Below are 43,142 nucleotides of genomic sequence, written 5' to 3' on the forward strand. Positions count from 1 at the left end.
GATCGGCGTTCCGCCAGGTGGGAGCGGTGGAGATCTTGGTACGAATCGGCCCCCATAGGGGCCCTTTCGTACCAAGATCTCCACCGCTCCCACCTGGCGGAACGCCGATCTCGCGTGACGGGAGGCGCTCGCCGAACCTCGGGCCCACGCCACCCCCACAACCCCGCGATCTTGCAGTTGCGGCCCCGGGAGCGCCTGTTTCGCGGCTTCTGTCGGGGCCGCAACTCCATGATCGACGGTCGATGTACGCTCCCCCGGACGAGGGAGGGTGGGGCGCGTGGAGCACGACGCTACTCAGGAGCTGCCGGTGACACCTGGCGTGGTCGCGGGCGGGAGCACTTCGGTGTCGGACGAGGTGGTCGAGAAGATCGCGGTGGCCGCCGCGAAGTCGGTGCCCGGGGTGGCCGAGCTGGGCGGCGACATCGCCCGCTTCTTCAACGCCGTGCTGGACCGGGTCGGGCTGGATCAGGTCGGGGACGCGCGGCGCGGCTGCTCGGCGCACGTCACCGACGGGTCGGCAGTGGTCAACCTCGTCCTCGTGATCGATGCCGGCCACCCGGTGCCGCAGGTGACGAACGAGGTGCGGGCCGCTGTGGCGTCCGCGATCGAGGCGTACGGACTGCGCGCCGCCGAGATCAACATCCGGGTCGACGACGTGGCGATGGGTACGCCCACCGTCTGACGAGCGCCGCCCGGCTCAGTCGTGTGCCGGGCGGGTCAGCTCCACCTCGTCGCCCGGCAGCAACTCCACGTCGCCCTCCGGGCCGTGGATCTCGAGCACCGGTACGCCCTCGTCCAGCAGCATGTTCCGGCGCTCGGCACCGGTAGGCATCCGCGCGACGACTCTCGCGCCCGCGGCCAGCTCCACCTGCCTGCGCTGCGGCGTCTCCCGGACCCGCGTGCCGAGCGGACGGCTTGTGGTGACGAGCCCTTCCGACCGCAGCAGCGATATCGCCATCCGGACCGCGTCGCGGCCGATCTGGTGTTCCTGGCTGAGCCGCGACTCGCTGCCGACGCTCGCCCCGGGCGGCAGCGCGCCCGATTCGATCTGCTCTCGGATCAGGTCGGCGAGCTGGACGTAGACCGGCGTGTGCGAGCGCGGATCGATGGTCATGACGTAAGCCTTGTGCCCCGATAGATCTGATCCATCAAGGCTTTATAGCAATGATGGATTGTAGCCATGTTGGATTCTTGCTATGGTCGGAGCGTGTTCGCGCGGTAACCGGCGGACATGACTCCTTCGAGTGCGCTCAATCTCGACTGCCCCGGTGCCGTACCGCGAAGTGACGCTGCGGTGGCGGGGCGGGCGGGTCCGCCCGCGCGCGGCGGGCGGGTGGTCCCGCCCTTCCAGTCCCTTCGACCACGAGAGGCAGGCGTTCGTGCGGTGGAACATCCGGTGGCCCGGTCGGCGCGCGCGAGCCGGTCGCGGCACCACCCAGCCGGGCTGCTACCGGGCGGCCAACTACACGCCGTTGCGCCCCTGGCAGGTGCGGGAACGGCGGTTCCGGACGACGCGGCTGGGCCGGCGCGGGCTCGACCCGGCCGACGTGCACGAGTTCCTCGACCGGGTGGCGCTCGACCTGGCCGACGTCTACCGGGCGCTCGGCGTCAGCCGGGAGGAGACCGCGCGGGTCCGGGACGCGCTGCGGCGCTGGCAGTCCGAGCAGGCGCAGATGCGGATGAACGCGGGAGCGTACCGTCGATGAGTCCCCGCGAGCGGTTCGTCATCCACCTGCCGGTCGTCGCCGGTGACCTGGCCGGCGCCGTACGCCTGGCCCGGGTCGTGGCCCGCTGGTCGGGCGTGCTCGCCCAGGCCGACCCGGGCGAGACCACCGTCTCGGCCGAGGACGAGCAGGGCGTACGCCATCGGGTCTTCTGTGATCTGCGGATGGGAGACGGCCGGCGCTGCCTGCTGCGGGCCGACCACGACGGCCCGTGCGCCCGCCGGCCGCTCCGGTGACCCGCCGCCCGGCCTGCGCACTCGTCGCGACGGGCGGGGGCTGACCGCCGCACGGGTCGATGCACCGTACCGTTGTTCCCAGCGGCGCGAGGCCGCCGTGCGTCGGGAGGTTCGCCATGCCGAAGGGTGTCTCGTTCGCTCCAGTGCGAACCGTGAGGGCGTACGAGGGGATCGTCCGGCAGGTCGAGGAGCGGATCGCCGCCGGGGATCTGCGGCCGGGGGACCGGCTGCCGAGCGAGCGCGAACTGACGACGCAGTTCGACGTCAGCCGGTCCACTGTGCGTGAGGCGCTGCGCGTGCTGGAGAGCAGCGGCCTGATCCGTTCGCGTCCCGGTGACCCGCTCGGGCCGCAGGTGATCGCCTCGACGGCCTCGGCGATGCGCAAGCTGTTCGCCCGGGTCGTGGACAGCCGGCGGCTCGGCGTGGCGGAGTTGCTCCAGTTCCGGATGATCATCGAGTCGGCGGCCGGTTCCGTCGCCGCCCGGATGGCGTCACCGTCCGAGCTGGACGAACTGGAGCAGGCGTTGGCGGGCATGCGGGACGCGGTGGCCGACGGCTACGAGGCGTTCAGCGCGGCCGACGTGCGCTTCCACGAGCACGTCGCCCGGCTGTCCGGGAACGAATTGCTCGTGCTCTGCCTCGACGCGGTCCGGAGCATGGTGCTGGACCTGATCTCCACCAAGCTCGCCGAGGCGCCGGACCGCGAGGCCCTGATGGAACGCACGCTGGCCCACCACCGTCGCGTTCTCGACGCGATGCGCGCCGGTGAGGCCGACGAGGTCACCCGGCTGACCCGCGAGGAACTGCACCGCTACTACGCCGAGTACGTGCCGGAGTCGCGCCGCTCGATGGTGGACGTATTGCTCTGAATCCGCCTGATGTGGCCTGACCTCGGACGATGCAAGGTCGGCCATTAGCTGAGCAGCTCTTCCCTTCAACTGGTCTGACCAGTAGCCTCCCCCACATCACCGTCGTGTACACGGGGGACTCCGCAGTTGACCAATGCCGCGACCGTCCCAAGCTGGGCGGGAGTCGCAGTGCTTCGCATGGGAGAAGCTCCATGAAGTCGTCCAGATTCGCCGCGATCGCCGCGGCAGCCCTGGTCTGTCCGGGACTCGTGCTCGTCGGGTCGCCCGCGTCGGCCAACCCCGCCGCTGGCGCCCCGGGCGCCCACAACGCCATCACCGACGTTCCCGGCATCCAGGTCGGCCAGGTCCAGTCCGACACCGCCCCGTACCTGACCGGCACCTCGGTCGTGTACATGCCGCAGATGTCTGTGGCGAGTGTGGACCAGCGTGGCGGCGCCCCCGCCACCAAGGAGACCGACCTGCTCAGCCCGCTCAACTCGAACCCGGGCGTCAACGCGATCCAGCTCGGCGGTAGCAGCATGTACGGGCTGTCCGCCACCAACGGCATCATCCGCTGGCTGGAGGACCGCGGCGAGGGCGTACGCGTCGGCGCCGGCGGTGTGGCCCCGATCGTTCCGGCCGCGGACATCTTCGACCTCGGCCGTGGCGGTGACCCGAAGGCGCGCACCTCCGCCGAGTGGGGTTACCTCGCGGCGCAGGCCACTTCGGACGGCCCGGTCCGTCAGGGCGGCGTCGGCGGCGGCACCGGCGCCCGTGGCGGCGGCCTGCGCGGCGGCGTCGGCACCGCCAGCGTCCACCTCGGCGACGGCATCTACGTCGGCGCGATGGTGATCGTCAACCCGGCCGGCTCCCCGGTCGACCCGGCCGACTGCACCCTGTACGGCGTCAAGTTCGGCATCGGCAACGAGTTCGCCGGGTACAAGGCTCCCAAGAAGAAGGAGTGCAACCCGCCGAGCACCGCCGCCCAGCAGCCGGCGAACACCACGATCGCCGTGGTCGCCACCAACGCGCCGCTGGAGAAGGCCGCCGCCCAGCGGATGTCCGGCAACGCGCACGACGGCATGGCCCGCGCGATCAGCCCGATCCACACCCTGGGCGACGGTGACACCGTCTTCGCCGTGTCCACCGGCAAGGGCGAGGCGCTGCAGATCAACGACCCGGCCGACACCCGTCAGCTGAACGCCATCTTCAACGCCGGCGCCAGCACGCTGGCCCGTGCCATCGCCAAGGCCGTTCTCTCGTCCGAGAGCATCGGCAACACCACCAGCTACTGCGACCGCTACCCCTCGGCCTGCAAGGGCATGAAGCAGCTCAAGCAGTGGCGTACCCAGGGCAACGCCCCGGACGTGACCCCGGAGACCTTCGCCCAGGCCACGCAGGCGCTGGCGCAGACGCCGGTCCCCGCGCCGGCCGGTGCCGACAACGGCAAGCCCAAGCCCAAGCCGAAGGCCGCTCCGGCGGGCAACACCACGCAGCAGGAGTCGCAGAACGGCATGGTCCTCGCCTCCGACAACACCGGCGGTCCCACGCTCTCCACGGGCGTGACCACGGGCCTGCTGGCCGCCGGCATCCTGGGCGTCGGCCTGCTGGGCATGCACCTGCGGGGTCGCCGCCGGGGGCAGGCTTCCGACCAGCTCGCCTGACACGCACGCCGTCTCACCCTCGCGCCGGTAGCCAGGCGCGTGTGAACGATCGAGGCGGGTTCCGTCCACCCCGGACGGGACCCGCCTCGCTGCGTTCCTCACCCCACCCGCCCCGCGCGGCGCGCCCGGCGTGCGCCTTGCCGATCTTGGACTTGTGGTGGCTCACAAAAGTCGCCACTCGGGCATCCTGGGCGCCACAACTCCAAGATCGGCGGAGTGGGCCGTCACGGCCCGCGCACCTCGAAGCAGGGCAGATGCTGGGCGCGCCGGACGCAGCCGGCCAGGCGTGGGGGGCGTGCCGCCTCGGCGGGTTGCTGCGCAGCGCTGTCGCCGGACTCCAGGGCCGGGCGTACGCAGTTCAGCCCCGGCTCGGCGACGATCGTCGACGTCCCGCGTCCGGGCAACGCGAACCCGGCTCGGCGATGCTCGTGCCGGTGCCCCGGGCGTTGCCCTAGAGGCCGTCGGCCGGCCCGAGCCGCTGCCGGGCCAGCCGGTGTCGGGGCGACCCGAGGCACGCCTGCACCATCACCTCGACCTCCTCGCGCACTGCGGGCCGCCACGCCGACTCGCCCGCCCCGAAGCCCGTCGCCCCGCTGCGCCGGGAGGACCCCGGCTCCCGGGATCCTTCCGGGCCGTCGATCTTGCGCCTTGTGCCCTGACGAAAGGGGTGAATCCCCCCGCACCGGGGGCCGCAACTGCAAGATCGCGGGTGCAGGCACACGTAGAAGGACCTGGTGGGCGGAGCCCACCAGGTCCTTCTACGTCGTGGTGCTGGTTACTTCTTGGAGACCTTGGTGACGTCGAACGACTGGGTCACGGCGTCCTTCGGGTAGCCCTCGACGCCGTCGCGGATCACCGCCAGGTTCGGCAGCAGGAACAGCCAGTCGCTGGCCGCCTCCTGCGAGATGACCTTCGCGGCCTCGGCGAACTTCTTGTCCCGGGTGGCCGCGTCCAGGGCCGTGTCGGCCTCGTTCATGAGCTGCGTGACGGCCGGGTTCTTGTACCGGTAGTAGTACTCCGGCTGGCCGTAGCGGACCAGGTCACGGGGCTCGACGTGGGCGATGATCGACATGTCGTAGTTGGCCTTGCCGAGCACCTTGTCCAGCCACTGCGGCATCTCGACGTTGTTCTGGGTCACCTTGATGCCGACCTCGGCGAGCTGCGAGGCGACGAACTGCGCGGAGGCGCGGGCGTAGCCGGGCGGCGGGACGTCCATGGTCAGGGTGAGCCCGTTCGCGTGACCGGCGTCGGCGAGCAGCTGCTTGGCCTTGGCGGGGTCGTGCGGGAAGTCACCGGTGCGGTCCTCGTACCACGGGTCGCTCGGCGGCACCATGCTGCCGATCTTCGTGCCGTAGCCGGACCACACGGTCTTGATCAGCGCGTCGTGGTCGATCGCGTGGCGGATCGCCTGGCGCACCCGGACGTCGGCCAGCGGGCCCTTGCTGTTGTTCATCGACAGGACGACCTCACCGGTCGTCTTGCCCTCGATCACCTGGAACTGCTTGTTGCCCTTGAACACCTCGAGCAGCTGCGGCGCCTGGATGTTCGCCACGATGTCGAGCTGGCCGGAGAGCATCGCGTTGTTCAGCGCGTTCGCGTCGGTGATGTAGCGGAAGACGGCGGTGGCGACCTTCGCCTTCTCACCCCAGTAGCCGTCGTTGCGCACCAGGGTGATGCTGTCGCCGCGGTTCCACTTGTCGAACTTGAACGGGCCGGTGCCGTTCGGCTTGGTCCCCAGGTCGGTGGCGTTCTCCTTGAGCACCACGCCGACGCGGCCGGCGACGTCGAACAGCCAGCTCTGGCTCGGCCGCGACAGCGTCACCTCCACCGTGGACGCATCCGGCGCCTCGACGGTCTTCACGACCGTCATCTGGGACTTGAACGGGTTCGTCGAGCCCTCCGCGGTCACCCGCTTGAAGCTCCACACCACGTCCTGCGCGGTGAGCTTCTGGCCGTCGTGGAAGGTCACGCCGTCGCGGAGCTTGAACGTGTACTTGGTGCCGTCGTCGGACATCTTCCATTCGCTGGCCAGCAGCGGCTCCACCTCACCGGTGTCCGCGTTCTGGCGCACCAGGCCCTCGTACACGTTGTAGAGCAGGACCTGCGGGATCGCGGCGCCGGCCTCGGCGGTCAGGTCGAGGCTCACCGGCTCGAGGTAGGCACCGAGGGTGACCGTACCGTTGCCGGAACCGCCACCGCCGGTGGTGGTCTCGGAGTCACCATCGCTACTGCACGCGGTCAGAGCCAGCGCCGTGGCGAGCAGCACGGCGGGCAGCGTTATCTTCAGCCGATTCATTCGTGTGTCCCATCGCGAAGAACGCCAAGGGCGCTCGTAGCCTGTGAGGCGGGACACTAGGAGTGTGGTACCTGATGCAAAAGGGCCAGTTCAGCGGGGTCGGCAGGTACCAATCGGCGTCTGACTACCGGGCCACCCGGAATCCGGTGTTGCCACTTGAGGAGTCAACGGTGGTCCGACTCCGTGCGGCCACGCGGTAACGGTTGCAATAAGAGTCGTGGCAGAGGTACGAACCACCCCTGATGACGCTCTCACCTGGTGAGACGTGTCCTCGGCGGTCGCGCCAGGGTTCGGCCGTGAGTTCCCAAACGTTGCCCGCGACGTCGTACAGGCCGTAGCCGTTCGGCGGAAACGCGGTCACCGGAGAGGTGCCCACGAACCCGTCGTCCGCCGTGTTGACAGCGGGAAAGGCGCCCTGCCAGATGTTGCACAGGTGCCGCCCGCCCGGGGTCAGCTCGTCGCCCCAGGCGTAGCGGGCCTGGGACAGCCCGCCGCGTGCCGCGTACTCCCACTCGGCCTCGGCCGCCAGCCGCGTCCCCGACCACTCGCAGTACGCCTCGGCGTCCCGGTGGGAGACGTGGACGACCGGATGCCGCTCGCGTCCGGACAGGCCCGAGCCGGGCCCGTCCGGGGCCGCCCAGCGCGCCCCCTCGACCGCCAGCCACCAGGGCGCGCCCGGCACCGTGGCGTCGAGCACCCACGGGCGCGCGGACGGGGCGAGCAGCAGGTGGAAGACGAAGGACCAGCCGTACCGTTCCGCGTCGGTGCGGTAGCCGGTGGCCTCGACGAAGCGGGCGAACTGCCGGTTCGTCACCGGTGTCGCGGCGATCTCGAACGGGGCCACGGTGACCGGGCGGACCGGCCCTTCCAGGTCCTCGGGGAAGCCCTCCGGATCGTCGGTGCCCATGAGGAAGGTACCGCCGGGCAGCGCGATCAGGTCGTCCGTACCGGCGGGGCCGGCGCGGACGGCACTGGGGCCGGCCGTCGATCCGGCGGCGGCGGGCGGGCGTTTCGGCGCGCAACACGGCGACGGCGGAGGGCTTCCTCCGCCGTCGTCCGGTTCAGCCGATTCGGTGCTCACATCCGCGCTACGCCGGCAGGGCGTCCGCCTGGTACGCGTCCTCGCTGATGGCGGCGGCGACGGCGTCCCCGAAGTCCTCCGTCGACATGCCCATCTCCGGCCCGCGCATCGCGCCCAGGCGCGGCAGCACCGCCTTCACCCCGTCCTCCAGGCTGCGGGCCGCCTCCGGGTGGCCCAGGTGCTCCAGCATCAGCGCGGCGCTGAGGATCGACCCGGCGGGGTTGGCCCAGCCCCGGCCCGCGATGTCGGGCGCGGAGCCGTGCACCGGCTCGAACATGCTCGGCGCCGACCCGGTCGGGTTGAGGTTGCCGCTCGCGGCCAGGCCGAGACCGCCCTGCACGGCCGCGCCGAGGTCGGTGATGATGTCGCCGAACAGGTTGTCGGTGACCACGACGTCGAACCGCTCCGGCTGGGTGACCAGGTAGAGGCACATCGCGTCGACGTGCACGTACTCCACCGAGATCTCCGGGTACTCCGCCGCGACCTCCTCGAAGGTCCGCTGCCACAGGTCGCCGGCGTACGTGAGGATGTTCGCCTTGTGCACCAGGGTCACGTGCTTGCGGCGGGTCAGGGCCAGCCGGAAACCGTGCCGGATGAGGCGTTCGACCCCCTTGCGCGTGTTGACCGACTCCTGGGTGGCGATCTCGTCCGGCCCGCCCCGGTGGATGAAACCGCCGGCACCGACGTAGGCGCCCTCGGTGTTCTCCCGCAGGATCACCAGGTCGCACTGCTCCGGACGCAGCCCGCCGATGGGCGAGGGCACACCTGGTAGCAGCTTGACCGGCCGCAGGTTGACGTACTGGTCGAAAGCGGTCCGCAGATGGATGACCAGGCCGCGTTCCAGCACCCCGGGTGGCACCGAGGGGTCGCCGACGGCGCCGAAGAGAATGGCGTCCGCCTTGGCCAGTTCCCGCTCCACGTCCGGCGGCACGACCTGGCCGGTGATCCGCCAGTAGTCCGCGCCGAGTTCGTAGTCTTCCCAGACCAGGTCCAGCCCGAACCGCTGGGCGGCGGCGTCGCACGCCTTGACCGCCTGCGCGGTGACCTCCGGTCCGATGCCGTCGCCGGGCACCAGCGCGATTCGCTGGGCGCTCATTAGTCCACCTCTGTCCGCGTGCAGGAGACCCTCACCTGCCATCGTCGGCCAAGAGTGGCGGGATCGGGCCCTCCGCAACAGGTCCAGGTCTCCGGCTAGGCTGGTACCAGCGGGATGCGGATGGTGTGCGCAGGAGTGCGACGACGGGACGAGGCGAGATCCCCGCGAGAGGTGGGGAGGTCGAGATGGCGGATTTTCTGCTGCCGGTCAACCCGCAGAGCTCGGTTCCGCTCTACGAGCAGATCATCACGGGGCTCGAGGACGCGATCCTCGCGGGGCAGTACGACGACGGCCCGCTGCCCAGCACCCGCCGTCTGGCCGAGGCGCTGGGCGTCTCCCGGAACACGGTGCTGACCGCGTACGACCGGCTCATGGAGCAGGGCCTGATCGCGACGATTCCCCGGCGCGGCCTCTACGTCTCCTCCGAGGCGGTGGTCCGGATGCGGGCCGCGCGCCGGACCTCCCGCTCCGCGACGCGGCCCATCGACTGGGAGGCACGGCTGCCCGAGCCGCCGCCCACCCCCGTACACCGGGACCCGGCGTGGTCGCGGGCGCCGTTCCCCTTCGTCGTCGGCCAGCCGGATCCCGGCATGTTCCCCACCGGCGCGTGGGAGCGGGCGCAGCGCGAGGCGGTACGGCAGGACGGGCTGTCCCGGGTGATCGGGGACGCCGGCCAGGCCGACGACGCGCAGCTCGTCCGCCAGCTCTGTGAGCACGTGCTGCCGTCGCGTGGCATCTCGGCCGAGCCGAACCAGGTGATGATCACGCTGGGCTCGACGCACGCGCTGCACCTGCTGGCGAGCGTCCTGGTCCGGCCGGGCAGCGTCGTGCTGGTGGAGGACCCGGGCTACCCCGACGCGCGGACGATCATGCAGATGGCGGGCGCCGACGTGGTGCCCGGCCGGGTGGACGAGGACGGCCTCGTCGTGGAGGACCTGCCGGCCGACCTGCACGGCGCGGAGCTGGTGTACGTCACGCCGAGCCACCAGTACCCGACCGGCGCGACGATGTCGGCGTCCCGGCGTGAGGAGCTGCTGCGCCGGGCCGGCGCGGCGGACGCGGTGGTGATCGAGGACGACTACGACCCGGAGATGACGTTCCGGGGCATCCCGGCGGTCGCGGTGCGGGCGCTGGACGACGAGGACCGCGTGGTCTACCTCGGCAGCTTCAGCAAGCTGCTGGCGCCGGGCCTGCGGCTCGGTTACGTGGTGGCGTCCCCGGCGCTGGTGGAGGCGATGCGGGCCCGCTCCCGCTACGTGCTGCGCCACCCGCCCGGACCGATGCAGCGCGCCCTGGCCCGGATGATCGCCAGCCGGGACCTCGCCCGCCACGTGCGGCGTATCCGCGCCCACTACCAGGGGCTGTACGAGGAGATGACGCGCGCGATCGAGCGCCACGTGCGCTGGGGGCCGCAGCCGGTGCCGCGCGGCGGCCTGGCCCGGTGGATCACCGGCCCGCCCGGTCTGGACGCCGGGCAGCTCGCCGTCGACCTGCGCCGCCAGGGTGTCCTGCTCGACCCGGGCGAGCCGTACTGGACCACCCGCCCCACCCCGCGTCACCACTTGCGGCTGGGGTACCAGGTGATGCCGCTGGACCGGATCGACGAGGGGGTCCGGCGGGTCGCCGCGGCCGTAGAAGACCAGGTCCGGCCACGGCTGGTACCCCCACCGACCCGGAAACTGGACGTTCCCCTCCGGGGTCGGAGTTCGTAACCTCCGACGCCATGACGTCGGACACCCATGCCTCCCTCCGCGCCGGCCATCTCGTGGACGAGCAAGCCGTCGTGTCGCTCACCCAGGACCTGGTCCGCATCCCCTCGACCTGGGACGCCGCGCAGGGGCGGAGCGAGCAGCCAGTGGCGGAGCTCGTCGCGCAGGTCATGCGGGGCTTCGGCTGGCGGCCGGAGGTCACCGAGGTCGTTCCCGGGCGGCCCAACGTGGTGGCGGTGGTGGAGGGCGGCCTGCCCGGCCCGACGCTGATGTTCGAGGGGCACACCGACGTCGTCACCGAGGGTTCTCCCGAGGAGTGGACGGTCGACCCGTTCGGCGGCGACATCGTCGACGGGCGGCTGTACGGTCGCGGCTCCGCCGACATGAAGGCCGGCGTCGCCGCGATGATCCACGCGGCCCGGGCCGTCGAGCTGGCCGGACCGTTCCCGGGCCGGATCGTGGTGGCGGCCCTGGTGGACGAGGAGGGCCAGATGCTCGGCGCGAAGCACTTCACCACCACCGCGCTGGCCCGCGAGGTGGACGCCGCGATCATCTGCGAGCCGGAGGCGGAGGAGATCTGCGCGGTCGCCAAGGGCGCGGTCCGCCTGCTGGTCACCTGCACCGGCAAGATGGCGCACGGCGCGATGCCGCAGCACGGCCGCAACCCCGTACCGGCGGTGGCGGAACTGGTGGCCGCGCTCGGCCGGTACCAGAAGGAGCTGCAGGCCGACCCGGGGGAGCACGAGCACCTCGGCCTGACGTTCCTGACCCCCACGGTCCTGGACGCCGGCTCCGCCGACCAGCTCAACGTCATCCCCGGCCGCGCCGTGCTCGGCGTGGACTGCCGGACCGTCCCCGGCGTCGACCACGCCGCGCTCGCCGCGCGCGTGCGCTCCGACGCCGACGAAATCGGCGCCCGGCACGGCGTCACCTTCGCCGTCGAGGTCGTCGACGACCGGCCGTGCGCGGTCACCCCGGAGGACCACCCGATCTCGCTCGCCGTGGCCGACGCGCACCGCGCCGTCACGGGCGCCGAGCCCGTCTTCGGCGGCGTGCCCGGCGCGACCGACGGCACCATCCTGTGGCGCGACAGCGGCATCCCGAACGTGGTGTACGGCCCCGGCCCGAAGTGGATCGCCCACCAGCCCGACGAGTACGTCGAGGTCGACGACATCGTCCGCAAGACCAGGGTCTACGCCGAGGCGGCGCTGGCCTTCCTCACCGGCGCCGCGACGGGTGCGGCGTCGTGACCGCGCAGGAGCTGCTGACCGCGCTGCCCGCCGGCCTGCCGATCGGCGCGGGCTGGGCCACCACCGCGCAGACCGCGCCGGTCCGTTTCCCGTACGACGGCAGCACCGTGACCCAGGCGCCCTGGGGTGACACCGCCGACGCGGAAGCGGCTGTCGACGCCGCGCACGAGGTCGCCGCGGAGATGGCCGGCCTGCCCGGTCACCGGCGGCGCGCCATCCTCACGACAGTCGCCGCCGAGGTCCGCGCCCGCGCCGACGACCTCGCCGAACTGCTGGTCCTGGAGACCGGCAAGCCTCTTGTCGACTGCCGGGTCGAGGTCGCCCGCACGCTCGTCACGCTGGAGACGGCGGCCGAGGAGGTCGGACACCTCACCGGCGAGACGGTGGCACTGGACATGCAGCCGGCCGGCGAGGGCATGCTCGGCTTCTGGGTACGCCGACCGGTCGGCGTCGTCGTCGGCATCACCGGGTTCAACTACCCGCTGCTGCTGGCCGCGCACAAGGTCGCGCCGTCGGCGGCGGCGGGCTGCCCGGTGATCGTCAAGCCGGCGCCGAACACGCCGCTGGCCACGCTGGTGCTGATCGACCTGTTCCGCCGGGCGGGCTGCCCGGCCGCCGGCGTCCAGCTCGTCACCGGCGGTGTCGAGGTCGGCAAGCTCCTGACCACCCACCCGCGCGTCGCCGCCGTGTCGTTCACCGGGTCCGCGCACGTCGGCCACCAGATCGCCCGCGCCGCGGCCCCGCGCAAGGTGCTGCTGGAACTCGGGTCCAACGCGGCGCTCGTCGTCGGCCGCGACGCCGACCTCGACCGGGCTGCGGAAGCGGTCGTACGCGGCGGGTTCTACGCCTCCGGCCAGGCGTGCATCAGCGTGCAGCGGGTGATCGTCGAGGAGCCGGTCCGCGAGGCGCTGCTGGACCGCCTCCGGCCGCTGCTGGCGAACGTCACCACAGGTGATCCCCGGTCCGCCGACACCCGCGTGTCCGCCCTGGTGGACGAGGCGTCCACCGAGCGGGTCCACTCGTGGGTGGACCGCGCGGTCGCCGCCGGGGCGCGCTGCCTGGCCGGCGGTACGGCGCAGGGCCGGGTGCTGCAGCCGACGGTGCTCGTCGACGTCCCCGAGGACGCCGAGTGCTGGGCGGAGGAGATCTTCGGGCCGGTGGTCTGCGTCCGGTCGGTGCCGGACATGGACGCGGCAGTCGAGCTGGTCAACCGGTCCCGCTACGGGCTCCAGGCCGCCGTCTTCACCCGCGACCTGGCGGTGGCCCTCGACGTGGTGCGCCGCCTCGACGTCGGTGGCGTGCTCGTCAACGAGGTGCCCGGCTTCCGCGCCGACAACATGCCGTACGGCGGCGTCAAGGACTCCGGCATCGGCCGGGAGGGACCGCGCTTCGCCATGGAGGAGCTGACCGTGACCAAGATGGTGATGATCAGGCCATGATTCGGAGTGGGAGCACACACGCATGGTGATCTACTTCGTCCGGCGGCTGGCCATCCTCGCGGTATCGCTGTTCGCCGCGTCCATCCTCGTCTTCACGATGCTGGCGCTGCTGCCGGGCGACCAGGCGCAGGCGATGCTCGGCGTGAACGCCACCCCGGAGGCGCTGGAGGCGCTGCGGGAGCAGTTCGGCACGAACCGGCCGTTCACCGAGCGGTACCTCGACTGGGCCGGCGGCCTGATCCGCGGTGACTTCGGCATCTCGCCGCTGAGCGGGGTGTCGGTCGGCTCGGAGATCGCCGACAAGCTCGGCGTGACGGTGCCGCTCATCCTGGCCGGGATGACGCTGGCGCTGCTCATCGCCGTGCCGCTGGGCATCCTCGCCGCGGTGAAGAGCCGTACCGCGATCGGGACGGCGCTGTCCGCGCTGAGCCAGGTCGGCATCGCCGTTCCGTCGTTCTGGCTCGGCATCCTGCTCATCACCGTGTTCGCGGTGAAGTTGCAGTGGCTGCCCGCCGGCGGGTTCACCGGGTGGGACGACGTCGGCGGCGCCGTGCAGGCCCTGCTGATGCCGGCGCTGGTCCTCGGCGTGGCCCAGGGCGCGATCCTGATGCGCTACGTCCGGTCCGCGGTGGTCGAGGTCATGCAGGAGGACTTCATCCAGACCGCGCGGGCCAAGGGCCTCAGCCGCTCGCAGGCGCTGACCCGGCACGCGCTGCGCAACGCAGCCATCCCGGTCATCACCGTCCTCGGCCTGCAACTCGCGACGCTGCTCATCGGCACCGTCGTGATCGAGAACGTCTTCGGCCTGCCCGGTCTCGGCCGGATGCTGCTGCAGGACGTGGGCAACCGCGACCTGCTGAAGGTGCAGGGCACCGTGATGGTGCTGACCGCCGCGGTGCTTCTGATCAACTTCGTCGTCGACGTGGTGTACCACGCGGTCGACCCCAGGCTGAGGAGCAAGGCATGACATCAGTCGCCGACGCCCCACCGGACGCCACCGCCGACGTCGTCGCGGCCGGCCCCGTCAAGCCGCGCCGCCGCTGGAACCTCACGCTGGTGATCGGCGCCGGCCTGGTGGGCCTGGTCGTCCTCACCGCACTCGTGTCGTTCCTCTGGACGCCGTACGACCCCACCCGGGTCGACCCGTCCCAGACGCTGCTCTCCCCGGGCGGGGACCACTGGCTCGGCACCGACCACTTCGGCCGGGACATCGTCAGCCAGCTCCTCGTCGGCGCGCGGACCACACTGTTCGTCGGTGTCGTCGCCGTCGCCATCGCCGCCGCTGTCGGCGTACCGCTGGGTCTGCTCGCCGCCACCGGGCACCGCTGGCTCAGCGAGCCGGTGATGCGGGCGCTGGACATCGTGTTCGCGTTCCCGGCCATCCTGCTGGCGATCATCCTGGCCGCCGGCTTCGGCGCCTCCACGCTCACCGGCATGATCGCCATCGGCGTCGCGAACGTCCCGGTGTTCGGCCGCCTCACCCGGGCCGGCGCGATGCAGGTGCTGCAGAGCGACTTCGTGCTGGCCGCGCGCAGCTACGGCCGCCGCGGTGTGGTGCTCATGGTGCGGTACGTGCTGCCCAACATCGCGGCCCTGCTCATCGTGCAGGCGTCGGTGTCGTTCGCGCACGCGGTGCTCGCCGAGGCGGCGCTGTCCTACCTCGGGTACGGCACCCCGCCACCGACCCCCACCTGGGGCCGGATGCTCCAGGAGGCCCAGAACTACTTCGTCGTGCAGCCGATGCTCGCCGTCTGGCCCGGTCTGGCCATCGCCCTGTCGGTGCTCGGCTTCAACCTCATGGGCGACGGGCTGCGCGACGCCCTCGACCCGCGGCTGAGAGGACGGTGAGCGGCGTGAGCGGGCTCGTGGTGGAGGACCTCGTCGTCAAGGTCCACGACATCCAGGCCGTCAAGGGCGTCTCGTTCGAGATCGGGCGGGGCCGGCGGATGGGGCTCATCGGCGAGTCCGGCTGCGGCAAGTCCCTGACCGCGCTCGCGCTGATGGGCCTGCTGCCCCACGGCGTGACCGCGTCCGGCCGGGTGCTGCTGAACGGCCGGAACCTGCTCGACCTGTCCGACAAGGAGATGTGCGCGGTCCGCGGCAACGACATCGCCATGGTGTTCCAGGAGCCGATGACGGCGCTCAACCCGCTGATGCGGGTGGGCAACCAGGTCGCCGAGTCGCTGCGGCTGCACAAGGGGATGAGCCGGGCCGCGGCCTCCGCCCGTGCGGTCGAACTGCTCGAACGGGTCCAGCTCCCCGAGCCCGACCGGACCGCGCGCAAGTACCCGCACCAGCTCTCCGGCGGCCAGCGCCAGCGCGTCGTCCTGGCCATCGCGCTGGCGTGCGACCCGGCCGTGCTGGTCGCGGACGAGCCCACCACCGCGCTGGACGTCACGGTGCAGGCGGAGATGCTGCGGCTGATGGACACGCTGGTGCGCGAGGAGGGCGCGTCGCTGCTGCTCATCACGCACGACCTGCCGGTCGTCGCGAGCATCTGCGAGGAACTGCTCGTCATGTACGGCGGCTCGATCGTCGAGCACGGCGACGTGGCGACCGTGTTCGACTCGCCCCGGCACCCGTACACGGCGGGCCTGCGGGCGTCCACGGTGCTGGAGAGCACCGACGGGAGCGGCCGGCTGTCCACCATCCCGGGCCGCGTCCCGTCGCTCGGGTCGTTCCCCACCGGCTGCGTGTACCGCAACCGCTGCCCGCGCGCCGACGACGTCTGCGGCACGGTGCCGCTGCTGACGGCGCCGCCCGGCAGCAACCAGCGGGCGGCCTGCCACCACCCGATCGAGAGCGACCAGCCCCTAGGAAGCGGGAAGGCCAGCGCATGACCAGCACCCCGTTGCTTGAAGCCGTCGACGTGGTGCGCGAGTACCGCGCCCCGCGGCGGTCGCTGCGTACGCCGGGCCAGCCGATCCGCGCGCTCGACGGCGTCAGCGTGCAGGTCCACGAGGGCGAGGCGTTCGGCATCGTGGGGGAGAGCGGCTCCGGCAAGTCCACGCTGTCGCGCATCCTCATGGCCCTCGACCAGCCGACGTCCGGCACCGCGTTCTACAACGGCCAGCGGATCAGTGGCGTACCGGAGCGGCGGCTCGGGTTCCTGCGCCGCGACGTGCAGATGGTGCTCCAGGACCCGATGTCGTCGCTGAACCCGCGCATGCGCGTCGCGGACATCATCGCGGAGCCGATGCGCGCGCTGCGCCTGCCCGGCGACCACCGGGCCCGCGTGGCCGAGCTGATGCACTCGGTGGGTCTGCCCGAGGAGGCGGTGACCCGCTACCCGCACCAGTTCTCCGGCGGTCAGCGGCAGCGCATCGCCATCGCCCGTGCCCTCGCGGCCGGGCCGAAGGTCATCGTGGGGGACGAGCCGGTCAGCGCGCTCGACGTCTCGGTGCGCGCGCAGATCCTCAACCTGCTCACCGACCTGGCCGAGCAGTTCAAGCTGACCCTGATCCTGGTCTCCCACGACCTGTCCGTGGTCCGGTACCTCTGCGACCGGATCGCGGTGATGAACCAGGGCCGGATCGTCGAGACGGGTGACACCGAATCGATCTACTCCGACCCCCAGCACCCCTACACCCAGAGGCTGCTGTCCGCGGTGCCCACCCTGAGCGGCGACCTCCTGGACCGATTCAACAGGAGCAGCACATGAGGTTGGTTGACCGCGTCGCCGTCGTCACCGGAGGCGCCAGCGGCATCGGACTGGCCACCGTCGGCCGGCTGGTCGAGGAGGGCGCGCGCGTCGTCATCGCCGACCTCGACGGCGACCGCGCCGCCGAGGCGGCCGCCGGCTTCGGGTCCGCCGTCGTCGGCGTGGCCTGCGACGTCACCCGGGCCGCTGACTGCCGCGCCGCCGTCGAGACCGCCGTCGAGCGGTTCGGGCGGCTCGACCTCATGCACGCGAACGCCGGTACGCCGTTCACCGGACCGGTCGACGAGGTGGACCAGGCGACGCTGGACCGCGTGATCGACGTCAACCTCAAGGGCGCGTTCTGGACCGCGCAGGCGGCCGTGCCCGCGCTGATCGAGGCCGGCGGCGGCTCGATCGTGTTCACCGCGTCCCTGCAGGCCGTCATCGCCCGCCCCCGGTACGCGCCGTACACCGCCGCCAAGCACGGCGTCATCGGCCTGATGAAGGCGCTGGCGCTGGAACTCGCGCCGCACGGCATCCGGGTCAACGCGATCGCCCCGGCGGCGACCGAGACGCCGATGCTGTCGGCGTTCCTCGGTGGCATGGGCGACGTGCCGGACAGCGCCCGGGAGAACTTCCGCGCGTCGATCCCGCTGGGCCGCATGGCGACGCCACGGGACTCCGCCGACGCGGTGGTGTTCCTCGCCAGCGAGGAGGCGCGGATGGTCACGGGCCACACGCTCGTCCTCGACGGCGGCACGACGGCCGGCTGAGGCGTACCGTGACCAGTTCGCTGGCGGACCCTCCGTACGAGGGCACGATCGGACGCACCTACCACGACTCGACGGAGCACTGGAGCGCGCCGCCGTCGGCCGCCCCGGGCACCCCGAACGTGGTGTACGTGCTGCTGGACGACGTCGGGTTCGCCGACTTCGGCTGCTTCGGCGCCGAGATCGACACCCCGACGATCGACCGGCTGGCCGCGTCCGGGCTGCGGTACACCAACTTCCACACGTCGCCGCTGTGCTCGCCGACCCGGGCCAGCGTGCTCACCGGCCGCAACCACCACAGCGTCGGCATGCGCATGCTGTCCAACTTCGACAGCGGCTTCCCCAGCGGCCGGGGCCGGATCACCCACGCCGCCGCCACCGTCGCGGAGATGCTCGCCGACGCCGGGTTCAACACCATGGCGGTCGGCAAGTGGCACGTCGCGCCGCTGGAGCACACCACGCCGTCCGGGCCGTACGACCAGTGGCCGCTGGGGCGCGGCTTCGAGCGGTACTACGGCTTCCTGGAGGCGGAGACCGACAACTTCTATCCGGAGCTGGTCCACGACAACCACCAGGTGGACCCGCCGGCCACCCCGGAGGAGGGCTACCACCTCACCGAGGACCTGACCGACCGGGCCATCGGGTTCGTCCGGGACCAGACGTCGTTCACCCCGGAGAAGCCGTTCTTCCTCTACCTGGCGTACGCCGCGGCGCACGCCCCGCACCAGGCCCCGCCGGAGTACCTGGCGAAGTACCGGGGCCGCTACGACGCCGGCTGGGACGTCGTCCGCGCGGACCGGCACCGGCGGCAGATCGGGCTGGGCATCATCCCGCCGGACGCGCCGCTGCCACCGCACAACCCCGGCGTCGTGCCGTGGGACGACGTGCCGCCGGAGCAGCGCCGCCTGTTCGCCCGCATGCAGGAGGCGTACGCGGCGATGGTCGACCACACCGACGCCCAGCTCGGGCGCTTGGTCGACTTCCTGGAGCGGATCGGCCGCCTCGACAACACGATCTTCGTCCTCATGTCGGACAACGGGGCCAGCCCCGAGGGCACGCCGCTCGGCACGCTCAACCCCACCGCCTTCCAGAACCGGGTGCCGGAGAACCTCCAGGACAGCCTGGACCGGATCGACGAGATCGGCGGCCCGCGGGCGCAGAGCAACTACCCGCTGGGCTGGGCGCAGGTCAGCAACACCCCGTTCCGCCGCTACAAGCAGCACACCCACGAGGGCGGGGTCCGGGTGCCGTTCGTGCTGAGCTGGCCGGCCGGTGACGTGCCCGGCGGGCAGGTGCGCACGCAGTTCCAGCACAGCATCGACGTCACCGCGACGGTGCTCGACCTGGTCGGGGTGCAGCCGCCCGCGGTGCGCCGGGGCGTACCGCAGATGCCGCTGCACGGCCGCAGCTTCCGCGACGGGCTGCGCGACCCGGCGGCGCCGCCGTCGCGGGACCGCCAGTACTTCGAGATGTTCGGCCATCGTGGCATCTACCACCAGGGCTGGAAGGCGGTCGCGTTCCACGAGCGCGGCACCTCGTGGGACGAGGACCGCTGGGAGCTGTACCGGATCGACGAGGACCCGACCGAGAGCCGGGACCTCGCCGCCGAGTACCCGGAGGTGCTGCGGCGTCTCATCGAGGAGTTCTGGATCGAGGCGGCCCGCTACGACGTGCTGCCGCTGGACGACAGGGGATTCGCGGTCCGGGCCCGGGTGCCACGCCCCGGGTCGGTGCGGGACCGGCTGGTCTTCACCTACCTGGCGGGCGTACCGACTGTGTCCGGCGCGGCGGTGCCGCCGACGATGAACCGCTCGCACGCCATCACCGCGCGGGTGCGCCGCACCGACGTGGCGCAGGGCGGCGTGATCGTGGCACTCGGCAACGTCAGCGGCGGCTACGTGCTGCACATCAAGGACAACCGCCTGGTGTACGAGTACAACTACCTCGGCGAGCACCACGTGCTGCGGTCCGAGGGCGAGCTGCCGCTGGGCCCGGTGGAGCTGACCTTCGAGCTGACCAAGACCGCCGACTGCCAGGGCGTCGGCCGGCTGTACGTGGACGGCGAGGCGGCGGGCGCGGCGCTGTTCCCGCGGTTGCTGCCGTTCTTCCACGGGTTCGCGGGCATGGACATCGGGCGCAGCATCCACTCGCCGGTGTCGCCGAGCTACCCGGCCCGGCACGAGTTCTCCGGCGAACTGGAGTACGTGCGGTTCCGGCTGGCCGCGTCCGAGGAGGTCGGCGAGCCCATCGCGGCGGCGGACGACGTCGCGCCGCGGCCGTCGGTCGGCGTGGGGTTCGAGGTCGTGGACTGACGCGCGCGGCGCGTACGGCGACGGCGCGTGGACGGACCTCGTTGTCCGTCCACGCGCCGTCTGTCTGCGGGGGCCTCAGCGCAGGGCCAGGCCCCACAGCGGGTCCTCCAGGAACCGCCCGACGTGGGCGAGCACCCGGCTGCCCAGCTCCCCGTCCACGAGCCGGTGGTCGAACGACAGCGACAACTGCACCGTCCACCGGGGAACGACCTGCTCGTCGACGACCCACGGCATGCGGCGCAGCGCGCCGAGGCAGAGGATCGCCGCCTCACCGGGGTTGAGGATCGGGGTGCCCGCGTCCACCCCGAACACTCCGATGTTGGTGATGGTGACGGTGCCGCCGGCCAGGTCGGCGGGACGGGTGCGGCCCTCCCGCGCGGTGGCTGCCAGCTCGTTCAGCGCGACCGCGAGGTCCCGTACCGGAAGGGTCTGCGCGGCCTTGACGTTCGGCACCAGCAGGCCGCGCGGCGTCGCGGCGGCGATGCCGAGGTTGACGTCGGCGAACCGGACGATCTCCTGGTTCTCCTCGTCCCACCGGGCGTTGACGTCCGGGTGCCGGCGGATCGCGTCCAGCAGCGCCAGCGACGCCACGAGCAGCGGGCTGACCTTGATGCCCTGGAAGGACGGGTCCTGCTTCAGCCGGTCCACGAACTCGACGGTGCCGGTCATGTCGACGGTGAGGAACTCCGTGACGTGCGGCGCGGTGAACGCGCTGGCGACCATGGCGGCGGCCGTCGCCTTGCGCACCCCGCGTACGGGCAGGCGCTCGTCGCTGCGGTGCTCGGCCACCGGCGCGGGGCCGGTGGTGTGGTCGAGCAGGTCCTGGCGCGTGATCCGGCCGCCGGGGCCGCTGCCGCGCACGTCGGCCAGTTCCACGCCGAGGTCCTTCGCGAGCTTGCGCAGCGGCGGCTTGGTGAGCACCGGCGGCCGGGACGTGTGCGGCCGGCGGGCCGGCTCGGCCGGGCGGACCGACGGCGTGGCGCGGCGGGGCCGGCGGGTCCGCGCCTGGGCGGACACCCCGTAGCCCACGAGCACCGCGGTACGTTCCTCGGCGGGCTCCTCGGCGGGCTCCTCGGCGGGCGGCGATGCGGCATCCGGCGCGGCGTCCGCGTCACCGCCGGTCCGGATCGCGATGATCGGCGAGCCGACCTCGACGGTCTGCCCCTCCTCGGCGAGCAGGCGGTCCACCACCCCGGCGTACGGGCTGGGCAGCTCGACGACGGCCTTTGCCGTCTCGATGTCCACCAGGATGTCGTTGAGGCCGACCGGATCGCCCGGAGCGACCCGCCAGGTGACGATCTCGGCCTCGGTGAGACCTTCGCCGACGTCGGGCAGGCGGAACTGCTGAACGCTCACTGGTACCTCTCCCTTCACGCGGCCAGGACGCGGTCGACGGCGTCGAGGATCCGGTCCAGGTCGGGCAGGTACTCCTCCTCGACCTTGGCCGGCGGGTACGGCAGGTTGAACCCGCCGACCCGCTCGACCGGCGCCTCCAGCGAGTAGAAGCACCGGCTCGTCACCTGCGCGACGACCTCGGCGCCGAACCCGGCGAACGTGGGGGCCTCGTGGACCACCACCGCCCGCCCGGTACGGCGGACCGACTCCTCGATGGTCGCCACGTCCAGCGGGGAGATGGACCGCAGGTCGATCACCTCGATGTCGCGGCCCTCCTGCGCCGCGGCCTCGGCGGCGGCGACGCAGGTGGCGACGGTGCCGCCGTACGTCAGCAGCGTCACGTCGGCACCGGGGCGCACGACGCGGGCGCGGTGAAGCGGCATCGGCGGCCCGGCGTCCTCCGGCGTCACCTCGCCCTTGACCCAGTAGCGGCGCTTCGGCTCGTAGAAGATCACCGGGTCGTCACCGGCGACGGCCTGGCGGATCATCCAGTGCGCGTCGTCCGGGCTGGCGCAGTAGACGACCCGCAGCCCGGCGGTGTGCGCGAAGTACGCCTCGTTCGACTCGCTGTGGTGCTCCACCGCGCCGATGCCGCCGCCGACCGGGATGCGCACCACCACCGGCAGGGCGGTACGGCCGCCGGTGCGGGCCCGCATCTTGGCGAGCTGGGAGACGATCTGGTTGAACGCGGGGTAGACGAAGCCGTCGAACTGGATCTCGCAGACCGGGCGGTACCCGCGCAGCGCCAGCCCGATGGCGGTGCCGATGATCCCGGACTCGGCGAGGGTGGTGTCGACCACCCGGGCCTCGCCGAAGTCCTTCTGCAGACCGTCGGTGACCCGGAAGACGCCGCCGAGCCGGCCGACGTCCTCGCCCATCAGGAGGACCTTGTCGTCGTCCTCCATGGCGCGGCGCAGGCCGCTGTTCAGTGCCTGACAGAGAGTGAGCATGAACGAGTTCTCCGATCGGGGCGGACGTCAGTCGAGGAAGGAGCCGCGGTAGGCGACGAACGCGTCGCGCTCCTCCCGCAGAAGCTGGGGCACGTCGGACAGCACCGTGGCGAAGGCGTCCGCGAGGTCCGGGGCCGTCAGGGCCAGGCACTCCCGGCGGGTCCGGTCGGCGAGTTCGTCCGCCTCGGCCTGGATCTGGCCGAGGAACGTCTCGTCGCTCCAGCCCTCGGCGCGCATCAGCGCCTCGACCCGGGCCAGCGGGTCCCGCGCCCGCCAGGCTTCCAGCTCGTCGTCGGTGCGGTACCGGGTCGGGTCGTCGGACGTGCTGTGCCCGCCCATCCGGTACGTGGTGGCCTCGACGATCGCGGGGCCGGCGCCGGCGCGGGCGTGCTCGGTCACCGCTGACGTCACCGCGTACACCGCCAGCACGTCGTTGCCGTCGACCCACTCGCTGCGCAGGCCGAACCCGGCGCCGCGCCGGTGGATCGGGGTACGCGTCTGCGACGCGGTCGGCGTGGAGATGGCCCACTGGTTGTTCTGGCAGAAGAACACCATCGGGGCGGCGTTGACGGCGGCGATGTTCATCGCCTCGCTCGCGTCGCCCTCGCTGGCCGCGCCGTCACCGAAGTACGTCACGACCACCGTGTCGCTGCCGTCGCGCTGCACGCCGAGCGCGTACCCGGTGGCGTGCAGCAGCTGCGCGGCCAGCACCAGCGTGTAGATGTGGAACGAGTACGGCTCCGGGTCCCAGCCGCTGTGCGCGACGCCGCGCCACTGCCGGAGCAGGTCGGCCGGGCCGATGCCGCGCCACAGCGCCGCCGCGTGCTCGCGGTAGCTCGGGAAGACGTAGTCGTCGGCGCGTACCGCCGCGACGGAGCCGACCTGGGCCGCCTCCTGGCCACGGCACTGCAGCCACAGGCCCAGCTCGCCCTGTCGCTGCAACGCGAACGCCTCGTCGTCGAGGCGGCGGGCCAGCCGCATCCCCCGGTACAGGTCGCGGGTGAGGCGGCCGAGGGCGTCTCGGTCGACGTCCACGTCCGGGTGCAGGCGTCCGTCCGGGGTGACGAGCTGGGTCCAGCCCTCGGCGGCGCGCGGAAGGTCTGTGGTGCCGGTGAAGGGGTTGGTGACCGGTGGGTCGGCGAGATCTACGGTAGTCATTCGTCACCTTCTGGGTGCGTCGGTCTCCGCGTCACCGGGGTCGCCGGCCGTCTCGCGGATCTCGGATATGGGACCGCCCGCCGGGGTGGACCCGGCGGGCGGTGATGGGCGTACGTCTAGACCGTGTGCCGGTCGGCGAGTGTCAGCGCCTCGTCGAGGACCGCCAGTCCCGCCTTGGCCTCCGTCTCCGTCACCGTGCAGGGCGGCACCACGTGGATCCGGTTGAAGTTGGCGAACACCACCAGGCCGCCCCGCTTGCACTCGGCCAGCACGTCGTTCATCTCCGGCGACGAGGCCCCGTACGGCGCCAGCGGTTCCCGGGTCTCGCGGTCGCGGACCAGTTCCAGCGCCCAGAAGACGCCGAGCCCGCGTACGTCCCCGACGCTCGGGTGCCGCTCGGCGATCTCGCGCAGCCCCGGGCCGAGCACGTCCGCGCCGATCCGGGCGGCGTTCTCGACGATGCCCTCGTCCCGCATCGCGTTGATGGTCGCGACGGCGGCGGCGGTGGCCAGCGGGTGACCGGAGTAGGTCAGCCCGCCGGGGTAGGGGCGGGTGGCGAACGTGTCGGCGACGTGGTCGGCGATCACCACACCGCCGAGCGGCACGTAACCGGAGTTCACGCCCTTGGCGAAGGTGATCAGGTCGGGCGTCACGCCGTAGTGGTCGATGGCGAACCAGGCGCCGGTACGCCCGAACCCCGCCATCACCTCGTCGGCGATGTAGAGGATGCCGTGCCTGTTGCACAGCTCGCGTACGCCGGCGAGGAAGCCCGGCGGCGGCGGCATGATGCCGGCGGTGCCCGGCACGGTCTCCAGCACGATCGCGGCGATGGTGGACGGGCCCTCCATCTCCACTACGCGTTCGAGGTGGCGCAGCGCGAGCCGGCTCTCCTCCTCCTCGGTCGTGGCGCCGAACTCCGACCGGTACAGGAACGGGCCGAAGAAGTGCACGACCCCGGCGGTGCCGTTGTCGCTGGGCCAGCGACGCGGGTCGCCGGTCAGGTTCACCGCGGTCTGGGTGCCGCCGTGGTAGCTGCGGTACTGGGACAGCACCTTCGGCCGGCCGGTGTGCAGCCGGGCCATCCGGACGGCGTGCTCGATCGCGTCCGCGCCGCCGTTTGTGAAGAACACCTTCTCCAGGCCCGCCGGGGTCCGCTCGGCGATCAGCCGGGCCGCCTCGCTGCGGGCGTCGTTGGCGTACGACGGCGCGATGGTGCACAGCTTGGCGGCCTGCTCCTGGATCGCCGCCACGACCGCCGGGTGCTGGTGGCCGATGTTGGTGTTGACGAGCTGGGAGGAGAAGTCCAGGTAGCGGTTCCCGTCGCCGTCCCAGAAGTACGAGCCCTCGGCGCGCTCGACCACCATCGGGTCGAGCAGGGCCTGGGCCGACCAGGAGTGGAAGACGTGGGCGCGGTCGAGTTCGTAGGTGCGGCGTGCGCTGGTGCTCATTGTCGCGTCTCTCCCGCTGCTCAGACGTTCTCGGGGAAGCCGAGGTTGATTCCGCCGTGGCTGGGGTCGAGCCAGCGGGAGGTGACGACCTTGCCGCGGGTGAAGAAGTGCACGCCCTCGGCGCCGTGGGCGTGGGAGTCGCCGAAGAGGCTGTCCTTCCAGCCGCCGAACGAGTAGTAGGCCATCGGCACCGGGATCGGCACGTTGACGCCGACCATGCCGACCTCGACCTCGTTCTGGTACCGGCGGGCCGCGCCGCCGTCGTTGGTGAAGATGGCGGTCCCGTTGCCGTACGGGTTGGAGTTCACCAGCTTGAGCGCCTCGTCGTAGCTGCCGACCCGCACCACGGACAGCACCGGCCCGAAGATCTCGTCGGTGTACACGCTCATCTCCGGCGAGACCCGGTCCAGCAGGCTCGGCCCGAGCCAGAACCCGGACTCGTCGCCGTCGACCTGCACCTTCCGCCCGTCCACCACCAGTTCGGCGCCGGCCTCGACGCCCGCGTCCAGGTACGACGCGACCCGGTCGCGGTGCTCCCGGGTGACCAGCGGCCCCATGTCGCAGGAGCGGCGGCCGTCACCGATCTTCAGGCCGGCGATGCGCTCGCGGATGCGCGCCACCAGGTCGTCGGCGACGGGCTCGACGACCACCAGAGCGGAGATCGCCATGCACCGCTCGCCGGCCGAGCCGAACCCGGCGTTGACCGCCGCGTCGGCGGCCAGGTCGAGGTCGGCGTCCGGCAGCACCACCATGTGGTTCTTCGCGCCGCCGAGGGCCTGTACGCGCTTGCCGTTGCGGGTGCCGGTCTCGTACACGTACCGGGCGATCGGGGTGGAGCCGACGAACGACACGGCCTTGACCTCGGGGTGCTCCAGCAGCCGGTCGACAGCGACCTTGTCGCCGTGCACCACGTTGAACACGCCGGCGGGCAGGCCGGCCTGCTCCCAGAGCCGGGCGACGAGCAGCGACGCGGACGGGTCCTTCTCGCTGGGCTTGAGCACGACGGCGTTGCCGGCCGCGATGGCGATCGGCACGAACCACATCGGGACCATCACCGGGAAGTTGAACGGGGAGATGACGGCGCAGACGCCGACCGGCTGCCGGATGGAGTAGACGTCCACGTTCGTGGACACGCCCTCGGAGTAGCCGCCCTTGAGCAGGTGCGGGATGCCGCAGGCGAACTCCACGACCTCCAGGCCGCGGGTGACCTCGCCCAGGGCGTCCGAGACGACCTTGCCGTGCTCGGCCGTGATCAGCTCGGCCAGTTCCTGCTTGTGCTGGTTCACCAGCTCCCGGAACGCGAACAGCACCTGGGTGCGCTTGGTCAGCGACGAGTTCCGCCAGGAGGCGAACGCGGCGGCGGCGGAGGCGACCGCCTGGTCCACCTCGTCGACGGAGGCCAGCGGCACCTCCGTCCGGACCGTGCCCAGCGCCGGATCGTAGACTGGGGCCGTACGCTCGGTGACGCCGGCGAACGCCTTGCCGTCGATCCAGTGGGTCACCCGCTCCAGCGGGACGGGAGCGGGCACGGTGCCGGGTGCTGTCTGGGTCATGCCCGGATCATCTGCGCTTCCCCAGGCCCGGGCAATGGGCACTGTGTCGTTCCCGCCCGGGAGAAGCACACATACTGTGCGCCGGAGCGAGGAGGGAGACGGTCTGATGCCGATGACGGTTCGCGACGTGCTCGAACTGCCGGCGTTGCAGCAGGCCGGGCCGCGTGTCATGGCCGGGCGGGACCGCCTGGACGCTCCGGTGCGCTGGGTGCACGTGGCCGAGATCCCGGAGATCGCCGACCTGCTCCGCGGCGGGGAGCTGGTCCTCACCACCGGTATCGGCCTGCCGCCGGACGACGACGGGCTGCGCCGGTGGATCGACGGCCTGGCGGCGGTCGGCGCGGCCGGGGTCGTGGTCGAGCTGGGCCGCCGGTTCGGCGGGACGCTGCCGGCCGCGCTCGTCGAGCAGGCCCGCAGCCGGAACCTGCCGCTCGTCGCGCTCCAGCGGGAGATGCGGTTCGTGGCGGTGACCGAGGTGGTCCACTCGGTGATCGTCGAGGAGCAGACCGCCGAGCTGCTCGCGAAGGACGAGATCCACCGGATCTTCACCGAGCTGTCGGTGGAGGGCGCGGAGCCCCGGCAGGTGCTCCGCGAGGTCACCCGTCTGTCCCGGCGTCCCGTGGTGCTGGAGAACCTCTCCCACCAGGTGCTGGCGTACGAGACCGGCCCGCTGTCGGCCGAGGAGCTGCTCGACCGCTGGGAGACCCGCTCACGCGCGGTCGAGGTCCCGTCCGGCACCGGCTACGAGCCGCGTTCGGGCTGGCTGGTGACCGGCGTGGAGGCGCGGGGCAACAGGTGGGGGCGGCTGGTGCTGCTGTGCGACCAGGAGCCGCCGGCCCGGACGAGCGTCCTGCTGGAGCGCGCCGCGTCCACCATCGCGCTGAACCAGCTCGTCGCCCGGGACGACTCGTCTGTCGAACGGCAGGCGCGCAGCAGCCTGCTGTGGAGCATCGTCAACCACTCCGCGCCGACCCGGGACGTGGCGCTGCGGGCGCGCGGACTCGGTGTGCCGCTGGAACAGCGGCGGCTGCTCGGGGTGGTGGTCCGCCGGCGCCGCCCGGGCCCGGGGCCCGGCGCCGAGATGAACGCGCGCCGCCGGGAACTGCTGGACGCGGTGGAGACGGCGGTGCGCGACTGCGGGCTGGCGGCGCTGGCCGGGGACGTCGACGGACTCGGTGGTGCGGAGGTCACCGTGCTCGTCGCCCTCACCGACGCCGAGTCCGACGAGGCCGCGTTGCTCGGCCTGTCCACCGCGCTCACCCGGGCGGGACTGCAGGCCGGGTCGGACGTCGTGGTCGCCGCCGGATCAGTGGTCAGGTCGCTTGACCTGGCGCGGCGCTCGCTGATCGAGGCGGCCCAGGTGGCCGACGCCACGGCGCACACCGCCGAGCCCCGGCCCTTCTACCGGCTCCTCGACGTCCGCCTCCGGGGCCTGCTGTACCTGCTGCGCGACGACGTGCGTCTGCAGACGTTCGTCGAGCGCGAACTGGGCCCGCTGCTCTCCTACGACGAGCGGCACGGCACGAACCACGTGGCGCTGCTCGAGGCGTACCTGGTCGAGGGGCGCAACAAGCGGCGTGCGGCGGAGGAGATGTCGCTGTCCCGCTCCGCGCTGTACCAGCGGTTGCAGTTGATCGAGCGGGTGCTCGGCGTCGACCTGGATTCGAGCGAGCGGCGCCTGTCGCTGCACGTGGCGCTCACCGCCCGCGACGTCATGCGCGGCGGCGGCATCTCCGGTTCCGCGGGCTGACTGTCACCTGCCGCGACGCGCCCGGGGGCGCCGGACACCGTCGCGGGTGGGCGAGGTGTGCACGCTGACGCTGACGACCGGGATCGCCCTCGCGACGCTCTTGCGTACCGTCTCCAGCGACGCCGTGGCGGGGGAGCACTCCACGATCATCACCGCCGACCGGTCCGGGCACTGCACGTACTGGACGTGCGTCACCGCGACCCGGCGTGAGTGCAGGACGGACAGCACCTTGAGCAGGCCGGTGGTGGAGTGCCCGGGGCCGAGGTGCACCACCATCGTGCACGCGCCGGCGTGGGAGTCGTCGTGCGGCCGGACGGCCGGGCCGGGAAGCCGGCGATCGACGGTGTCGGGGGGAAACGGGAACGTGGTCACGGGAGCCTCACAGTGTCGAGCCGACAGGGTGGCTTGGCCGGCGACGCACGCGAAGGCGTACGCCGCCTAGGTAATCGGCCCGATCGCGATGTGCATGCCCACGGCGGGGAGTGTGGCACGTCTCCGGGCCGCCGGGGAGGCTCCGGCGGCAAGCCGTCCGGCACGTGAGACAGCGCTCTGACCTGCGGATCGACGATCGTGGTGGGGCTTCGCGCCGGGCGCCTGCGAGTTACCGGCCGGTACGCATGCACTTAAGGATCGTTCAGGATCTCGCTCTACACTCGGGCTTGGGACGACGACTTGAGAAGGAGCTCCGCGCATGGACGCTGACGAGATCGCCGCCGGTCGGGCCCGCTGGCAGGCCCGCTACGACGCCGCCCGCAAGCGCGACGCGGACTTCACCACGCTGTCCGGCATGAGCGTCGAACCGGTGTACGGCCCGCCGGAGGGCGCGGCGTACCCGGGCTTCGACCGGATCGGCTGGCCGGGCGAGTTCCCGTACACCAGGGGTCTGTACCCGACCGGCTACCGCGGGCGGACCTGGACCATCCGGCAGTTCGCCGGTTTCGGCAACGCCCGGCAGACGAACGAGCGCTACAAGATGATCCTCGGCGCCGGTGGCGGCGGGCTCTCCGTCGCCTTCGACATGCCGACGCTGATGGGACGCGACTCCGACGACCCGCAGTCGCTCGGCGAGGTCGGCCACTGCGGTGTCGCCGTCGACTCGGCCGCCGACATGGAGGTGCTGTTCGACGGCATCGACCTGGCCGGCGTGACCACCTCGATGACCATCTCCGGTCCGGCCGTGCCGGTCTTCTGCATGTACCTGGTCGCCGCCGAACGGCAGGGCGCCGATCTGTCCACACTGGACGGAACGCTCCAGACGGACATCTTCAAGGAGTACATCGCGCAGAAGGAGTGGCTGTTCGACCCCGAGCCGCACCTGCGCCTCATCGGCGACCTGATGGAGTACTGCGCCCGGGAGATCCCCCGGTACAAGCCGCTGTCCGTCTCCGGCTACCACATCCGCGAGGCCGGCTCGACCGCCGCGCAGGAGCTGGCGTACACGCTGGCCGACGGGTTCGGGTACGTCGAGCTGGGCCTGTCGCGCGGGCTCGACGTGAACACGTTCGCCCCCGGCCTGAGCTTCTTCTTCGACTCCCATGTGGACTTCTTCGAGGAGATCGCCAAGTTCCGCGCCGCCCGCCGGATCTGGGCCCGCTGGCTGCGCGACGTGTACGGCGCCACCAGCGAGAAGGCGCAGTGGCTGCGGTTCCACACACAGACCGCCGGAGTGTCGCTGACCGCGCAGCAGCCGGTGAACAACGTGGTACGCACCGCCGTGGAGGCCCTGGCCGCGGTGCTCGGCGGCACCAACTCGCTGCACACCAACGCGCTCGACGAGACGCTCGCCCTGCCCACCGACGAGTCGGCCGAGATCGCCCTGCGTACCCAGCAGGTGCTGATGGAGGAGACCGGGGTGACCAATGTGGCCGACCCGCTCGGCGGCGCCTGGTACGTCGAGGCGCTCACCGACCGGATCGAGGCCGAGGCGGAGGAGATCTTCGCCCGGATCAAGCAGCTCGGCGGCGAGGGCCCGCACGCCATCGGCCCGATGACCTCCGGCATCCTGCGCGGCATCGAGGACGGCTGGTTCACCGGGCACATCGCCGAGTCGGCGTTCGCCTACCAGCAGGCGCTGGAGAAGGGCGACAAGAAGATCGTCGGCGTCAACTGCCACACCGGCACCGTCGCCAAGGACCTGGAGATCCTGCGCATCTCGCACGAGGTGGAGCTGGAGCAGCACCGGGTGCTGGCCGAGCGCAAGTCGGCTCGCGACGACGCCGCCGTCACCGCCGCCGTGGCGCGGATGGTCGAGGTGGCCCGCAGCGGCGAGAACATGATCCCCGCCATGCTCGACGCGGTCCGCGCCGAGGCCACCCTCGGCGAGATCTGCGACGCCCTCCGCACCGAGTGGGGCGTCTACCGCGAGCCCGCCCGCTTCTGACCGCCGCTTTGTAAGGAAGGGCCCCTTGTTAACAGCTGCTGTTAACAAGGGGCCCTTCCTCTACCGCAGGCGTTAACAAGGGGCCCTTCCTTGCGGGCGGGCTGAGCTGGGGGAGAGTGGTGACTGTCGCCGTCGCGGCTGGTCGGAGATCCGTCGCGTACGTGCGAGACTAGACAACCATGAGCGACCCACGGATCACCTCGTCGATCTTCACCCGCGGCGCGGTCGACCTCAGCGCGCTGCGCACCCCCGCACCTGCCGACACCTCCACCGCCACACCGTCTCCGGGCGGCACGCCCGCCGGGCTGCCGGGCAGCCCCGCCGGCTCCGCCGCCGTGATCGACGTGACCGAGGCGAACATCCAGTCCGAGGTGCTCGAACGCTCGCTCACCACACCGGTAGTGGTCTTCTTCGGCGCCGCCGGTTACCCGGAGAGCGACCAGTTCGCCCCGGTGCTGGAGAAGCTGGCCGCCGAGGGCGGCGGAGCGTGGCTGCTGGCCCGGGTCGACGTGCAGCAGCAGCCGCGGCTCGCGCAGATGTTCCAGCTCCAGGCGCTGCCCACCACGTACGCCATCGTCGGTGGCCGCCCGATCGACGCCTTCCCGGGCCCGGTGCCCGAGTCGCAGTTGCGACAGTGGCTCCAGGCCGTGCTCAAGGCCGGTGGCGTCACCGTCGCCGAACCGGAGGACCCGCGCCTCGACGCCGCCGACGACGCGCTGATGAGCGGTGACCTCGACGCGGCCGAGGCGGCGTACCGGAAGATCCTCGCCGAGTCCCCGGCCGACGCGGCGGCGGAGGCGGGCCTGGCGCAGGTCGGGCTGGCCCGCCGGGTCGCCGGCGCCGACCCGCAGGGCGCGCTGGACGCCGCGGCCGCCGCCCCCGACGACGTGGACGCCCAACTGCTGGCCGCCGACATCGAGGTGCTCAGCGGCCTCGCCGACCAGGCGTACCAGCGGCTCGTCGGCCTGGTCCGGCGCACCGCCGGGGACGACCGGGACCGGGTACGCCAGCACCTGCTCGGCCTGTTCACCATCGCCGGCCCGGACGACCCCGCCGTGGCCTCCGCCCGACGCGCCCTGGCCAGCGCGCTGTTCTGAGTCAACCCGCGCGGGCCGGCGCACCGCCGGCCCGCCCGACCACCGAGGACGGGAGCCCATGATGCGCCGGATCGCCGTCCTCGACGCGCCGACGAACCTCGGGCTGCGCCCACCCACCGCCAGCTCCGTGCCCGGATGCGCCAAGGCGCCGGGCGCGCTGCGCGACCACGGCCTGCTCGCCCGGCTGCGGGCCCGAGACGCCGGCTGCCTGACCCCGCCCCGGTACGACCCGGGGGACTGGCGACCCGGCGACGGCGTCTGCCACGCGCCGGAGATCTCCGCGTACTCGCTGGCGCTCGCCGACCGGATCGGCGCGATCATCGACCGGGGCGAGTTCCCGCTGGTGCTCGGCGGGGACTGCTCGGTGCTGCTCGGCTCCGGGCTGGCCATGCACCGCCTCGGCGAGGCGGTCGGCGGGCGGATCGGCCTGGTCTTCGTCGACGGCCACTCCGACTTCCGGCACCCCGGCAACGCCTCCTACGTCGGCGCGGCCGCCGGGGAGGACCTGGCGCTGGTCACCGGGCGGGGGCAGCCCGACCTGGCGGCCATCGAGGGGAGGCGGCCCTACTTCCGGGACATCGACGTGGTGGTGCTCGGCATCCGCGCGCAGGACGAGTACCGCCTCGACCTGCAGGCCGCCGGCATCACCACCCGGCCGGTGCCGGCGCTGCGCGCCGAGGGCGCGGCCCGGACCGCCCAGTGGGCGCACGAGCAGCTCGTCGACTGCGCCGGCTACTGGGTGCACATCGACGTCGACGTGCTCGACCCGGCGGTGATGCCCGCCGTGGACGCGCCCGACCCCGGTGGCATCGCCTTCGCCGAGCTGGAGATCCTGCTGGCCGGGCTGGTCGACACCCCGCACTGCCTCGGCGTCGAGCTGACCGTCTTCGACCCCGACTACGACCCGGACGGGGCGTACGCGGCCGAGATCGTGAACACGGTGGTGGCCGGGCTCGCCCCGGTCGTCGCGCCGGGCGCCGTGCCGCCCCGTCTGCTGCCGCCCGGGCCGGCCGCGCCGGCGCCCCGGGCCGCCGACAGCCGGCCGGAGCCCGAGCCGCTGCCCGCCCCGGCGGCGGTGCCGGCCCCGGCGGTGGCGGTGGAGCCGATCGGCCCCGACCCGACCTCCGACGGCGCCGTCGACGACCTCGGCACCGACCCGCTCGGGCCCGGCCTGCGGCGCCGGGCGTCCGCCGGGGACGAGCCGGACCCGGCCCGCTCCGGCATCGACATCGCCTGACCGGTACGCCTCAGCTCGGGGTCACGCGGCGCAGGACCCCGCTCAGCTCGCGGCGAGGCCCCGCAGGAACTTCTCGGCGATCGGCGCCGCCACCTTCGAGCCCGCCCCGCCCTGCTCGACGAAGACGGCGAAGGCCACGTCACCCTGCCACCCGACGAACCAGGCGTGCGTGTTCGCCGGGTTGTTGTCGTACTCCGCGGTGCCGGTCTTGCCGTGCACCGGCTCGCCGGGCACATCCGCCAGCGCGCTGCCACTGCCCGCTGTGACCACCCCGCGCATCAGCGACTTCAGCGCCGTCACCGACTCCGGCTTGAGCGCCTCGCCGGCCGGCGCGGGCTTGGCCGGCGCCGGGTCGAGCAGCAGCTTGGGCTGCTCGAACTTGCCCCGGGCCACGGCCGCGGTGGCGCTCGCCATGGCCAGCGGGCTCACCAGCGTGGTGCCCTGGCCGATCGCGGCGGCGGCCTGCTCGGTGGCCGGGCCGTTGGCGGAGACCTTGCCGGTGAACGCGTCCGCGCCGAGATCCCACGCGGCCTCCAGGCCGAGCGTACGGCCGGCCTGCGCCAGCCCGTCCGGGCCGAGCTTCGGCGCCAGCGCCACGAACGCGGTGTTGCAGGACTTGGCGAAGTCGGTGGCGAACGGCACCGCGCCCAGCTCGAAGTTGTCCGAGTTCTTGAAGCTGCGGCCCTCGACCGTCGCCGTCTTCGGGCAGTTCACAGTGGTCTGCGGGGTCACCGCGCCCCGGTCGAGCAGGCCGAGCGCGCTGACCATCTTGAACGTCGAGCCGGGCGGCACCTGGGCGGTGAACGCGAGGTTCTCGCCGGCCGCCCCGGGACCGTTCGCGGCGGCCAGCACCGCGCCGTCGCTGATCCGCAGCGCCACCAGCGCGGAGCGGCGGGTCTGCCCGCGCAACGCGGCGTCGGCAGCGTTCTGGGTCGCCACGTCGATGGTGGTCTTCACCGGCTGACCGGGCTTCGGGTCGGCGCGGTACAGCTCCGTGCCGGTCGGCTCGACCTTGCCGTCCGGGGTGGTCCGCTCGGTGATCACGGTGACGCCGGTGACGCCGCGCAGCCGCTCGTCGTACCGGCCCTGGAGGCCGCCGTGGCCGACCAGGTCGCCGCGCGCGTACCGCTCGGGGTGGGCCTGCAGGTCGTCGGCGGTGGCCTGGTCGACCGAGCCGAGCAGCGCCCGGGCGAACTCGCGCGTCGGGGCCAGCATGAGCTGGTCGGTCGCGAACCGGGTGCCGGGCAGCTCGTAGATGCGCGGCTTGATCTGCCGGTACGCGTCCTCACGCAGCGTCACCACCTCGACGAGCCCGTCCGGCTTCGCCTCCTTGAGCCGCTTGGGCAGGTCGCCCAGGTCGACCGGCGGGCTGAGCGCGGGCCGGATCGCCTTGAACGCGGCGTCCAGCTTCTTGACCAGGCCGGGCACGTCGGTGACCTCGCCGGGAACGACCTGCACCCGGACCACCGGGCGCGGCGCGACGATCGGCTGGCCGGCGGCGTCCAGCACGCCGGCGCGCTGCGCCGGCTCCCGCCGCAGCGCGATCCGGTCGCCGCTCTCCAGCTTCTCGTGCACCACAGCCGGTTCCCAGATCACCTGCCACTGGTCGTCGCCGCCGCGCTTGAGGCGTACCGGGTTCTCGTAGGCCCAACGGGCGCCGCCGGGCAGCGCCCAGCTCACCTTGACCCGGGCGGTGGCTACGTCGCCCTTGGTGGTGATCTCGCCGGTGCGCGTCAACTCCGGCGGGTTGGCGGCCAGCTCACCGGCGAGCGCCTGGAGCTGCTTGGTCACCTCGCCGGCCGCCAGCCGGGCGCCGGCCGGCTGGATGAAGCCGACCGCCTGCAGGTCGCCGGAGCGCCAGCCGCCGAGGAACGCCTCGACGGCCGCCTCCGGGCCGTCGTCGCCGGAGCAGCCGGTCAGCGCGCCCGCTGTGACCAGGGCGGCGGCCAGCCCCGCGAGGAGGCGACGACGGGTGTGACGGCTGGGGCGGACGGGGTACGACACGGGCATGAAGCGGTCCCTCCGGTGCTCAACTGCCCTGCACGCTAGTACGGCCCGGCGCTCGCCACCGCCCCGCCACGGCCTCCGGCAGCGCGGAAAGCCCCGTGTGGCAGTGTGATGAACATCGCCAGTCGGGGTACTCCGCGGGCGGCCGACCACGAACCCGCAACGGGTGAAAGGACAGAGTCCCGATCCGGACGTCCGGCCGGTGGTCCGCCGCGGGAGGTACCACGCGGTAGGGCCTAGGCTGGGCGGCAGAGTGACCCACAGTGCGGTGGGTCGAGGGGAGTGGCACCGATGGACCGGCGTCCGGCGATCAAACCGGGACCCGACCTCCGGCAGGCTGACACCGGCCGGGACGACGACAGCTTCGATTCGGCGACCGACGGGGACGGTTTCAGCCGTCTCGACACAGGAGTGACCGGGATGACCGGTTCCAGCATCGACACCCTCTACGACCTGGGCCTGCCCACGCAGGCACTGGCCGACGAGTCGGAGGACGCCGAGCTGGACGAGCCCGTTCCCAACGCGGAGCGGCTGGTCGCCCAGGCGGTCGCGCTGGCCGGCGACGACCACGACGCGGCCACACTCGTGGACCGCTTCTGGCGGTTCGCGCCGGACGAGGAGCTGATCGGCTTCACCGCCGAGGAGATGCTGGAGGCGGCCCGGGCCCACCGGGACCTGGCCCAGCAGCGGGTTCCGGGCGAGCTGAAGCTGCGCATCCACGAGCCGGACGCCGAGCAGCACCACACGGTCGTCGAGATCGTCACCGACGACATGCCGTTCCTGGTCGACTCGGTGACCGCCCTGCTCAACTCCCGTCACCTCGACGTGCACCTGCTGGTGCACCCGCTGGTCGTGGTGCGGCGCGAGCCGCTGGGCCGGCTCACCGAGGTCTCGGCGGACGTGGAGCCGGACGACGCCATCGCCGGTGACCTGGTCGAGAGCTGGATGCGGATCGAGATCGACCCGGTCCGCGACCCGGCCGAGCGGGAGGCGCTGCGCCGCGAGTTGCAGCGGGTGCTCACCGACGTGCGCGAGGCGGTCGAGGACTGGCCGAAGATGCGGCAGCGGGCCCTCGCGCTCGCCGACGAGCTGGCCGCCGCCCGGACGTCGGACAACCGCCCGCCGGTGCCGGAAAAGGACATCACCGACTCGGTGGAGCTGCTGCGCTGGCTGGCGCACGACCACTTCACGTTCCTCGGCTACCGCGAGTACCGCCTGGTCGACGCCGACGGCGCGCGCGGCAGCGGGCAGGCCCTGGAGGCGGTGCTCGGCACCGGCCTGGGCATCCTGCGCTCCGACTCGCCGGAGGCCCGGTCGCTGAACTCGATGACGCCCGAGGCGCACGAGAAGGTGCTGGAGAAGCGCCTGCTCATCATCACCAAGGCCAACTCGCGTGCCACCGTGCACCGCTCGGCGTACCTCGACTACATCGGCTTCAAGATCTTCAACGAGGCCGGCGAGGTGGTCGGGGAGCGGCGCTTCCTGGGCCTGTTCTCCACCGCCGCGTACCGGACCAGCGTGCAGGAGCTGCCGGTGGTCCGGCGCAAGGTCGCCGAGGTGCTCGACCGCTCGGGCCTGAGCCTGCGCAGCCACTCCGGCAAGGACCTGTTGCAGATCCTGGAGACGTACCCGCGCGACGAGCTGTTCCAGATCAAGACCGACGACCTCTACCACGCGGTGATCGGCGTGCTGCGGATGGCGGGCCGCCGGCAGCTGCGGGTGTTCCTGCGCCGCGACGCGTACGGGCGGTTCATCTCCTGCCTGATCTACCTGCCGCGGGACCGGTTCACCACGCAGAACCGGCTGCGCATGCAGGACATCCTGCTGCGCGAGCTGAACGGCGTCGGCGTCGACTACACCACCCGGGTGACCGAGTCGATGCTGGCCCGCGTGCACTTCATCGTGCGGACCGACCCGAACAACCCGCCCGGTGACATCGACGCCGACCTGCTCGCCGAGGAGCTGGCCGACGCGACCCGCCTCTGGGACGACGACTACCGGCTGGTGCTGGAGCGCAAGCTCGGCGACGAGCAGGCCAAGCACCTGTTCGCCCGGTACGCCGACGCGTTCCCGGAGGGCTACAAGGACGGGCACACGCCGTACGAGGCGATGAAGGACCTGGCGAAGCTGGAGCTGCTGGAGGAGCCCGGCCAGCTGGAGATGCACCTGTTCCGCAAGCAGGCCCCGCCGCGTCCGTACGCCGCCCGCGCCGCCGACGCCGACGAGGCGATGGACGTGCGGTTCAAGGTCTACCGGTACGGCGAGCCGATGATGCTCTCCGCCGTGCTGCCGGTGCTGCACTCGCTCGGTGTGAAGGTGGTCGACGAGCACCCGTACGAGGTGGAGCGCGTCGACGGCCGGATCTGGCTCTACGACTTCGGTCTGGAGCTGCCCGAGCGGCACCAGGACCTGGCCGAGGTACGTCCGCACGTGGAGAACGCCTTCGCCGCCGCCTGGCGGGGCGAGGCCGAGGTGGACGGCTTCAACGAGCTGGTGCTCCGGGCCGGGCTCACCTGGCGGCAGGTCGTCGTGCTGCGCGCGTACGCGAAGTACCTGCGCCAGGCCGGCACCGTGTTCTCCCAGGAGTACATGGAGCAGACGTTCATCGCGTACCCGCAGATCGCCGAACTGCTGGTGAAGCTGTTCGAGACCCGGTTCGCCCCGGGCGCCACCACGCTCGACGAGCGGCGGCAGCGCAGCGGTGAGCTGGTCGACGCGATCGGCGAGGCGCTGGACGAGGTGGCCAGCCTCGACCAGGACCGCATCCTGCGGGCCTACCTGACGCTGATCCAGGCCACGCTGCGCACCAGCTTCTACCAGAAGCCGGTGGGCGGGCGGCCCAAGCCGTACGTGGCGTTCAAGCTGGACCCGCAGGCCATCCCGGACCTGCCCGCGCCGCGACCCAAGTTCGAGATCTTCGTCTACTCGCCCCGGTTCGAGGGCGTGCACCTGCGCTACGGGCCGGTGGCCCGCGGCGGCCTGCGCTGGTCCGACCGGCGCGAGGACTTCCGGACCGAGGTGCTCGGCCTGGTCAAGGCGCAGATGGTGAAGAACGCGGTGATCGTGCCGGTCGGCGCCAAGGGCGGCTTCGTGCTCAAGCAGAAGCCGGGCGACCGGGACGAGGCGGTGATCTGCTACAAGGAGTTCATCTCCGCGCTGCTGGACGTCACCGACAACATCGTCAGCGGTGAGATCGTGCCGCCCGAGGACGTGGTCCGGCACGACGGCGACGATCCGTACATGGTGGTGGCCGCCGACAAGGGCACCGCGACGTTCTCCGACATCGCCAACGAGATCTCCGAGGCGCACAGCTTCTGGCTGGGCGACGCGTTCGCCTCCGGCGGCTCGGCCGGCTACGACCACAAGAAGATGGGCATCACCGCCCGGGGCGCCTGGGAGTCGGTCAAGCGGCACTTCCGGGAGCTGGGGCACGACACCCAGACGCAGGACTTCACTGTGGTCGGCGTCGGTGACATGTCCGGCGACGTGTTCGGCAACGGGATGCTGCTGTCGAAGCACATCCGGCTGGTGGCCGCGTTCGACCACCGGCACATCTTCCTGGACCCGGATCCGGACTCGGCCCGGTCGTGGGAGGAGCGCAAGCGGCTGTTCGACATGCCGCGCTCGTCGTGGGAGGACTACGACCGCGAGCTGATCTCCGAAGGCGGCGGCGTCCACTCGCGTACGGCGAAGTCGGTGCCGATCTCGCCGCAGGTCCGCGCGGTGCTCGGCCTCGACGAGGACGTCACGCAGCTCAGCCCGCAGGAGCTGATGAAGGCGATCCTCACCGCGCCGGTGGACCTGTTCTGGAACGGCGGCATCGGCACCTACGTCAAGGCGTCCAGCCAGACCAACGCCGAGGTCGGGGACAAGTCCAACGACGCCATCCGGGTGGACGGCAAGAGCCTGCGCTGCCGGGTGGTCGGCGAGGGCGGCAACCTGGGCTTCACCCAGCAGGGCCGGATCGAGTACGCGGCGACCGGCGGCCGCATCTACACCGACTTCATCGACAACGCGGCCGGTGTGGACTGCTCCGACCACGAGGTCAACATCAAGATCCTGCTCAACACGGCGGTGGCCGACGGGGAGCTGGACCGGCCGGAGCGTGACGAGCTGCTGGCCCGGATGACCGACGAGGTCGCCGAGCTGGTGCTGCGGGACAACTACGACCAGGCGCGGGCGCTGAACAACGCCCAGGCCCAGGCCGCCTCGCTGCTCCCGGTGCACCGGCGGATGATCAACGACCTGGAGCGGTCCGGCGCGCTGGACCGGGCCCTGGAGGCGCTGCCGTCGGACGAGGAGCTGGCGGTCCGCACCGAGAGCGGGCTGACCGCGCCGGAGTTCGCGGTGCTGCTCGCGTACGTCAAGATCGTGCTGGAGCGCGAGATCGTCGGCGAGGGCCTGGCGGACGAGGAGTGGACGACCGACATCCTGGTCAACTACTTCCCGACGCCGCTGCGGCAGCGCTTCGCCGACCGGATGGGCCGGCACCGGCTGCGCCGGGACATCGTCACCACGGTCCTGGTCAACGAGGCGATCAACCGGGGCGGCATCTCGTTCGTCTTCCGGGTGGTCGAGGAGACGGCCGCCTCCGCGGCGGACGTGCTCCGGGCGTACGTGGTGGTCCGCGAGGTGTTCGGCCTGCGTGACCTCTGGGACGCGGTCGAGGCGCTGGACAACAAGGTCTCGCCCGAGCTGCAGACCGCCGTCTACCTGGACACCCGGCGGCTGCTCGACCGCGCGGTGCGCTGGCTGGTCACCAACCGCCGGTCGCCGATCGACGTGCCGGCGGAGATCGACCGGCTGCGCGACGGCGTTGCCCAGCTCCTGCCGGACCTGGAGCACCGGTTCTGGGGCACCGAGCGGGAGGCCATCGCGGCGCACATCGAGTCGCTCGTCGACCGGGGGCTGCCGCGTGACCTGGCCGAGCAGGCGACCCGCCTGATGTACAGCTTCGGCCTGCTCGACATCGTCGAGACGGCGCAGGCGACCCGGCGGGACGTGGGCGAGGTGGCCTCGGTCTACTTCGTGCTCTCCGACCGGTTCCGGGTGGACGCGCTGCTGTCGAAGATCTCCCTGCTGCCGCGCGAGGACCGGTGGCAGACGCTGGCCCGGATGGCGCTGCGCTACGACCTGTACGCCGCGCTGGCCGCGCTCACCGCCGAGGTGCTCGGCTCCACCCCGGACGACGTGCCGCCGGTGGAGCGGGTGCAGGAGTGGGAGCAGGCGAACGCCACCTCGATCCACCGGGCGCACCGGGCGATGGGGGAGTTCGACGAATCCCGCGCCGACCTGTCCGCGCTGTCGGTGCTGCTGCGCCAGATCCGTACCCTGGTCCGGACCTCGGCGGCGGCCTGACCGCAGACGTGCGCGTGGCCCGGTGGTCGGGGAACCGACCACCGGGCCACCGCCGTTTCCGCCCTCAGCTCGTCATCGGGGCGTAGACGACGATGTTGTTCAGGTAGCTTCCGGCCGTGCGGTCGAACACCCCGCCGCAGGTCACCACGCGCAGGGCGGGCACGGCCGACGGACCGTAGACCCGCGCGGCGGGAAAGGCGGTCTTCGGGTACGACCCGACCTCGCGCACCGTGAACGTGGCGGACCTGCCGTCCTGCCGGGTGACCGCTATCGTGTCGCCGGCCACCAGCGCGCCGAGGTTGAAGAACACCGCCGGGCCGAGCTGGGCGGAGTCGACGTGGCCCACGATCACCGCGTTGCCGGCCTCGCCCGGGCTGGCGCCGGGGGAGTACCACCCGGCCTTCATGGCCTGGTCCAGCGGGGGCACCTGGTCCGTGCCGTCCGGGTTCGTGCCGAGCGACATGATCTCGGCCCGCACCCCGATACGGGGGATCGAGATGGTCGTCGGCGCGGACCGGGGCAGTGGAGCCGGGGCGGCGCCGTTCGGGCTCATCGCGCCCGCTGGGCCCGTTGCTTCCGGAGCGCCCGGGACCGCTGCGGCCCCCGGGGCGGCCGCGGTGCCCGGGGCGGCGCCGGGTGCGCCGGTCGTCGGGCCGGGCGTCGCGGGGCCGACGGCGCCCCCGGCGGCGTCCGCCGTCGGCAGGCCGGAGGCGTCCGGCGTCAGCTGGCCCTCGGCGTCCGGTCCCGGTTGGCCCTCGGCGTCCGGGTCTGTTTGGGGGCCGGTGGTGACCGGGGCCGCCTGCCCGAGCGGCTGCGGCGGGGACGGTGGCGGGACGGTCCGGACGGACGCGCCGATCAGACCGGCCCCGGCCATGGCGAGCAGGACGACGACGGCCGTGCCGGCGGCACGCCACGGACTTCCGTGACGGCCGCCGGCCCGGGTCGTCGTCCGGTCAGACCAGGTCACCGGCCCGCCGCCGGCGCAGCAGCACCAGGCCGCCCAGCGCCGCAGCGCCGATCATGCCCGCGCCACCGGTGGCGAGGGTACGGTCCACGCCGGTGGTCGTCATGCCGCCGTCGCCGCCGTCGACCCCACCGCGCGGCAGGACCACCAGCTCGCCCTCACCGCAGGAGCCCCGCAACTCGTACCGGCCCGGCCGGGCGTCGTGCGAGACGGTGGCCTCGCCGTAGTAGACGAAGTCCTTCCCGTGCTCCCAGCCGTCCTTACCGTCCTTGCCGTAGTCGCGCTCGGCGTCCTTGCCGTAGTCGCCCTTGTCGTCCTGCCAGGCGCCTCCGCTCGCCTGCCAGTCGTCCTTGCCGCCCGGCCAGTCGCTTTTGTCGCCCGGCCAGTCGTTCTCACCTTCCTGCCAGTCGTTCTTGCCGCCCGGCCAGGAGCCGTGCTCGTCCTTGCCGTCCTTGCCTTTGTCGTCCGGCCGGCCGCCACGGTCGTCCTTGCCGTGCTCGTCCTTGGCGTCCTTGCCGTGCTGTTCCTTGCCGTCGGGGCCGTGCGCGTCCTTGGTCCAGTCCGGCCCGCCCGGCTTCTCCTTCTCCCAGCCCGGCTCGGCGTCCTGGCCGTACTCGTCGTGCCCCTGCCAGTCGCCGGGGTCGACGGCCGCGCCGGCCCCCGCGCCGCCCGGCTGCGGCTGCCCTTCCGGCTGGCCGGCCGGCGGCTGGGGCTGGTCCGCCGGGGGCTGCGGCATGCCGTCGCCACCCGGGCCGTTGCCGCCGGGCCCGTTGCCACCCGGGCCGTTGCCACCCGGGCCGTTGCCACCCGGGCCATTGCCGCCCGGCCCGTTGCCGTCGGGCCCATTTCCGCCCGGCCCGTGTTCGTCCCCGCCCGGCTCGCCGCGGCCGTCCGGGCCCTTGCCGTGGTCGTCCTTGCCGTCCGGGCCCTTGCCGTGCTCGTCCTTGCCGTCCGGGCCCTTGTCGTCCCAGCCCCAGTCCTGGTCGCCGCCCCAGTCACCGCCCCGGTCGGCCCAGTCGCCGTGCTCGCCGTCGCGGGCCGGGCGCAGGTCGACCTTGCCGGTCACCTTCGACCAGACGGTGGCGTGCTGCTGCGGCTCGGAGCAGATCGCGAGCAGTTCGACGGTGTCCCCCGCCTTCACCACGTGCGGCTTGGCGATGACCTTGCCCTCGTCGTGCCCGCCCGCGTAGGCCATTCCCGGGGTGAACACGAGAAGGCCGGCGCCGCCGAGGGCAGCGCCCGCGACCACCTTCCCGAGCATCTTCTTAGCCATGACCAGCGTCTCCATCCCTGTTCGTCCTGAGCCCGACGTCAGTCGAGCTAAGGCCGACGTTAGACCTTTTCGCGACTTATTCGGGGAAAGATTCGCTTTTAGGAGTTTGTGGAGATCGGGCGTGTCCGCGCTGTCCCCGCCTCCCCGCGCTGATCGGCCCGACTTCGGCGACCCCGCGACCCGGATCCCGCTCGTACGGTTCCCGACGGTCTCGCCTCCGCCGGTGGGTGGAACGCCATGGGTGTCATTTGGCCGTTTTGACACCAATGGCGTTCCACCCGGCCGAGGCGGAGGCGGGACGGTCCGCCGCCCGGCGTGCGGGGGAGCGCGGCGAGGTGGTGGCCGCGGGTGGTTGCCGGCGAGCCCGGCTGGTGTAGCGGGCTCCGGGCGCGCGGTGAGCGGGGCGGGGTCGGGGTTGGCGGTAGGGTGGGCCGCGAGGCGCATCGAGGCATTGCCATGGAAGCGCTCCCATGCAAGAATCGCTGCACGCGGTTCGGGGAGCCACAC

Annotated in this window: 33 protein-coding genes; 20 read left to right on the forward strand and 13 right to left on the reverse strand. The window is 72.4% G+C overall.

The genetic code is table 11. The annotated features are described in order from the left end of the window. The first annotated feature begins 277 nt into the window (after positions 1–277). Positions 278–682: an Asp23/Gls24 family envelope stress response protein gene (locus tag BAW75_RS22975; RefSeq protein WP_030503875.1), complete on the forward strand. Its 405-nt coding sequence runs from the start codon at positions 278–280 to the stop codon at positions 680–682. Positions 683–697: 15 nt separating this feature from the next. Here the strand turns inward: BAW75_RS22975 and BAW75_RS22980 are convergent, their stop codons facing one another. Further along, positions 698–1,114 (reverse strand): GntR family transcriptional regulator, encoded by a 417-nt coding sequence (locus BAW75_RS22980; RefSeq protein ID WP_030503874.1) that lies wholly within the window; start codon positions 1,112–1,114, stop codon positions 698–700. 265 nt (positions 1,115–1,379) lie between these two features. Here BAW75_RS22980 and BAW75_RS22985 point away from each other — a divergent pair, with 265 nt between their 5' ends. From BAW75_RS22985 to BAW75_RS32655, 5 genes are all read left to right on the forward strand, one after another. Next, entirely contained in the window at positions 1,380–1,706 is a 327-nt protein-coding gene (locus BAW75_RS22985; RefSeq protein ID WP_409074299.1) for a DivIVA domain-containing protein, read from the forward strand. Continuing rightward, positions 1,703–1,960 carry a hypothetical protein gene (locus BAW75_RS22990; RefSeq protein WP_043328742.1) on the forward strand — a complete coding sequence of 86 codons (258 nt, stop codon included), beginning with the start codon at positions 1,703–1,705 and terminating at the stop codon, positions 1,958–1,960. Before BAW75_RS22985 ends, BAW75_RS22990 begins: the two co-directional genes overlap by 4 nt. A 152-nt stretch (positions 1,961–2,112) precedes the next feature. After that, the gene (locus BAW75_RS22995; protein ID WP_244206229.1) at positions 2,113–2,829 is read left to right on the forward strand and encodes a FadR/GntR family transcriptional regulator; all 717 of its coding nucleotides are present in this window, start codon (positions 2,113–2,115) and stop codon (positions 2,827–2,829) included. Between the two features lie 191 nt (positions 2,830–3,020). Then, a complete protein-coding gene (locus BAW75_RS23000) occupies positions 3,021–4,472 on the forward strand; it encodes a P1 family peptidase (protein WP_104114884.1) in 1,452 nt (483 codons plus the stop codon). Positions 4,473–4,726: 254 nt separating this feature from the next. Beyond that, a complete protein-coding gene (locus BAW75_RS32655) occupies positions 4,727–4,927 on the forward strand; it encodes a hypothetical protein (protein WP_146074891.1) in 201 nt (66 codons plus the stop codon). A gap of 320 nt (positions 4,928–5,247) precedes the next feature. On the opposite strand, the gene BAW75_RS23005 is transcribed toward BAW75_RS32655, so the two are convergent. From BAW75_RS23005 to BAW75_RS23015, 3 genes are all read right to left on the reverse strand, one after another. Then, complete coding sequence (locus BAW75_RS23005; protein ID WP_064447812.1) at positions 5,248–6,768, reverse strand: ABC transporter substrate-binding protein; 1,521 nt, start codon at positions 6,766–6,768, stop codon at positions 5,248–5,250. A 124-nt stretch (positions 6,769–6,892) separates the two neighbouring features. Next, positions 6,893–7,849 carry a formylglycine-generating enzyme family protein gene (locus BAW75_RS23010; RefSeq protein ID WP_104114885.1) on the reverse strand — a complete coding sequence of 319 codons (957 nt, stop codon included), beginning with the start codon at positions 7,847–7,849 and terminating at the stop codon, positions 6,893–6,895. Positions 7,850–7,856: 7 nt separating this feature from the next. Beyond that, complete coding sequence (locus BAW75_RS23015) at positions 7,857–8,945, reverse strand: 3-isopropylmalate dehydrogenase (protein WP_064447810.1); 1,089 nt, start codon at positions 8,943–8,945, stop codon at positions 7,857–7,859. Between the two features lie 185 nt (positions 8,946–9,130). Between BAW75_RS23015 and pdxR the strand changes: the two genes are divergently transcribed. From pdxR to BAW75_RS23060, 9 genes are read left to right on the forward strand one after another with little or no spacing between them, the layout of a single operon-like run. Continuing rightward, positions 9,131–10,657, forward strand: coding sequence for a MocR-like pyridoxine biosynthesis transcription factor PdxR (gene pdxR, locus BAW75_RS23020; protein WP_104114886.1), 1,527 nt, complete (start codon positions 9,131–9,133; stop codon positions 10,655–10,657). Between the two features lie 11 nt (positions 10,658–10,668). Beyond that, positions 10,669–11,904 (forward strand): M20 family metallopeptidase, encoded by a 1,236-nt coding sequence (locus BAW75_RS23025; RefSeq protein WP_104114887.1) that lies wholly within the window; start codon positions 10,669–10,671, stop codon positions 11,902–11,904. Beyond that, positions 11,901–13,343, forward strand: coding sequence for an aldehyde dehydrogenase family protein (locus tag BAW75_RS23030; RefSeq protein WP_104114888.1), 1,443 nt, complete (start codon positions 11,901–11,903; stop codon positions 13,341–13,343). The genes BAW75_RS23025 and BAW75_RS23030 overlap by 4 nt, the downstream gene beginning before the upstream one ends. A gap of 22 nt (positions 13,344–13,365) precedes the next feature. Next, positions 13,366–14,310, forward strand: a complete 945-nt coding sequence (locus tag BAW75_RS23035; RefSeq protein ID WP_104114889.1) for an ABC transporter permease — start codon at positions 13,366–13,368, stop codon at positions 14,308–14,310. Further along, entirely contained in the window at positions 14,307–15,191 is an 885-nt protein-coding gene (locus BAW75_RS23040) for an ABC transporter permease (RefSeq protein WP_013288207.1), read from the forward strand. Before BAW75_RS23035 ends, BAW75_RS23040 begins: the two co-directional genes overlap by 4 nt. Positions 15,192–15,196: 5 nt before the next feature. Beyond that, complete coding sequence (locus BAW75_RS23045; protein WP_244206231.1) at positions 15,197–16,183, forward strand: ABC transporter ATP-binding protein; 987 nt, start codon at positions 15,197–15,199, stop codon at positions 16,181–16,183. After that, positions 16,180–17,004 (forward strand): ATP-binding cassette domain-containing protein, encoded by an 825-nt coding sequence (locus tag BAW75_RS23050; RefSeq protein WP_104114891.1) that lies wholly within the window; start codon positions 16,180–16,182, stop codon positions 17,002–17,004. The genes BAW75_RS23045 and BAW75_RS23050 overlap by 4 nt, the downstream gene beginning before the upstream one ends. Then, entirely contained in the window at positions 17,001–17,756 is a 756-nt protein-coding gene (locus BAW75_RS23055) for an SDR family NAD(P)-dependent oxidoreductase (RefSeq protein WP_104114892.1), read from the forward strand. The genes BAW75_RS23050 and BAW75_RS23055 overlap by 4 nt, the downstream gene beginning before the upstream one ends. An 8-nt stretch (positions 17,757–17,764) precedes the next feature. Beyond that, complete coding sequence (locus tag BAW75_RS23060) at positions 17,765–20,065, forward strand: arylsulfatase (RefSeq protein WP_104114893.1); 2,301 nt, start codon at positions 17,765–17,767, stop codon at positions 20,063–20,065. Positions 20,066–20,140: 75 nt separating this feature from the next. On the opposite strand, the gene BAW75_RS23065 is transcribed toward BAW75_RS23060, so the two are convergent. From BAW75_RS23065 to BAW75_RS23085, 5 genes are all read right to left on the reverse strand, one after another. After that, positions 20,141–21,421: a dihydrolipoamide acetyltransferase family protein gene (locus BAW75_RS23065; protein ID WP_104114894.1), complete on the reverse strand. Its 1,281-nt coding sequence runs from the start codon at positions 21,419–21,421 to the stop codon at positions 20,141–20,143. Between the two features lie 14 nt (positions 21,422–21,435). Next, entirely contained in the window at positions 21,436–22,410 is a 975-nt protein-coding gene (locus tag BAW75_RS23070; protein ID WP_043328770.1) for an alpha-ketoacid dehydrogenase subunit beta, read from the reverse strand. Between the two features lie 27 nt (positions 22,411–22,437). Then, positions 22,438–23,568, reverse strand: coding sequence for a thiamine pyrophosphate-dependent dehydrogenase E1 component subunit alpha (locus tag BAW75_RS23075; protein ID WP_064447801.1), 1,131 nt, complete (start codon positions 23,566–23,568; stop codon positions 22,438–22,440). Positions 23,569–23,684: 116 nt separating this feature from the next. Next, positions 23,685–25,016, reverse strand: coding sequence for an aspartate aminotransferase family protein (locus BAW75_RS23080; protein WP_104114895.1), 1,332 nt, complete (start codon positions 25,014–25,016; stop codon positions 23,685–23,687). Between the two features lie 20 nt (positions 25,017–25,036). Then, positions 25,037–26,569 carry a CoA-acylating methylmalonate-semialdehyde dehydrogenase gene (locus tag BAW75_RS23085; RefSeq protein ID WP_104114896.1) on the reverse strand — a complete coding sequence of 511 codons (1,533 nt, stop codon included), beginning with the start codon at positions 26,567–26,569 and terminating at the stop codon, positions 25,037–25,039. A 106-nt stretch (positions 26,570–26,675) separates the two neighbouring features. On the opposite strand from BAW75_RS23085, the gene BAW75_RS23090 reads away from it, so the two are divergent. After that, the gene (locus tag BAW75_RS23090) at positions 26,676–28,319 is read left to right on the forward strand and encodes a PucR family transcriptional regulator (protein WP_104114897.1); all 1,644 of its coding nucleotides are present in this window, start codon (positions 26,676–26,678) and stop codon (positions 28,317–28,319) included. Between the two features lie 3 nt (positions 28,320–28,322). On the opposite strand, the gene BAW75_RS23095 is transcribed toward BAW75_RS23090, so the two are convergent. Next, positions 28,323–28,691 (reverse strand): hypothetical protein, encoded by a 369-nt coding sequence (locus BAW75_RS23095; protein ID WP_244206232.1) that lies wholly within the window; start codon positions 28,689–28,691, stop codon positions 28,323–28,325. A gap of 319 nt (positions 28,692–29,010) precedes the next feature. On the opposite strand from BAW75_RS23095, the gene BAW75_RS23100 reads away from it, so the two are divergent. The 3 genes from BAW75_RS23100 (at position 29,011) to BAW75_RS23110 (ending at position 33,033) form a co-directional block, all read left to right on the forward strand. Next, positions 29,011–30,699, forward strand: a complete 1,689-nt coding sequence (locus BAW75_RS23100; RefSeq protein ID WP_104114898.1) for a coenzyme B12-dependent isobutyryl-CoA mutase large subunit — start codon at positions 29,011–29,013, stop codon at positions 30,697–30,699. A 179-nt stretch (positions 30,700–30,878) separates the two neighbouring features. Next, on the forward strand, positions 30,879–31,796 hold the full coding sequence (locus BAW75_RS23105; RefSeq protein WP_043328779.1) for a tetratricopeptide repeat protein: 918 nt from the start codon (positions 30,879–30,881) through the stop codon (positions 31,794–31,796). 58 nt (positions 31,797–31,854) lie between these two features. Further along, positions 31,855–33,033, forward strand: coding sequence for an arginase family protein (locus tag BAW75_RS23110; protein WP_104114899.1), 1,179 nt, complete (start codon positions 31,855–31,857; stop codon positions 33,031–33,033). A gap of 42 nt (positions 33,034–33,075) precedes the next feature. On the opposite strand, the gene BAW75_RS23115 is transcribed toward BAW75_RS23110, so the two are convergent. Continuing rightward, positions 33,076–35,043 (reverse strand): penicillin-binding transpeptidase domain-containing protein, encoded by a 1,968-nt coding sequence (locus BAW75_RS23115; RefSeq protein ID WP_104114900.1) that lies wholly within the window; start codon positions 35,041–35,043, stop codon positions 33,076–33,078. A gap of 288 nt (positions 35,044–35,331) precedes the next feature. Here BAW75_RS23115 and BAW75_RS23120 point away from each other — a divergent pair, with 288 nt between their 5' ends. Next, a complete protein-coding gene (locus BAW75_RS23120; RefSeq protein ID WP_104114901.1) occupies positions 35,332–40,398 on the forward strand; it encodes an NAD-glutamate dehydrogenase in 5,067 nt (1,688 codons plus the stop codon). Positions 40,399–40,462: 64 nt separating this feature from the next. Here the strand turns inward: BAW75_RS23120 and BAW75_RS23125 are convergent, their stop codons facing one another. Beyond that, positions 40,463–41,272, reverse strand: a complete 810-nt coding sequence (locus BAW75_RS23125; protein WP_244206233.1) for a class F sortase — start codon at positions 41,270–41,272, stop codon at positions 40,463–40,465. Positions 41,273–41,351: 79 nt separating this feature from the next. After that, the gene (locus tag BAW75_RS23135; protein WP_104114902.1) at positions 41,352–42,650 is read right to left on the reverse strand and encodes a hypothetical protein; all 1,299 of its coding nucleotides are present in this window, start codon (positions 42,648–42,650) and stop codon (positions 41,352–41,354) included. Positions 42,651–43,142 lie beyond the last annotated feature (492 nt).

This window comes from Micromonospora chalcea, assembly GCF_002926165.1.
In the GTDB taxonomy this organism is placed as follows: domain Bacteria; phylum Actinomycetota; class Actinomycetes; order Mycobacteriales; family Micromonosporaceae; genus Micromonospora; species Micromonospora chalcea.

Excerpts from the sequence above, each read along its gene's own strand:
- BAW75_RS22980 (WP_030503874.1), bottom strand. The coding sequence starts at position 1,114 with ATGACCATCGATCCGCGCTCGCACACGCCGGTCTACGTCCAGCTCGCC.
- BAW75_RS22990 (WP_043328742.1), top strand. The coding sequence starts at position 1,703 with ATGAGTCCCCGCGAGCGGTTCGTCATCCACCTGCCGGTCGTCGCCGGT.
- BAW75_RS23000 (WP_104114884.1), top strand. The coding sequence starts at position 3,021 with ATGAAGTCGTCCAGATTCGCCGCGATCGCCGCGGCAGCCCTGGTCTGT.
- BAW75_RS32655 (WP_146074891.1), top strand. The coding sequence starts at position 4,727 with ATGCTGGGCGCGCCGGACGCAGCCGGCCAGGCGTGGGGGGCGTGCCGC.
- BAW75_RS23005 (WP_064447812.1), bottom strand. The coding sequence starts at position 6,768 with ATGAATCGGCTGAAGATAACGCTGCCCGCCGTGCTGCTCGCCACGGCG.
- BAW75_RS23015 (WP_064447810.1), bottom strand. The coding sequence starts at position 8,945 with ATGAGCGCCCAGCGAATCGCGCTGGTGCCCGGCGACGGCATCGGACCG.
- pdxR (WP_104114886.1), top strand. The coding sequence starts at position 9,131 with ATGGCGGATTTTCTGCTGCCGGTCAACCCGCAGAGCTCGGTTCCGCTC.
- BAW75_RS23025 (WP_104114887.1), top strand. The coding sequence starts at position 10,669 with ATGACGTCGGACACCCATGCCTCCCTCCGCGCCGGCCATCTCGTGGAC.
- BAW75_RS23035 (WP_104114889.1), top strand. The coding sequence starts at position 13,366 with ATGGTGATCTACTTCGTCCGGCGGCTGGCCATCCTCGCGGTATCGCTG.
- BAW75_RS23040 (WP_013288207.1), top strand. The coding sequence starts at position 14,307 with ATGACATCAGTCGCCGACGCCCCACCGGACGCCACCGCCGACGTCGTC.
- BAW75_RS23050 (WP_104114891.1), top strand. The coding sequence starts at position 16,180 with ATGACCAGCACCCCGTTGCTTGAAGCCGTCGACGTGGTGCGCGAGTAC.
- BAW75_RS23055 (WP_104114892.1), top strand. The coding sequence starts at position 17,001 with ATGAGGTTGGTTGACCGCGTCGCCGTCGTCACCGGAGGCGCCAGCGGC.
- BAW75_RS23070 (WP_043328770.1), bottom strand. The coding sequence starts at position 22,410 with ATGCTCACTCTCTGTCAGGCACTGAACAGCGGCCTGCGCCGCGCCATG.
- BAW75_RS23075 (WP_064447801.1), bottom strand. The coding sequence starts at position 23,568 with ATGACTACCGTAGATCTCGCCGACCCACCGGTCACCAACCCCTTCACC.
- BAW75_RS23080 (WP_104114895.1), bottom strand. The coding sequence starts at position 25,016 with ATGAGCACCAGCGCACGCCGCACCTACGAACTCGACCGCGCCCACGTC.
- BAW75_RS23085 (WP_104114896.1), bottom strand. The coding sequence starts at position 26,569 with ATGACCCAGACAGCACCCGGCACCGTGCCCGCTCCCGTCCCGCTGGAG.
- BAW75_RS23090 (WP_104114897.1), top strand. The coding sequence starts at position 26,676 with ATGCCGATGACGGTTCGCGACGTGCTCGAACTGCCGGCGTTGCAGCAG.
- BAW75_RS23100 (WP_104114898.1), top strand. The coding sequence starts at position 29,011 with ATGGACGCTGACGAGATCGCCGCCGGTCGGGCCCGCTGGCAGGCCCGC.
- BAW75_RS23105 (WP_043328779.1), top strand. The coding sequence starts at position 30,879 with ATGAGCGACCCACGGATCACCTCGTCGATCTTCACCCGCGGCGCGGTC.
- BAW75_RS23110 (WP_104114899.1), top strand. The coding sequence starts at position 31,855 with ATGATGCGCCGGATCGCCGTCCTCGACGCGCCGACGAACCTCGGGCTG.
- BAW75_RS23115 (WP_104114900.1), bottom strand. The coding sequence starts at position 35,043 with ATGCCCGTGTCGTACCCCGTCCGCCCCAGCCGTCACACCCGTCGTCGC.
- BAW75_RS23120 (WP_104114901.1), top strand. The coding sequence starts at position 35,332 with ATGGACCGGCGTCCGGCGATCAAACCGGGACCCGACCTCCGGCAGGCT.
- BAW75_RS23125 (WP_244206233.1), bottom strand. The coding sequence starts at position 41,272 with ATGGCCGGGGCCGGTCTGATCGGCGCGTCCGTCCGGACCGTCCCGCCA.
- BAW75_RS23135 (WP_104114902.1), bottom strand. The coding sequence starts at position 42,650 with ATGGAGACGCTGGTCATGGCTAAGAAGATGCTCGGGAAGGTGGTCGCG.